41 protein-coding genes and 1 pseudogene (2 of these 42 cut by a window edge) are annotated in these 57,671 nt (G+C 69.8%); 22 read left to right on the top strand and 20 right to left on the bottom strand.

Features of this window, described 5'->3' with window-relative positions:
* Together JQX13_RS00430 and JQX13_RS00425 are read left to right on the top strand one after the other, a co-directional pair.
* Positions 1–26 carry the end of a hypothetical protein gene (locus tag JQX13_RS00430; RefSeq protein ID WP_203407106.1) on the top strand. The gene continues 1,237 nt to the left of window position 1, outside the view, so 26 of the gene's 1,263 nt are visible here — the last part of the coding sequence; its start codon lies beyond the left edge, outside the window; its stop codon occupies positions 24–26.
* A gap of 528 nt (positions 27–554) precedes the next feature.
* A complete protein-coding gene (locus JQX13_RS00425; RefSeq protein ID WP_203407105.1) occupies positions 555–887 on the top strand; it encodes a hypothetical protein in 333 nt (110 codons plus the stop codon).
* Position 888: 1 nt separating this feature from the next.
* Here the strand turns inward: JQX13_RS00425 and JQX13_RS00420 are convergent, their stop codons facing one another.
* From JQX13_RS00420 to JQX13_RS00410, 3 genes are all read right to left on the bottom strand, one after another.
* Positions 889–2,244, bottom strand: a complete 1,356-nt coding sequence (locus JQX13_RS00420; RefSeq protein WP_203407104.1) for an alkaline phosphatase family protein — start codon at positions 2,242–2,244, stop codon at positions 889–891.
* Positions 2,245–2,248: 4 nt separating this feature from the next.
* Positions 2,249–2,881: a hypothetical protein gene (locus tag JQX13_RS00415; protein ID WP_203407103.1), complete on the bottom strand. Its 633-nt coding sequence runs from the start codon at positions 2,879–2,881 to the stop codon at positions 2,249–2,251.
* Positions 2,882–3,102: 221 nt separating this feature from the next.
* The gene (locus tag JQX13_RS00410; RefSeq protein WP_203407102.1) at positions 3,103–3,789 is read right to left on the bottom strand and encodes a hypothetical protein; all 687 of its coding nucleotides are present in this window, start codon (positions 3,787–3,789) and stop codon (positions 3,103–3,105) included.
* 145 nt (positions 3,790–3,934) lie between these two features.
* Here JQX13_RS00410 and JQX13_RS00405 point away from each other — a divergent pair, with 145 nt between their 5' ends.
* Both JQX13_RS00405 and JQX13_RS00400 read left to right on the top strand, forming a co-directional pair.
* Positions 3,935–4,417, top strand: a complete 483-nt coding sequence (locus JQX13_RS00405) for a YqaA family protein (protein WP_203407101.1) — start codon at positions 3,935–3,937, stop codon at positions 4,415–4,417.
* 93 nt (positions 4,418–4,510) lie between these two features.
* Positions 4,511–6,142: an endonuclease/exonuclease/phosphatase family protein gene (locus JQX13_RS00400; protein WP_203407100.1), complete on the top strand. Its 1,632-nt coding sequence runs from the start codon at positions 4,511–4,513 to the stop codon at positions 6,140–6,142.
* A 54-nt stretch (positions 6,143–6,196) separates the two neighbouring features.
* On the opposite strand, the gene JQX13_RS00395 is transcribed toward JQX13_RS00400, so the two are convergent.
* A complete protein-coding gene (locus JQX13_RS00395; protein WP_203407099.1) occupies positions 6,197–7,381 on the bottom strand; it encodes an AI-2E family transporter in 1,185 nt (394 codons plus the stop codon).
* A 119-nt stretch (positions 7,382–7,500) separates the two neighbouring features.
* Between JQX13_RS00395 and JQX13_RS00390 the strand changes: the two genes are divergently transcribed.
* The 5 genes from JQX13_RS00390 to JQX13_RS00370 all read left to right on the top strand — a co-directional run bounded on the left by JQX13_RS00390 (position 7,501) and on the right by JQX13_RS00370 (position 14,352).
* Positions 7,501–7,914: a DoxX family protein gene (locus JQX13_RS00390; protein WP_203407098.1), complete on the top strand. Its 414-nt coding sequence runs from the start codon at positions 7,501–7,503 to the stop codon at positions 7,912–7,914.
* Between the two features lie 112 nt (positions 7,915–8,026).
* Positions 8,027–9,478 (top strand): xanthine dehydrogenase small subunit, encoded by a 1,452-nt coding sequence (gene xdhA / locus JQX13_RS00385; protein WP_203407097.1) that lies wholly within the window; start codon positions 8,027–8,029, stop codon positions 9,476–9,478.
* A gap of 5 nt (positions 9,479–9,483) precedes the next feature.
* Positions 9,484–11,871, top strand: coding sequence for a xanthine dehydrogenase molybdopterin binding subunit (gene xdhB / locus JQX13_RS00380; protein WP_203407096.1), 2,388 nt, complete (start codon positions 9,484–9,486; stop codon positions 11,869–11,871).
* A 39-nt stretch (positions 11,872–11,910) separates the two neighbouring features.
* Positions 11,911–13,521, top strand: a complete 1,611-nt coding sequence (locus JQX13_RS00375; protein ID WP_203407095.1) for a pre-toxin TG domain-containing protein — start codon at positions 11,911–11,913, stop codon at positions 13,519–13,521.
* Positions 13,522–13,548: 27 nt separating this feature from the next.
* Entirely contained in the window at positions 13,549–14,352 is an 804-nt protein-coding gene (locus tag JQX13_RS00370; RefSeq protein WP_203407094.1) for a hypothetical protein, read from the top strand.
* Between the two features lie 22 nt (positions 14,353–14,374).
* Here JQX13_RS00370 and JQX13_RS00365 read toward each other — a convergent pair whose 3' ends face one another.
* The 3 genes from JQX13_RS00365 to JQX13_RS00355 all read right to left on the bottom strand — a co-directional run bounded on the left by JQX13_RS00365 (position 14,375) and on the right by JQX13_RS00355 (position 16,693).
* Positions 14,375–15,085, bottom strand: coding sequence for a heme oxygenase (biliverdin-producing) (locus JQX13_RS00365; RefSeq protein WP_203407093.1), 711 nt, complete (start codon positions 15,083–15,085; stop codon positions 14,375–14,377).
* Complete coding sequence (locus JQX13_RS00360; protein ID WP_203407092.1) at positions 15,082–15,309, bottom strand: hypothetical protein; 228 nt, start codon at positions 15,307–15,309, stop codon at positions 15,082–15,084. The genes JQX13_RS00365 and JQX13_RS00360 overlap by 4 nt, the downstream gene beginning before the upstream one ends.
* Before the next feature lie 142 nt (positions 15,310–15,451).
* Entirely contained in the window at positions 15,452–16,693 is a 1,242-nt protein-coding gene (locus tag JQX13_RS00355; protein ID WP_239014437.1) for a threonine/serine ThrE exporter family protein, read from the bottom strand.
* Positions 16,694–16,830: 137 nt separating this feature from the next.
* Here JQX13_RS00355 and JQX13_RS00350 point away from each other — a divergent pair, with 137 nt between their 5' ends.
* Complete coding sequence (locus tag JQX13_RS00350) at positions 16,831–17,412, top strand: hypothetical protein (RefSeq protein WP_203407090.1); 582 nt, start codon at positions 16,831–16,833, stop codon at positions 17,410–17,412.
* A 5-nt stretch (positions 17,413–17,417) separates the two neighbouring features.
* Positions 17,418–17,678, top strand: a complete 261-nt coding sequence (locus JQX13_RS00345; protein WP_203407089.1) for a GNAT family N-acetyltransferase — start codon at positions 17,418–17,420, stop codon at positions 17,676–17,678.
* 54 nt (positions 17,679–17,732) lie between these two features.
* Here the strand turns inward: JQX13_RS00345 and JQX13_RS00340 are convergent, their stop codons facing one another.
* From JQX13_RS00340 to JQX13_RS00330, 3 genes are read right to left on the bottom strand one after another with little or no spacing between them, the layout of a single operon-like run.
* Complete coding sequence (locus JQX13_RS00340) at positions 17,733–18,656, bottom strand: hypothetical protein (RefSeq protein ID WP_203407088.1); 924 nt, start codon at positions 18,654–18,656, stop codon at positions 17,733–17,735.
* The gene (locus JQX13_RS00335; protein ID WP_239014436.1) at positions 18,653–19,129 is read right to left on the bottom strand and encodes a phage holin family protein; all 477 of its coding nucleotides are present in this window, start codon (positions 19,127–19,129) and stop codon (positions 18,653–18,655) included. Before JQX13_RS00335 ends, JQX13_RS00340 begins: the two co-directional genes overlap by 4 nt.
* 10 nt (positions 19,130–19,139) lie before the next feature.
* Positions 19,140–19,577 (bottom strand): hypothetical protein, encoded by a 438-nt coding sequence (locus tag JQX13_RS00330; RefSeq protein ID WP_239014435.1) that lies wholly within the window; start codon positions 19,575–19,577, stop codon positions 19,140–19,142.
* A 194-nt stretch (positions 19,578–19,771) separates the two neighbouring features.
* Here JQX13_RS00330 and JQX13_RS00325 point away from each other — a divergent pair, with 194 nt between their 5' ends.
* Entirely contained in the window at positions 19,772–20,596 is an 825-nt protein-coding gene (locus JQX13_RS00325; RefSeq protein ID WP_203407087.1) for a pseudouridine synthase, read from the top strand.
* A gap of 6 nt (positions 20,597–20,602) precedes the next feature.
* Here the strand turns inward: JQX13_RS00325 and JQX13_RS00320 are convergent, their stop codons facing one another.
* The 4 genes from JQX13_RS00320 to rnk form a co-directional block, all read right to left on the bottom strand.
* Positions 20,603–21,427: an aminotransferase class IV gene (locus JQX13_RS00320; RefSeq protein ID WP_203407086.1), complete on the bottom strand. Its 825-nt coding sequence runs from the start codon at positions 21,425–21,427 to the stop codon at positions 20,603–20,605.
* Positions 21,424–21,996 (bottom strand): anthranilate synthase component II, encoded by a 573-nt coding sequence (locus JQX13_RS00315; protein WP_203407085.1) that lies wholly within the window; start codon positions 21,994–21,996, stop codon positions 21,424–21,426. The genes JQX13_RS00320 and JQX13_RS00315 overlap by 4 nt, the downstream gene beginning before the upstream one ends.
* Positions 21,993–23,468, bottom strand: coding sequence for an anthranilate synthase component I family protein (locus tag JQX13_RS00310; RefSeq protein ID WP_203407084.1), 1,476 nt, complete (start codon positions 23,466–23,468; stop codon positions 21,993–21,995). Before JQX13_RS00310 ends, JQX13_RS00315 begins: the two co-directional genes overlap by 4 nt.
* Before the next feature lie 114 nt (positions 23,469–23,582).
* On the bottom strand, positions 23,583–23,987 hold the full coding sequence (rnk, locus tag JQX13_RS00305) for a nucleoside diphosphate kinase regulator (RefSeq protein WP_203407083.1): 405 nt from the start codon (positions 23,985–23,987) through the stop codon (positions 23,583–23,585).
* A 587-nt stretch (positions 23,988–24,574) separates the two neighbouring features.
* Between rnk and JQX13_RS00300 the strand changes: the two genes are divergently transcribed.
* The gene (locus JQX13_RS00300; RefSeq protein WP_203407082.1) at positions 24,575–25,384 is read left to right on the top strand and encodes a GNAT family N-acetyltransferase; all 810 of its coding nucleotides are present in this window, start codon (positions 24,575–24,577) and stop codon (positions 25,382–25,384) included.
* Between the two features lie 8 nt (positions 25,385–25,392).
* Here the strand turns inward: JQX13_RS00300 and JQX13_RS00295 are convergent, their stop codons facing one another.
* The gene (locus JQX13_RS00295) at positions 25,393–26,025 is read right to left on the bottom strand and encodes a glutathione S-transferase family protein (protein ID WP_203407081.1); all 633 of its coding nucleotides are present in this window, start codon (positions 26,023–26,025) and stop codon (positions 25,393–25,395) included.
* 96 nt (positions 26,026–26,121) lie between these two features.
* On the opposite strand from JQX13_RS00295, the gene JQX13_RS00290 reads away from it, so the two are divergent.
* From JQX13_RS00290 to JQX13_RS00270, 5 genes are all read left to right on the top strand, one after another.
* Positions 26,122–26,829: a helix-turn-helix transcriptional regulator gene (locus JQX13_RS00290; protein WP_203407080.1), complete on the top strand. Its 708-nt coding sequence runs from the start codon at positions 26,122–26,124 to the stop codon at positions 26,827–26,829.
* Between the two features lie 100 nt (positions 26,830–26,929).
* Complete coding sequence (locus tag JQX13_RS00285) at positions 26,930–27,208, top strand: hypothetical protein (RefSeq protein ID WP_239014434.1); 279 nt, start codon at positions 26,930–26,932, stop codon at positions 27,206–27,208.
* Complete coding sequence (locus tag JQX13_RS00280; protein WP_203407079.1) at positions 27,205–28,368, top strand: cysteine desulfurase family protein; 1,164 nt, start codon at positions 27,205–27,207, stop codon at positions 28,366–28,368. Before JQX13_RS00285 ends, JQX13_RS00280 begins: the two co-directional genes overlap by 4 nt.
* A gap of 253 nt (positions 28,369–28,621) precedes the next feature.
* Positions 28,622–30,118 (top strand): class I SAM-dependent methyltransferase, encoded by a 1,497-nt coding sequence (locus JQX13_RS00275; RefSeq protein ID WP_203407078.1) that lies wholly within the window; start codon positions 28,622–28,624, stop codon positions 30,116–30,118.
* 36 nt (positions 30,119–30,154) lie between these two features.
* Positions 30,155–31,357 carry a pyridoxal phosphate-dependent aminotransferase gene (locus JQX13_RS00270; protein ID WP_203407077.1) on the top strand — a complete coding sequence of 401 codons (1,203 nt, stop codon included), beginning with the start codon at positions 30,155–30,157 and terminating at the stop codon, positions 31,355–31,357.
* 34 nt (positions 31,358–31,391) lie between these two features.
* Here the strand turns inward: JQX13_RS00270 and JQX13_RS00265 are convergent.
* Positions 31,392–32,150, bottom strand: a pseudogene (locus tag JQX13_RS00265) (fatty acid desaturase family protein); the annotation flags it as partial.
* 222 nt (positions 32,151–32,372) lie between these two features.
* The gene (locus tag JQX13_RS00260) at positions 32,373–33,884 is read right to left on the bottom strand and encodes a methyltransferase (RefSeq protein ID WP_203407076.1); all 1,512 of its coding nucleotides are present in this window, start codon (positions 33,882–33,884) and stop codon (positions 32,373–32,375) included.
* A gap of 102 nt (positions 33,885–33,986) precedes the next feature.
* Here JQX13_RS00260 and JQX13_RS00255 point away from each other — a divergent pair, with 102 nt between their 5' ends.
* The 4 genes from JQX13_RS00255 (at position 33,987) to JQX13_RS00240 (ending at position 42,148) form a co-directional block, all read left to right on the top strand.
* Positions 33,987–37,931: an SDR family NAD(P)-dependent oxidoreductase gene (locus JQX13_RS00255; protein ID WP_275424976.1), complete on the top strand. Its 3,945-nt coding sequence runs from the start codon at positions 33,987–33,989 to the stop codon at positions 37,929–37,931.
* 91 nt (positions 37,932–38,022) lie between these two features.
* A complete protein-coding gene (locus JQX13_RS00250; protein WP_203407075.1) occupies positions 38,023–40,065 on the top strand; it encodes an FtsX-like permease family protein in 2,043 nt (680 codons plus the stop codon).
* Entirely contained in the window at positions 40,065–41,363 is a 1,299-nt protein-coding gene (locus JQX13_RS00245) for an ABC transporter permease (RefSeq protein ID WP_203407074.1), read from the top strand. The genes JQX13_RS00250 and JQX13_RS00245 overlap by 1 nt, the downstream gene beginning before the upstream one ends.
* The gene (locus JQX13_RS00240; RefSeq protein ID WP_203407073.1) at positions 41,363–42,148 is read left to right on the top strand and encodes an outer membrane lipoprotein-sorting protein; all 786 of its coding nucleotides are present in this window, start codon (positions 41,363–41,365) and stop codon (positions 42,146–42,148) included. The genes JQX13_RS00245 and JQX13_RS00240 overlap by 1 nt, the downstream gene beginning before the upstream one ends.
* Positions 42,149–42,225: 77 nt before the next feature.
* On the opposite strand, the gene JQX13_RS00235 is transcribed toward JQX13_RS00240, so the two are convergent.
* The 3 genes from JQX13_RS00235 to JQX13_RS00225 all read right to left on the bottom strand — a co-directional run.
* Positions 42,226–42,720: an SMI1/KNR4 family protein gene (locus JQX13_RS00235; RefSeq protein ID WP_203411802.1), complete on the bottom strand. Its 495-nt coding sequence runs from the start codon at positions 42,718–42,720 to the stop codon at positions 42,226–42,228.
* A 2-nt stretch (positions 42,721–42,722) separates the two neighbouring features.
* Entirely contained in the window at positions 42,723–43,382 is a 660-nt protein-coding gene (locus JQX13_RS00230; protein ID WP_203407072.1) for a hypothetical protein, read from the bottom strand.
* A gap of 233 nt (positions 43,383–43,615) precedes the next feature.
* Positions 43,616–57,671, bottom strand: partial view of a non-ribosomal peptide synthase/polyketide synthase gene (locus tag JQX13_RS00225; protein WP_203407071.1) — the 3' portion only. It continues 5,861 nt past the right edge of the window; only the last 14,056 of its 19,917 coding nucleotides appear in the window; the start codon falls outside the window, past its right edge; its stop codon occupies positions 43,616–43,618.

Genomic DNA, 57,671 nt, shown 5'->3' with positions numbered 1-57,671 from the left:
CGTTGGACCACGCCGCCGCGGCGTGAGGGCGTTGCATTCCGTTGGCCTCGGGGCACACGCCCATGCGCTGCTCCACAAGCACCTGCACATCTGGTTATCGGCTGCTCGCGCCGGTTCTCATCCTATTGTTGGGGGCCTGCGGGAGTGCTCGCCATGCCGCTCGCCCTCGTGCCGTTCTGGCTCCTGTGGTGCTCGTGGCGACATGAAAACTGATCTCATCAAGCGCACCCTGACCTGGCTCCATGAGGTGGAGAAGCATGCATCCACTTCGGAGCAACATGGCGCACTCGAGAACCGCAGGCTCACACTCCACTTCATCAACGGACGCGGGGAGACAGGTGAACTCTCGGATTATGTCGAGAGCTTCGATTCGGCACCTCTGACTCCCGTTCTCTCTTTCGCGACGAAGGAAGAGGCGGATATCTGGCTGCGGAGTCACCCCGCCCCATGGAGCCACGATCGGAGCGGCGGATGCTCTCTACACCGTCGCCTACTCGCGCGAGCTCGAGCACCGGAAGTTGCTCCGACTCCCCTCGAGAGAGGAATTGGCGCGAATGGAAGGGGACGAGGAGGAGGGAGGTGAAGGTGCCGATGATGAGGTGTGTCCTCCCCATCCGCGCCACGGCGCGAAGTTCGACTTCTTCGATTTCGAGTTGGAGCAGCGTATTTCCTCACCCGAGGAACTCGAGGCCATCCGAACCGCCAGGATCGCCTTCCACTTCGTCATGCACGTGGGGGAGTACCACGGCTTCGAGGCGTACCAGGAGACCCTCCAGTCCTTCGCGACCCGGCAGGATGCGGAGGCCTGGTTGGAGAATCAATCGCGTGGGCTGCGCGTGTTGATTCGCATTCCCACGCAACAGGAGTTGGACGCCGGAGCGGCGTGACTCAAGGGGCGGGCGTCAGGGGCGCTCCGATCAGGTCGGGGTACTTCGCTCCCGTCGCGATGGGCCCCTCGTGTTTCAGGAGCTCGCGGGCCGCTTCCTGGAAGGCGCGCTCGTTGGGGGCCTTGGGCTGCCGCTTCGTCGAGGTCGCGGGGGGGCACGCATGTGGCGCCACGGTGGGAACGGGCCGGAGGGTGGGCGCGTCCGCGAGTGCCTCGGACACGCTCCGGATTCCCTGCTCCTGGTTCCTCCGGTGGGTGACCGAGTCCGAATAGCCCTCCGGGCCCGACCCGAACTTCTCGGCGAACAGCTGAAGGATGGACGTGTGGTCGAGGTGGCCGTGGAAGGCCTTCCCCGGCTGGACCCAGGGCGAGATGAGCAGGCCGGGGACCCGGGGCCCCGTCGTCGTGAAGCGTTCCGTGTACTTCGCCTTCGGCGGCAGGAGGTTGTCGATGGGCAGCGGTGGCACGTGGTCGAAGAAACCGCCGTGCTCGTCGTAGGTGTGGATGAACAGTGTCCGTGCCCACTTCTCCGGGTTGCTCGTGAGCGCCGTATAGACCCGGTGCAGGAGCAGCTCGCCATGGCAGAGGCGCGCCGTCGGATGGTTGCAGTTGGAGGGCGCGTCCGACCAGAAGAAGTCGAAGTAGCGCGGCTCGATGAAGATGACCTCTGGCGCCTCCTCCGCGGGCTCGCGTTGGATGTCGTCCGCGAGCTCGCTGATGGGGCGGTACTTCGCCCCCACCAGCTCGTGGAACCGTCCGAACAGCAGGAAGAAGGGCGGGCCGTCATGGTAGACGCGCCAGCGGACCTTCCTGTCGTCCAACCAGTCGAAGACGTGCTCCTGGTGTTCGATGAGCCGCGAGCCGGTGTCATCGATCAACGTGGTTCCGGTGAAGGCCATGCAGCGGTTGGGCTGCGTATCCGTGGGCAGGGGCGTGAACCAGCGATCGCACACGCAATACTCCCTGGCCAGCAAGGACGTCATCCAGGCCGCGGTCGAATCGAAGTACCCCATGGGGGGCAAGTGCTCTCCCGCCCGGTGCTGGGTGTAGTCGACGTAGGCCTCGACGAAGCCAGACATCCGGAACTTCTTGCCGTTGGAGCTCCGGGCCATCTGCATGTTCACGTGGTAGCGGCTGTGGGGGAGATCCCGGATGACCAGCGCCTCGTCCTCGATGAGGAAGGGCCGGAAGAAGCGCTGCTCGAAGAAGTTGGCGTAGCGCGGATGGGTGTCGGGGTTGCGCAGCCCGTCCACATCCCACCCCGGATGTTCCAGCGACAGGTGACCCAGCATGTGGTCGAACGACCTGTTCTCCTGCATCAGGATGACGATCGTCCGGATTTCGTCGATTGCGGCCATGACTTCACCTCGGGCATGAGAGCTGGAACTTGATGATCAACCGGCCATCCACCGACTCGAGCGCGTCCTCGCAGCTCTCGCCCGCGTCGAGCGGGACGCGCAGCTTCCACGGCCCCTGGGCGGGCTGTCCCTCGAAGCCCGATGCCTTCGCGCCTTCCGCCACCGTCTCGGAGCGCTCTCCCTTTCCGATGACCAGCGGGCGCGCGTTCATGTTCGTCACCTGCCCGATGCGCACGTTGGGCGACAGGCGGCTGTCGTCCAGCTGGAAGGAGGACTCCAGGGCCCCCAGCTGCGCCGAGCACGTGAAGTGGCTCTGGCCCTCGGCATCGACGACGCCGTACTCGAGGTCCTTGGGCGGGGAGAGCACCTCGCCCTCGGTGAGCTCCTTCTTGAGGCCGAAGACGCGGTAGGTCTCCAGGTGGAAGCGCGTGGGCCCGCTGATGGTGACCGTCTGGGTCCCCGTGCTTCCCTTCCTGCCGAGCGCGGGAACCTCGGGGGAGGCCTCGATGCGGACGGGTCCGTTCGTCTCCCAGCGCAGCGTGACCTCGTCGCCGGGGCACGCCACCGGAGGTGTCACGGTGAAGTGGTGGATGTGGGGCTTGGGCAGGCAGCCACCCAGCACTGCGGTGAGCGCCATGCACACCAGGAGTCCTGGCGAACGACCTCGCAGCGGGCTCGATGGGCCCTGTCTCCTTGCCGCGCTCATACGTTCCCCCGGCCCACCGGGGTCGATGGGCGGCTGTCGCGCCGGAATGCCAGGGCGCTCCAGGAGGATGACAGAGCGTGCTCCCGGTGTGACGGGACCCCCACCGCGAATCTCCTGTACCCGACAGGAGAGGAGGCGGGCGGGGAGCGCTTTCAGTTGTTGATGTCGAAGCTCTTCACCAGCCGGACTTCCTCGATGGTGATGGAGCCGCGGCCGATCCACGCGCCCGCGGAGGCCGAGCCGCTGGCGCCCTGACTGGTGACGGTGATGCGCGCCTGCACGCGCAGGTCGTGGGTGCCGGTATCGATGTCATCCAGGGCGAAGGAGACCGCGTGGAGCTCGAGGGCGCGCAGCACGCGCCGCCGCTCCTCGTCGGAGAAGATGCACTCGCTGGAGTAGACGGTGCCGTCCTTGTCGATATCCCCGCAGGTGCCGAGCATGTCGCCGTAACGGGTCATGAAGTTCTGGGTGTTCTCGGCGAGGACGAGCGGGCCGGGGGCCACTTGGGTGCCATCCAGGAGGAGGCGGAGCTCCAGGGTGCCCCGGGCCGAGGGACCGTCTCCAGGGGCGGGCCCGCCGCGCGCGGGAGGGGGGGCCTCCGTATGCAGGCCGGTCTCGAGCGCCACCACCATCACCAGGTTCTTGCGCTGCTGCGTCGTCAGGGTGGTGTGGAGCAGGTCCTTCCACTCGCCGCTGGCGGTCTGGTTGGTGGTGAGGGTGGAGACCCGGGGCAGCAGGAGCAGCTCGCTCAGCCTCACGGTGTGCCTGGCGGATTGGGCCAGACCGGGCCCGCTGGCGAGCAGGGTGCCCGTGGCCACGAGGGCGAGGAGCGACTTCATGGGGGACCTCGGTACGGGGTGGGAGTTGACTGGAAGGGTTGACTGGAAGGTAGGAATGGGCGGGCAGGCCTCCAGCCCTCCCGGAGGTGCAGGGAGTTCGTATCTGCCTTGACGGGTCCCGGGACGTCCTAGAGTGGGCGCCACGATGCCGGACGCGTCCATGCTCGCCGAATGGGGATTGCCGGGGCTCTTCCTCGTGGCGCTGGTGGCCGGCTCGGTGCTGCCGGCGCCCTCCGAGGCGGTGCTGGCCGCGCTCGTCTACGGCGGGGTACCTCCGGCGTTGGCCGTGGCGGTGGCCACCGGGGGCAACGTGCTCGGGGCCCTCACCGTCTATCTGCTGGGCCGCTGGGTGGCACGTGGAGGGGGTGGCGCGATGGGGCGCTGGGTACAACGCCGGAGTGCCAGGGAGGGACCCCGGTTGGAGCGGGCCCGGGCGCGGCTGGCCACCTGGGGCGCCCCGGTGCTCGTCCTCGCCTGGATTCCCGTGGTGGGAGACGTGTTCGTCCTCGCCGCCGGCCTCGTGGGCGTGCGCTGGGGGCCCTTCGTCGGCTTCGTCACTCTGGGGAAGGGGCTGCGCTACCTCTTCGTCGCGTTATCCGCTATCGCGGCGAACCGTACTGGAATTTGACAGTGGGGTTGCGAGACAGCGAGGGGGTGGATGGAAGATGATGGGGCCGCTGTACCCCTCAATCGCCCGCCCTCCGCGGGCAGGAATTCGCTGATGCATCAGTTCCCTCCCTCGAAGCGCGCAGCCTTCGGCTCCTGGTTGTTGGTCCCTCTGCTCACCCTGGTGCTCGCCGCGTGCGGTGAGGGCTCCTCCGTGGACTCGCCGGAGCCCACGCGGGACAGCGTGTCCTCCAGTGGCGCCTCGCTCACGGAAGTCCGGGTGCGGCTGATGGCCGCCAACATCACCAGTGGCAACAGCCAGAGCTACGACCCGGGCCACGGCACCCGCATCTTCCAGGGCACGAAGCCGGACGTGGTGATGATCCAGGAGTTCAACTACGGCAACAACTCGGCCACCGCCATCCGGGGCTTCGTGGACGAGGCTTTCGGGACGGGCTTCTACTATTACCGCGAGAGCGGGGCGCAGATCCCGAACGGCGTCATCAGCCGCTGGCCCATCATCGCCTCGGGCGAGTGGACCGATCCCTACGTCTCCAATCGCGACTTCGCCTGGGCGCGCATCGACATCCCGGGCCCCAAGGATCTCTGGGTGGTGAGCGTGCACCTGCTCACCTCGGGCAGCTCCGTCCGCAACAGCGAGGCGAACAGCCTGGTCAACTACGTCAAGGCCAACATCCCCGCGGGGGACTACCTGGCCATCGGCGGTGACTTCAATACCGACAGCCGCTCCGAGAGCTGCCTCTCCACGTTCAGCCAGGTGGTGACCACGAGCGGCCCGCACCCGGCGGACCGGAACAACAACACCAACACCAACGCCGGCCGCAGCAAGCCGTACGACCACGTGCTGGTGGACGCGGATCTGCGGGCCTACCAGACGGCCACGGTCATCGGCTCCAGCTCGTTCAGCGCGGGCCTGGTGGTGGACACGCGCGTGTACTCGCCCCTCTCGGAGATCTCCCCCGCGCTGTCGGGTGACAGCGGCGCGTCGAACATGCAGCACATGGCCGTCATCAAGGACTTCCTCCTCCCGGGTGGCGATGAGCCGACGCCCGTGGGGAGCGTGATGGTGGTGGCGCCCAACGGCGGGGAGAGCTGGACGGCGGGCAGCAGCCGGTCCCTCACCTGGACGGCGAGCAACGTGAGCAACGTGAAGCTCGAGTACACGACGGACGGGAGTACGTGGAACGTCATCTCCGCCAGCACGCCGGCCTCCGCGGGCAGCTACACCTGGACGGTGCCGGACACGGTGACCACGGCGGCGAAGGTGCGGGTGAGCGACGCGGGCAACGCGGCCGTGACCGATTCGAGCGACGCGGCCTTCTCCATCACCTCGTCCACCCCTCCGCCGGATTCGTCGACCGTCATCACGAAGGAGACCGAGAACAACGACACCGCGGCCACCGCCAATGGGCGGGTGGCGGCGGGCACCAGCGTGAGCGGGACCCTCTCCACCAGCACGGACGTGGACTGGTTCAAGTTCACGGTGACCACGCCCGGTACCGTCACGGTGAAGCTGGTCATGCCCGGCGTCGCGGACCTGGACTGGTACCTGTACACCGCGGATGACGTGAACCTGTACGCGGCGCGCGGCTACAGCTCGAGCAACCCGGAGGTGGGCAGCTATTCCGCGAGCACCGTGGGCACCTACTACGTGAAGGTGGTGGGCTACGCGGGCGCGATGAGCAGCTACACGCTCACCGTGACGGGCGCTGGCGTCCAGCCGTAGTCCCAGCGCGGTGACGCGAGGGCTCCCGGGCGCGCGTGGCTCCCGGGAGTCCTGTCAGTGGTGCTCGTCCACCCCACGCTCCGTGTGGAACCCCGAGGCCTCCCACTCCTCGCCCTCGGGCACGGAGGGCTCAGCTAGAACGGGCTTGCTCTGCGGCGGGGTGCCCGGGTCTCCGGGACGGGCGGAGGGCCGGCCGTAGTCGCGCTCGTAGATGCGCACCACGGCGAGGAAGAAGGCCACGATGAGCGGCCCCAGGAGCAGGCCGATGGCGCCGAAGACGGCCAGGCCGCCGAGCAGGGCGAAGAAGACGATGGCGCCGTGCATGTGCATGCCGCGCTTGGCGAGTATGGGCTTGACGACGTTGTCGGCGAGCCCCACCACGACGACGCCCCAGATGGCCAGGATGAGGGCGGCCACGGGGTGGCCGGTGGCGAGCAGCAGCAGGGCGGCGGCCAGACACACCACGGCGGCGCCCACGGCGGGGATGAGCGCGAAGAAGAACGTCACCGCCGCGAAGAAGATGGGGACCGGCACGCGGGTGATGAGGTAGCCCACCAGGGCCGCCACGGCCTGCACGCCCGCGGTGGCCACGCTGGACACCAGCACGGACTTGGTGACGCGGCGGAACTCGGTCAGCAGCTCCGTCGTCTGCCCGCGCTTGAGGGGGGACACGCTCTCCATCCACGCGACGAGCCGCTGCCCATCCACCAGCAGGAAATAGAGCGCGATGAGCATCATCACGACCTGGAAGATCACCGAGCCCGTGGTCACCACCACCCCGCCCACCGTCTGGGCCGCCGTGGCGCCCCGGGAGGTCAACTGCTCCTGGAGGGTCTGCCACACCCCGGCGCTCTCGGACTGGAAGCGCTCGAGCATCCGCCCCGCCTGGTCCCGCAGGGGGCCGGGCACGTAGGCCACCAGTCCCTGCAATCCCCGCTGCTGCACCGTGGTGGAGATGAAGTTCACCCCCTCGATGACCTGGGAGACGATGAAGGCGGTGAGGGCGGCCAGGGGCGCGAGCAGGGCCAGGATGGTCCCCACGCAGATGATACCGGCCGACAGCCCGCTCCTCCCCCGGAAGCGCCGCGTCAACCACCGCTGCAGGCCCTGGAAGGCTCCGGCGAGCACCGCGGCCAGGAAGAAGGCGTTGAAGAACGGGGAGGCGACCATCAACAACAGGGCAATGGAAACGAGGATGAGCCCCACGAGGACACGCCGGGCTCCTTGTTCAGTGGCCATGGACGGACAATGGGGGCGCTCCCGGGTTGTCGGAAGGGGGAGGGAGCGGCCGTGCTCTGGCTATTGCCGTCGCCCGGTGCTTGGGGAAGCAGGCAGGCGGGTTAGAGTGCCCACCCCATATGCCGTCGCTCGACTCGAACCTCTTCCCCCTCTGGCTCGTCCAGGTGCTGTGCGCCCTCTTCCTCGCCATCACCTTCCTCCAGTCCGGACTGGACAAGGTCATCGACTGGAAGGGCAACCTGGGGTGGCTTACCGGACACTTCGCCAAGAGCCCCCTGCGCGGAGTGGTGCCGCTGCTGCTGGCGACCCTCACGGTGCTGGAGCTGGCCGCTGGCGCGGTGAGCGCGGCCGGGCTGGTGTTCCTGGTGCTCTCCGGCGCCACGCGGGTGGCCATGTGGGGCGCGGCCCTCTCCGGACTCTCCTTCGTGGCCCTCTTCTTCGGCCAGCGCATGGCCAAGGACTACGCGGGGGCCGGGGGCCTCGTGCCCTATTTCCTCGTGAGTCTGGTGGCCCTCCTCACCCTGCGCGGCTGAACCGTCAGGTGGCGGGCACTTCCCTCCGGGCAGGGCCGGGGCAGCGCCCCCGACGTGGACCGTAGTAGGCTGAACCCCCGGCCTTCCGGAATGGAGGGACCGGAGGAGGCCCATGGAACGCCTGCGCTTCTTCCTGAATGACAGGCCCGTCGAGGAGACGGGACTCGCTCCCACCACCACGCTGTTGCGCTACCTGCGCGACAGGGCCCACCTGTCCGGTACCAAGGAGGGCTGTGCCGAGGGCGACTGCGGGGCCTGCAGCGTCGCCGTGCTGGAGCACGATGGCCAGGGCACCCCCGCGCTGCGAGCGGTGAACGCGTGCCTCGTGCTGCTGCCCATGGTGCAGGGCAAGCGCGTGTACACGGTGGAGGCGCTCAAGGAGGGCGGGAAGTACCACGTCGTCCAGGAGACGCTGGCGCGCGAGCTGGGTTCTCAGTGCGGCTACTGCACCCCGGGCGTCGCCATGGCGATGCTGGAGGCCTGTCACCGCCGCGATCTGGACGAGCCCTGGAAGCTGGACGCGCAGATGTGTGGCAACCTCTGCCGCTGCACCGGCTACCGGCCCATCCGTGAAGCCGCGGGCCGGGTGGCCGGCCTTCGTCCCCCGGATCGCTTCGCCCGTGCGCTCGCGGAGACGCAGCCCGGGCCCATGGCGCTGGCCTACGAGGCGGGTGCCCAGCGCTTCTTCACCCCGGGCTCTCTCGAGGCCCTCTGGGACGTGTTGGACGAGCACCCGGAGGCCCGCTTCGTGGTGGGGGGGACGGACCTGTCGCTGGAGGTGACGAAGCGCTACGCGGAGCCCCCGTTGCTGGTGTCGCTGGAGGCGCTGTCCGAGCTGCGCGTGCTGGAGCCGCGCGGCGGCGGGCATCGCCTGGGTGCCACGGTGCGGCTGACGGACCTGGAGGACTACACGCGCGCCACGTGCCCGCCCCTGGAGCGGATGCTGCGCTACTTCGGCTCTCGGCAGATCAAGAACCGCGCGACGGTGGGTGGCAACCTGTGCACCGCCTCGCCCATTGGAGACCTGGCGCCGGTGCTGCTCGCGCTGGGGGCCGAGGCGGTGCTGCGCTCGCGGGCGGGGGAGCGGCGGGTGCCGTTGGAGGACTTCTTCCAGGGCTACCGGCGCACGGCGCTCGGGCGTGGCGAGGTGCTGGCCTTCGTGGACGTGCCGGCACAGCCGGAGGGGACGAGGGCGCTCGCGTACAAGGTGTCCAAGCGGCGCGAGCTGGACATCAGCGCCGTGTCCGCGGGCTTCCGGGTGGTGGTGGACGGGGAGGGGAAGGTGGCCGAGGCGCGGCTGGCCTACGGAGGCATGGCGGCCACGCCCTCGCGGGCCCGGCGCACCGAGGCCGCGCTGGTGGGCCGTCCCTGGACGGAGGCCACGGTGGAGGAGGCGCTCTCCTCGCTGGACGAGGACTTCAAGCCGCTGTCCGACCACCGGGGCTCGGCGTGGTACCGCGCGCGGGTGGCGAAGAACCTCCTGCGCGGCTTCTTCCACGAAACGCTCTCGGAGCCGATGCCACGGCTCGCGGAGCGTCACCCGGCCACGGTGCAGGTGAGGTGAAACGGATGAGCACGCTTCCTTCTTCTCCCGATTCCACCCTCGCCCAGCAGATCGAGCCGGCCCGTACGCCCCTGCACGCCCCGGCCCCTCACGAGAGCGGCCTGAAGCACACCAGCGGCGAGGCCCTCTACGTGGACGACATGCCCGCGCCGCCGGGGATGCTGGCGGGGCACCTCGTCACCTCGCCGCACGCGCACGCACGTCTGTCGCGCAAGGACGCCTCGCGCGCCCGGGCCCTGCCCGGAGTCCACGCCGTGCTCTTCGCCGAGGACATCCCCGGGGAGAACCAGGTGGGCCCCGTCATCCACGACGAGCCCCTGTTCGCCGACGGCGAGGTGCACTTCGTGGGACAGACGGTGGCCCTGGTGTTGGCGGAGAGCGCCGACCTGGCCCGCCGCGCCGCCGCGCTGGTGGAGGTGGAGTACGAGCCACTGCCCGCGCTGCTGACCCTGAAGGCGGCGGTGGAGGCCGGCTCCTTCCACACCACCCCGCATACCATCCGCCGGGGAGAGCCGGAGGCGGCACTCGCGGCGGCCCCGGTGCGTCTCGCGGGCGAGTGCATGACGGGCGCCCAGGACCACTTCTACCTGGAGACGCAGGTGGCGCTGGCGGTGCCCGGCGAGGACGACGCGGTGCACCTGTGGAGCTCCACCCAGCACCCCTCGGAGGTGCAGGCCATCGTCGCCGGAGTGCTGGGCGTGGGGCGGCACCAGGTGGTGGTGGAGGTGCCACGCATGGGAGGCGGCTTCGGCGGCAAGGAGACGCAGGCGGCGCCCTTCGCGGCCCTGGCGGCCCTGGGCGCGCGCGCCACCCGGCGGCCGGTGAAGGTGTGGCTCAACCGCGACCAGGACATGGCCTTCACGGGCAAGCGTCACCCCTTCTGGGGCCACTATGACGCCGGCTTCGACGCGGAGGGGCGGCTGCTCGCGCTGAAGGTCGAGCTGTTCTCCGACGGCGGGTGGAGCACGGACCTGTCGCACGCGATCCTGGACCGGGCGCTCTTCCACCTGGACAACGCGTACTTCGTCCCGGCGTTGCAGTTCGTCGGCCGGGTGGCCCGGACGAACCTGCCCTCCAACACGGCCTTCCGCGGCTTCGGCGGGCCCCAGGGCATGTTCGTGATGGAGGAGGTGCTCAACCGCGCCGCCGAGCGGCTCGGGTTGGATCCGGCCGTGGTACGCGAGCGCAACTTCTACCGGGACGCCCCCTCGAACGTCACCCCGTACGGGCAGCCGGTGGAGGGCAACCGCCTGCCGCGCATCCACGCCGAGCTGATGGCCTCCAGCGACTACGTCCGGCGGCGCGCGGAGATCGACGCCTTCAACGCCTCCTCGCGATGGACGAAGCGGGGCATTGGCTTCCAGCCGGTGAAGTTCGGCATCTCCTTCACCACGAGCTTCCTCAACCAGGCGGGCGCCCTGGTGGTGGTGTACACGGACGGTAGCGTGCAGCTCAATCACGGTGGCACCGAGATGGGGCAGGGGCTGCACACCAAGATGCGGGCCGTGTGCGCCCACGAGCTGGGCGTTCCTCCCGAGCGCGTGCGGGTGATGAACACCGCCACGGACAAGGTGCCCAACACCTCGGCCACGGCCGCCTCCAGCGGCGCGGACCTCAACGGCCAGGCGGTGAAGCAGGCGTGCGAAGTGCTCCGGGATCGGCTGCGCCCGGTGGCCGCGCGTCTGTTGCAGCTCGAGCGGGGTGGCGAGGTGGACTCGCTCGTCTTCACCGGGGGCCGCGTCTTCCTTCCCGCGCGTCCCGAGCGCTCGGTGTCCTTCGCCGAGGTGGTCCATGCCGCGTACCTGGCCCAGGTGTCGCTGTCGGCCACGGGTTACTACCGCACGCCGGACATCTCGTACGACCGGGTGGCCGGACGTGGCAAACCCTTCCACTACTACGCCTTCGGCGCCGCCGTGGTGGAGGTGGAGGTGAGCGGCCTCACCGGCGAGCACCGCGTGCGCCGCGTGGACATCCTGCACGACGTGGGCTCCTCGCTGGTGCCCAGCATCGACAGGGGCCAGGTGGAGGGAGGCTTCATCCAGGGCCTGGGGTGGCTCACGTGCGAGGAGGTGCTGTTCGACGCGAAGGGCCGGCTCGTCACACACTCACCGGACACGTACAAGATTCCGGCGGTGGGGGATGCGCCCGAGGACTTCCGTGTCGCCCTGCTGGAGCGTGCGTCGCAGGACAACACCCTCCACGGCAGCAAGGCAGTGGGTGAGCCTCCGTTCATGCTGGCCATTGGCGCGGTGACGGCGCTGCGGCATGCGGTGGCCGCCTTCGGGCAGCCGTGCACTCCGGTGGAGCTGGCTTCGCCCGCGACGCCGGAGGCCATTCTGCGCGCCGTGGAGATGGCGCGGGGCGGGTGCGCTCTCCCCGAGGGCTCGAAGTGAAGCGGCTCCCGCGTCCCCTGTGATTTCACGGAGGGCGCGGTGCGCTGCGACTCGGCCCTGACCCTGAGGCGGGGCGAAGGCATATGGCGGGAGGAGGTGGAGTCCTCGGGCCCGGTGCTCTCGGCCGTGCCACCCCAGGCTCCCTACGAGGCATTCCTTCGCCACCAGAGGACGAAGCTCCAGGCTCCTGTCCTCTCCGAGGCGGAGCTCCGCGAGGGATTGGCGGCGCTGACGAAGCTGGAGGCATGGGTGCTGCGGCAACCGGAGGCAGCGCTTGATGAGGCCCCCTCGCCCCTGGCGCGATACGTGGAGTTGTTGGAGGAGGAGCGGGCGCGTGAGGTTCGCTGGCGGGCGGTGCAGCGCAAGCTGGCGGAGTATGAGGCCTGGGGGCGCGTGCTGCTGGAAACGCACCTGGCGCCTCCGCGCCGTGTGGCTCCGGGATACCTGCTCACGGAATCTCCTCTTCGCGAACAGTCGCTGCGGGCCCTGGGCAACGCCACACTCGCCTGGGCATACGCCCACACGGAGGACCCTGACTTCCTGAAGCGCACGCCCGATGAGGTGGCGCTCTATCTGCTGGCGAGCCGCTCCGCTCTGGCGAGCGCGGTGCAATTGGGTCGCCTGGCTCCGGTGCACCTGGATTACAGCGAGGCCCTGGATCCGGAGGTGTACTCCTCCGAGGAATTGGTGCTGGAACTGCTGGTGGGTCTGACACCGGGCGTGGGCGAGGTGACGGACGCACGGGCGGCCGTTACCGGCCAGAGCATCACTGGCCACTCGCTCACACGCACCGAGCGGGTGGTGTGTGCGCTGGGCGTGCTGCTGCCCTTCGTGACCGGTGCCGTGCTGATGAAAGCCGGCGAGGAGGGCGCGGAGCGGCTGGCGCTGCTCACCGGCCGGAGCCTGGACGAAGTGGAGGTGCTCTCGCGCGTGGCTTCGCACCTGTCTCCAGGGGATGTGAGGGAGATTGAACGCCTGCTGGCAGCGGCCTCCCGGGGCCACACCTTCACCGAGGAGGAGGTGCAATTCCTCAACCGGGTGGCGCGCGGACTGGAGGCGCCGTTGCGCGAGGCGTCCAAGGCGCTGCGGGCGAGTCAAAAGATGCCGCTGCTGGGCGTACGAACACTTCCCGACGGCAGTCGGCTTCTGCCCGGCACCCGAGCCCACAAGGCACAACGTTGGGTGGACTACCAGTTCCGCCACCCGGAGAAGTACCGTCGCTTCTCCTTCCAGCCGGATGCGGATTGGGAGCGCATGTACGAGACCATTCTCAAGAACAAACCGGCGGGTAATGCCTTCGAGGATACCATCCTCAAAATCAATCAGTACGAGCGAAACACCGCGATGGTGATGCCGCCGCCGGGCAGCCGCGCGCAGGGCTTCGTCGCCGACTCGGTGAAGGGCAGCCCAGTGGAGCTGGTGTGGGGCCAGCCCTATCCCTTCGTCGAGGCCAAGGCGCGCAAGGAGTTGTCCCTCTCTGGGAACATCAAAGCCATGATTGAGTATGTGGAGAAATACGGCGGGCATCTCGAACTCTGGGTTCGCTCTGCCCAGCACGCCGATGGTCCTACGCGTCTTTCAGGCTCGCTTCTCGAACGCCTGAGAGCCTTGGACCAACTCGGTAATGCGCGCGTGAGATACTACCCGTGATGTACTCCTTGATTCCAAGAGATATATATGACTGTCAAGTATCTAAAAGCCAAGCTGAGCCTTCCCCCAAGACGTCCCTCGGGCGCTGTTGTAAGGGAGTTCCTCGGCCTCATTCTTCTCAAATACAGATGGTTCGAGCCTCGGCGCTATGGTTCCGCTGCGCTCGATAAAGCCATCGAGCCGAATCGCATTGACCTCGCTCCACTCGTCGCTCACTACGAGGAGCACAGGAGCCTGTGCGTCGCGGCCAGGACAGATCGGGACTTCATCTGGTTCTCGCCCATCCTTCCCAACCCACCATTCCCCTACGCGGGTTCCATTTCCTGGATGACATCGGTCAGCTCCGCCTCGAAAGCTTCCTGGCGCGCATCACTTGCACCCCAGGTGGCGGAGCTCATGCGTCTCGTTCAATCACCCCTGACCCTGGCTGGGCTGGAAACGGACCTCGAAGGAAAGCAACGGCGGCGCGTCCACAAGAGCCTTCCCACGGAGGGAGGGGAGTTTACCTATTCGACAGACGAGCTCACCGTTCGCGACTACAGCGAGGGTCTCCCGGGTCTCGTCTGGCGCAACTTCTACGGGCCCCCCTTCATTCGCATGTTCGGCCAGCGCCTTGGCGCCTTGCCCGCTGAGTGCCTCGAGCGATTCGGGGAGGACATCGTCCTCGTCCAGCCCTACGAACTGCCCACCGATGCCAGCACTGAAACGGGCATCGCCCGCGAGCGCGAGCTCATCTCGCTGCTCGGCCCCGAGTGTTTCTACGATCACGAGCGCCGAACCCTCCCCACCCGCCGTCCCGTCCTGGACTCCCTCGGCCAGCCGCTTCATTGACGCGACTGTCCGTCGAGACGCCTCAGGACATCCCGCGTGCTGGCACCCACAGTCGTGGCAGCCAGCTTCCCGTCCTCGAGCTCTCGCGCCGCCCGTGGGCCGCGGTGAGGTTCCGGCCCAGCGCCTCGAAGAGCAGGTGCACCCCACGCACGGCGCGCCGTGCTTCGTTGGCGAGAGCCTCTCTTGAGCTCTCGTCCAAGGGCATCTGGTCGATCGTCTCGAGCAGGTGGGCCCGGTAGGCCTCCCCGTCCAGGTGGGTGGCATGGCGGAGGAAGACCGTTCCCATCTTCCCGCGCAGCCCGAGCGCACGGGCAATCCCCGCGCCGGTCTGGCCGGCTCCGGGCAGGTCCGTGGCGTAGAGTACCCAGGCGTGCGCGGCGAGCAGCTCGGGAGCCTCGTCGCAGAGCAGGCCGAGCCGCTCCACATAGGCAGCCACCTCCTGGCGTGGCGCGTTCGAATACCAGCCCGGGCCGAGCAGGGTTCGCAGATCGTCCTGCAGCAGCTCGTTCCGCCACAGCTCGGGGAGACACAGGGGGCCGACCGCCGGGTGCAGGCGATTCCACATGAGCGCCCACTCCAGCTCCGCGTAGACCGTCTGGAGGCAGGACAGGAGCCGCACGTAGTTCGCCCGCTCCAGCTCTCCTCGCGCGAGCCGTCCGGCGAACGCCGTCCGCGTCGCGGCGTGTACCTCGTTGGCGGTGGCCCGCCGCAGCAGCTCCGTTAGCGTGCTCACTGCTTCCACCCTCCGACGGTGGCCTCCTTGGAGGGCTGCTCGGGTCCCGCGGACAGGGCCCGCACCGCATCCCCCATCGTGAGCCAGATGGCGTGCAGCGCGGCCTCGTCCATTCGGATCGTCATCGGCCCGAGGCTCAGGTGGATGTGGCCGCAGGTGCAGCGCGTCACCTCCGCGCTGGGGCTACGGGCCAGGAGGGTGCGGCAGCAGGGGTTGGTCGGCATGGGTCCTCCTCGGAGTTTCGTCGAATGTTGAAAATGATTTTGATTTTCGTTTTCAAAATCAAGATGCCAGACGGAAGGCAGGCGGTCAAGCCCGAGGGGCGGGAAAGGGTGTCCGGACGTGCGCGTCCGGACGGAGCGTGCGTCAGAGCACCTTGCGCGGCGGGAGGAGGGCGTTGGCGAACAGGAGGCCTGCGACGAGGGCCACGGCCACCATGAGCATGGAGAAGGCGGTGTCCACGCCCGCGAGCACGTCCCGGGCGAGCAGGGACTCCATGCTGCGAAACCCGATGCTGCCCGGCACCAGGAGCATGATGGCGGGCACGAGGGTGATGGTGGCCGGGCGGCTGCGCACGCGGGAGAGCAGGTTGGTGCCCATGCCCACGACGAGCGCTCCGAGGAACGCGCCGAGCTGCGGTCCCAGGAGCTGGGAGCCCAGGCGCGAGCCCTCGTAGGCCAGCATTCCGGCGAGGGCGATCCACCCCCAGTCGCGGGGCCGGGCGCGGAAGAGGACGCTCACTCCGGACATCATCAGCACGATGGACAGCGGCTCCGTCCAGGCCGGAAGCGCCGGGAGCGGGCCGAGCTTCGCGGGCAGCGGGAGCCACTCCGTCAGCCGGGTGCCGAGCGCCACGCCGAAGCCGAGCTCCAGGAATACCAGCGCCGCGCCCGTGAGCCGTGACGTCCCGGAGATGAGGTTGCGTGTGGCGAGCTCGTTGAGGGCCACCGTCAGACTCAGGCCGGGCAGCAGCACGATGAGGCCCGCCAACGTGACGACCTGGACCGACAGCGGGCCCACGAGGCTCGCCGCCACCACGGCCAGCGCCGAGGAGAGGATGGCGGCCACCGGCTCCAGCACCCAGACCGTCGACGCCTGCCGCCGCGTCCACAGGTCCAGCCCACCGATGAGGAGGCTGATCAGCGCCGCCACGCCCATCTCCCGAGGGCCGCCGCCGAAGAGCCGTGCTCCGCCCGAGGCGGCCAGGGCCCAGCACAACAGGTGCAGGCCATTGCCGTAGCGAGGGGGCTCGGCGAGGACGGCCTCCACGCGCTCGGCGCCCTCCTCGGGGGAGAGCGCACCCCGGATGACCTCTTCCGCGAGCGCATCGAGGCTCGCCAGCCGGCCGAGGTCCAGCTCCCCGGGCTCCACGCGGATGAGGCTGGTCTGGAGGGCCTCGGGAGGACCGAAGGACGCGAAGATGGAGGTGGGCGTGGAGAAGAAGCGGGCCTCGAGCCCCAGCCGTTGCGACACCAGCCGCATCTGCTCCTCCAACCGGTGGGCGGGAGTGCCATAGCGGTGCAGCGCCTGTCCGAGGCGCAGCGTGAACGCCACCGAGGGCCCTGGCGGTGGCGGTTGGAAGGTGACGAGCTGTTCTGCCGGAAGCACGGGGCGCACATGGCAGAGGCCCCCTGGGGAGTCAAACGAAGCCTCCGTCACTCGCGCTGTCAGGTTGCCTGCCCCGCGGCACCCCTCCGAGCGCTCCCTCTTGACGAAAGCCCCGGTTCCCCGTGCTCTTGCGGCCCATGAGTGACTCCGCGCAGGGATTCATCGTGTTGGGAGCGGCGCGTACCAAGGTGCAGCGTTCGCTCGGCTCGCGTCGATTGGCGGCCTTCCTCGCCACCGGTCCGGGCAAGGCGTTGAGGCTATGGCCCCAGGTCGAGGGCGAGGCCGCCGAGGAGGCCGCGAATGCGCTCTCCCGGGAGCTGCCGGGGAGCCGTGTCCTCGTCTTCTCCACGGGTGAGGACTCGTTGAAGATCGGTGTCCATGTGGACGGCGCCTGCCAGACCCGCGAGGAGGTCGCCTTGCGCATGCGCACCGCGAAGCAGCTCGCCCAGGCCCATGCCGCCCTCCAACGCGTGTCCACCGCCATCGACTTCAAGGGGCACCGGCCCACGCTGCTGCGCGACGGGGACAGCCGCCCCGGATTCCTGGCGCTCGCCGGCGTGAAGGAGGACGACATCGCCTCCCTGTCCTTCGCGCGGCTGGCGGAGGCCCGCCAACACCCGGGGGCTCCGGACGCCGCGCGCTTCCAGGGCTTCCTCTTCGTCGATGAGCAGGGAAAAGCCCATCCCTTCTTCCCCTCCCACCCGGGCCAGGAATCCTGACCGCCATGCTGCTCACCGCGCCCCTGTCCACGCCCCGCCTGCTGCTGCGCGAATTCGAGGAGGTGGTGCGTTACCAGTCCCATGGTGTCCGTACTCCCGAGGCGACCCTCGCAACCCCGCCTCCGCTCCTGATGGAGAGGCTGGGCATGCGCCAGGAGGCCCACTTCCGGGAGAACGCGTTCATCAAGGGCGAGTGGTGCGACTTCCTCATCTACGCCCTGCTCGAGCGCGAGTGGCGGGCTCGCACTCCGGCCAGCAATGGATAGAGCAAGGCCGGGCGAGGCGTTCGCCGCCCCGTCCGGCCTCGTGCGCTCCGTCGCTCAGTGCACGGAGGTGTAGTCATCGAGCGGCGGCAGTGGCGGGATGGAGCCCCGCTCCCGCTCGCTCTCCGAGGAGGCGGAGGATCGGTGCTCCTCCTCCTGGCCGCTCTCGTCCCCGGACTGTCCCGACAGCTTGCTCTCGAGCTGATCGCCGAGGGTGGAGATGCGCTCCTTCACCTTGCTCTTGGCGGGCTCGATGAGCTGGCGCTCGCGGTTGGTCACCGGGATGAGGCTGGCGCACAGCGCGCCGATCGCGAGGCCGCCGATGGCCAGCAGCATCGGGTTGTCGGTCACGGTGCTGTACCAGTCCGAGGCCTGGTGCTTCATCTCGCCCCGGTCCGGGATGCGCTCGCGAAGCCCATGGGCCCTGTCCACGGCCCGGTCCACCAGGCCGCTGGCGCGCTCCTTGATATCGGAGGCCTTGCCCTTGGCCGTGTCCATGGCTTCCGAGGCGCGACCCTTCAGGTTGCTCTCCCCGGTGTTCACGTCACCCACGTCCGTGCTGGTCCGCACGCCGACGTCACTGCCTCCCATGCCCCGCACGTCTCCGGTGGGCCTCATCAGGCCGCCCTCGGGTGCTGGCACGAGCGAGGGCGTATCCAGGTCGGACCTGCTGAACATGCGGCGTCCGCCGATGTCCGATCCATCATGGCGCGCGTCGAAGGCCTTCTTCATCAGCACGGAGCCCACTCCGGCGCCGATGATCGCCCCCAGCATGCTCCATCCCTTGGGCGTATCAGCCCGATCCTTGATGTCATGGGTCCTGCGCATCACCGCCTCCTTGGCATGCGTCTTCAGCTCGTCTGCCTTCTCGGTGACCCGTTCCCGGGCCTGATCCTTGATCTCCGTGACCTTGTCCGTGGCGAGCGCCTTGATGTGCTCTGGCTCCATGCGACGGGCCAGCTCATCGGCGAGCTCGCTCATGCGTGCCCGTGCATCTGTGATTTCACGGATTGGAACGTCCTGCTCGCCCATTGCCCGTCCTCCTTGAGGGTTTGGATTGTCTTGGTGGGTGCGTGGAGTTTCTTCATGCTCTTGATGCCCGCGAGGGCGACACCCGCGCCGATGGCGAGGAAGGCCACCGTGACGATCAGCGCCGCGGCCCAGAAGGGCAGCACCAGGTCCAACAAGGCGCAGGCGGTGAGCATGAAGGCGATACCGCCGATGAGGAGCAGCACGCCGCCCACTCCCACCATTACGCCGCCGGACTTGAACTTCGTCGCTTCCTGACTCAGCTCGGTCTTCGCGAGGGTGATCTCCGCGCGGATCAGCCGTTTGGCCTGATCGAAGAACTCGCTCACGAGCGAGCCGAAGGCACGCTCCGACATGCCGTCGCCGGAGACGGTGCGTTCTTCATAGGTGTAGCTACCGCGAGTCTCTGGATTGCCAGGTCGCATGGTGGCCTCCCTATTCCTTCAGGACGCGGGCGGCGAGGAACCCCAGGGCGACGCAGCCAGCGAAGAAGGGCGCGGGCTTCTCGCGGACGAACTGCCGCGCGTCCTGCAGCAACTCCTCGGTGGTGCCATTCTCGATGCGGTCGGAGAACTTGCGGATGTAGCCCACGGCGCCATGGAGCACCTGCTGCGACATGCCATCGGCGTTCTGCGAGGCGTTCTCCAGCGTGGAGATGAATCCCTGCAGACCCTTGACGAGCTCGTCCTTCCGGCTGTCCACCTGGTGGTAGACCCGATCCCGGGTCGCGCCGGTGAAGCGCTTCACCTGCTCCTTGCCCTGGGCAGAGAAGCCGGTGTCGGAGCCCTGGGACGACACATCACCCGCCCCGATGTTCGAGCCGGTGCCGCCGAAGCTGGCCCCTTGAATTCCTCCTTCAGTCACGGTTGCCATACGGTCTCCCTCCGAGTCTGTTGGATACGTTGTGCTGCTCATGCAGGAATGCCCCACACATGGCTCAAGCTAGGCACGCTCAGGAATGCGCCAGGACAGGGAGGGGGAACGCTCGCGAAGCAGGCGGCGGAGGAGGGTGCTCGCGCGGTGGGGAATAGGAATGGGAAGTCCGTGAAGCGGGAGCGGGTGCGCTGATGGCGAGGAAGGCGAAGACACCGAGGTGGCTGGAGGCCGCGCGGCGACGCAAGGAGCCCGTGCCGGAGGGGCAGCGTGCGGACTGGTTGGTGCGCGCACTGGGCCGGGCGGGGGTGCTGCCCCGGGCCAAGGCGGAGCGGGCCCTGCGCGAGGGGCGGGTGGAGGTGGACGGGCGGGTGGAGACGGATCCCTTCGCACCGGTGCACGCGGGGAGCGTGGTGCGGGTGGATGGACAGCCGCGCGTGCTGGAGGCGCGGACGCTCGCGTTGATGTTCCACAAGCCCGCGGGCGTGGTGGTGCACGGGAGCGATCCCGAGGGAATCGGCACCGTCTTCGAACGTCTGCGCGCGGTGCTGACGCCAGAGTTGCGAGGTTACGAGTGGTACGCGGTGGGACGGCTGGATCGGGACACCACGGGCCTGTTGCTCTTCACCAACGAGGAGCGACTGGTGGCGCACGCGACCTCTCCGGAGACCCACGTGCCCAAGCGCTACGTGGCGGAGGTCGAGGGGAACCCCTCGGAGGCGGCGCTCCAACGACTGCGCGAGGGCCTCGTGCTGGAGGATGGACCGACACGGCCGGCGGGGGCTCGGCTGTTGGCTCCCAGCCGGGTCGAGCTGGTGCTCACCGAGGGCAGGCACCACCAGGTGAAGCGGATGCTGGCGGCGGTGGGACACCCGGTGCGGACGCTGCACCGCGAGGCCGTGGGCGAGCTCACCCTTGACGTACCGGAGGGGTCCTTTCGCCTGCTCACGGAGGCCGAGGTGGAGCAGGGCCTCGGCTTCCACGCGATTCCCTCTCCCTCTGGGAGAGGGCGAGGGTGAGGGTCGTCACCCTTCTCTCCGTGCGTACTCCCGCACCACGCCACGCGCATCCCCGGCCCACTCCGAGCTCCCAGTCAGCACGTGCCCGAGCAGCCGGGGAACGGCGAGGACCAGGCTGACGGAGTTGGTGAGAAAACAACCCCGCACGTCCTCGAGCCTCGCCCGGGTCAACGCACGCTCCACGACAGGAAGTCCCCCGAGCCGTCCTTGCTCCAGTAGCACGGAGCGGATGACACCCGGCAGACACGGGGCCTCCAGGGGCGGAGTCACCACCATGTCCCTCACGAGGAAGAACAGGTTCCCATTCGGAACCTCGCACAGCTCCCCGGCCTCGTTGACGAAGACGGTCCCCCGCCCGAGGTGCGCGTACTGCCGGAGGTACGAGACGCTCTTGTGATTCAGGGAAGAATCTCCCCGGCGATAGCCTCGGTCCTCCACCTCGTCGAGGACACACCCCTCGCGCAGGGTGCGCTCGTGTTGGGGCGCCAGGGCTCGAAAGGACAGCAGCAGCCGGCCGTCTCCCGCCACCAGCTTGCCCACGCCGGTGAAGCGCGGCCCCAGGTGGGCATCCGCCTCCAGACAGCGGCGCAGCGCCTCGCGCACGGCGCCGGCGGTGAGCACTTCCGGCGGAGGTGCGTGCACGCAGTTCGCATGGGCCGTGAGACTCGAGCGGAGCCGCGCGAGGTGCCGCTCGAGGAACATCGGGGCGCCTTCCTCGACGAGGAACGTCTCGAAGAATCCCGCGCCGAAGAAGAAGGACTGGAGGAAGTCCTGGAGGCGCAGCTCCTCCAGCCGCCGTACCTCGCCGTTCACCGCGACCGTGTCCATCATCCGATGCGCGCCTCCAGGAACGTGGCGAGCAGGTGGTTTCCGTGGGGCGTGAGGAAGGACTCGGGATGGAACTGGATGCCCTCCAGCCACGGGTACTCGCGGTGGCGCAGGCCCATCACCAGGTCCCCACACCACGCCGAGACCTCCAGGCAGTCCGGGAGGCTCGCCCGGTCCACCACCAGCGAGTGGTAGCGCGCGGCGACGAAGGGCGCCGGCATCCCGCGGAAGACGCCCCGGCCATCGTGGTGGATGTCGCCCGTCTTTCCGTGCACGGGAACCGGGGCCCGGACGACGCGCCCTCCGAAGACCTGCCCGATGGACTGATGGCCCAGGCACACCCCGAGGATGGGAACCCGGCCCGCGAAGGCGCGGAGGAGCTCCAGGGAGACGCCAGCCTCGTTCGGCGTGCACGGGCCCGGGGAGATGACGAGGTGGTCCGGCCGCAGCGCCTCCGCCTCGGCGAGCGTGAGGGCGTTGTTCCGCACCACCTTCAGCTCCGCCCCGAGTCCACCCAACGCCTGCACGAGGTTGAAGGTGAAGGAGTCGAAGTTGTCGATGAGCAACATCATGACGCGTCTCCCACCGGGCGCGCGGACAGCGCGAGCAACAGCGAGCGCGCCTTGTGCAGCGTCTCCTGGTATTCGCGCCTCGGCTCCGAGTCGTGGACGATGCCCGCGCCCACCTGCACCCAGGCCCTTCCGCCCTTCAACACCATCGTGCGGATGACGATGTTCAGGTCCATTTCTCCCGTGAAGCCCAGGTATCCGAGCGAGCCCGTGTAGAGGCCCCGCGCGTGCGGCTCCAGCTCGGTGATGATCTGCAGGGTGCGAATCTTCGGCACGCCGGTGATGGTGCCTCCCGGGAACACCGCCGCCACTACGTCGAGCGGCTCCACCCCCGGCGCCAGCTGGCCCACCACCTCGGACTCGATGTGGATGACGTGGGTGTACTCGATGATCTCCATCAGCTTCGTCACCTGGACGCTGCCATGGATACAGACACGCCCCAGGTCGTTGCGCTCCAGGTCCACCAGCATCGCGTGCTCGGCGCGCTCCTTCTCGCTGGTGCGCAGCTCGTGGATGAAGCGGGCGTTCTCCTCCGGCGTCCCCTTGCGGCGGGTGCCCGCGATGGGCCGCGTGATGGCACGGCCGTCCTCCACCCGCACCAGCCGCTCGGGCGAGGCGCTCACCACCTCGACTCCGTCCACCTCCAGGTAGCTGGCGAAGTGCACGGGGTTGAGGGTGGACAGGGCCTCGTACAGCTCCAGCGCGGGCAGCCTCGGCTCCACCTCCAGCCGCTGCGACAGGTTCACCTGGTAGGTGTCCCCCGCGCGGATGTACTCCCGCACGCGCTCCACCGCGCGCAGGTAGTCCTCCGGTGTGAAGTTGGACCGCCACGCCACGTTCGGAGTCTGCTCGTTCCCGAGGCGCCAGGCCGGAGCCGTGGGCTCCCGGGCATCGACCTCACGCACCACGCGCTCCAACTCCGCCACCCGCCGGTCGCAGTCGTCGTAGTCTCTTCCCGTGGCCACCACGAGCGCGCGGCCTTCCAGGTGATCCACCGCCACGAACGTGTCCACGAAGTCCAGCGCGATGTCCGGCAGGCCCAGGTCGGCGTTCGGGTGGCGCGGCAGGGACTCGAAATAATGCGCGGCCTCGTAGGCGAAGAAGCCCACCGCGCCGCCGCAGAAAAGCGGCATCCCCGGCAGCCGGATGCCTCGTGAGCGCTTCAACAGCTCGCGCAGGGTCGCGAGGGGAGGGCCGGGGCGCGGCTCCCCGTTCACCTCGCACCGACCGCCCCAGGCACGGAAGGTGAGGAACGGCTTCGCTCCCACGAAGGAGTAGCGTCCCTCGCTGGACGTCCGGGTGCTCTCCAGCAGGAAGCGATGTCCCGGGGGGAGTGCCCGCAGCAACTCCAGTGGCCGCAAGCCCTGGAGCTCCACCGAGCGGAAGAGAGGGACCTGATCATAGCCCTCGGCCACGAGCGCCTCGAAGCGCTCACGGCTCGGGGGAACCAGAGGAGGGGAGGGGGACACCGACATGGGCGGAGGGCTTGTAACAGAGGCCACCCACCCCTGTTCACTGCCTGTCCGCCGTACCTCCCAGGAGGACCGGGCAGCCGCCGTCCCCCCTCACCCCTCCGGGGGAGAGCGGGCTCAGTGAAAGTGGCCGGCCGCCTGCGGCTGGTAGGTGACCGAGACGATGCGTAGGCGCTTGTGTTTGCCCCCGGGCAACTCCCATTCGATCTCCTGCCCCACGGAGAGCCCGAGCAGCGCCGCTCCCACGGGCGCCAGCACGGATACCCGCCCATGCTCCAGGGACGCGTCCTGGGGATAGGAGAGCGTCACCTCGCGCGTCTCCCCCGAGTCCTCGTCCTGGTACACCACCCGGCTGTTCATGGTGACCACGTCAGGCGGTATCTGGGTAGGGTCGACGACTTCCGCGCGCAGCAACTCCGCATCGAGCGTCTCCGCCTTGTCTCCGGCGGTCGTGTCGATGAGAGTCCGCAGCCGCTCCATATCCGTCGACGTGACCACGATTCTCGGCTCTTGCGTGCTCATGACGGCTCAATCCTTTGACCCTGTGTGCGGTCGGTCAACCGAGCAGGAACCGAGCCGCGCCTGCATGGCGGCAGGGCGTCTGGAAGCGGACGTCCCACCGGGCGATCCCCTGACGGTGCGTCAAGGATTGAGCGCTCCACGAGCAGGAGACGCGGTGCGTCGAGGCCTCGGGGATTGCTGACAGGTGGGCGTGGTAGGGATTGGTTTCTCAAAACAAATCGGGGAGGAGCTGCCCCCAGCTCCTCCCCGACTCATTCCCCAACCCACTTCCCCCGAAGTGCTGCTGCTCTGCCCCATCCCCCCGAAACGACCGACCCCGACCCGCCCGTCCTTCCCCGACCCGCCCGTCCTGCCCCGATCCACCCATCGACTTCCTGCCGGAGGGCTATAGCAGTCCGTGTGCCATGCCCTTCCTCAGTCGAGCCCCTGTGATTTCAGGGACTTGTGCGTGGGCTGCGGGCGGTACTGCCCCCGAGGGCAGTAAGACTTACGGCGGTGGATCCTCCCAAAGGGTGGGTGGCCCCACGTCACTCCTGAAGATCCAGCTTCGAGGCCGCCTGGTAGTGTCTCCCTTCCGAGCCGCCCTCATGGACCTCACGCCCGCCTCCGAATTGCCGCTCCATTCCCTCTCCACGCTCTTCGCCCGCGTCTTCGAGGGCTACTTCGTCACCATTCCCGACGCGCCCCTGCTGTTCGATGCGCGCGTGCGTGGCGAGCACATCTCCCTGGCGGACAGCCGCATCGCGCGGGTGGACGGTGAGCCGGTGGGGCTGGTGTTGATGGCCCGGCGGGGGAGGGAGAGCCGGGTCGCGGGCATGGGCATCGTGCCCACGCACCGCAACCGCAAGCTCGGGGGTGCCATGCTGCTGCCATTGATGGAGGAGGCGCGCGCCCGTGGGGACACGCGGATGCAGCTGGAGGTCATCGAGCAGAACCTCCCCGCGGTGAAGCTCTACGAGCGTCTGGGCTTCCAGCGCGTGCGCCGGCTGGTGGGCTTCGTGGGGACTCCCATTCCGGAGCCGGCCTCGCTGGAGGAGGTGGAGCCCATCGCCTGCGCGCGGCTCCTCCCCGAGGGGCTGCCCTGGCAGTTGGCGCCGGCCACCATCGCGGGGCTGTCGCTCCCCACCCGGGCGTTCCGGGTGGGGCCCGCGGTGGCGGTGCTCGGAGATGTCTCCGCGCCCACGCTCGCGCTGCGGGCCATCGCCGTGGAGCCAGAAGCGCGAGGGCAGGGGGCCGGACGTCGGCTGCTCCGCGCGCTGGCGGCGGCCTGGCCCGGCAAGTCGCTGGCGGTAGGTGCCATCGTCCCGGAGGGACGGTGCGAGCGCTTCTTCCTCGGCGCGGGGTTTTCACCGCTGGCCCTCTCGCAGCTCGAGCTCTCCCATCCCCTGACGCCGTAGCGCCGTTCTCAGGCAGCGGGCGGCGGCGCAGGCGGCGTGGTGCGCTTCCACGCCTCGAGTTCCTGCACGCGCCCGAGCCAGGCCTGGATGTTCGCGTAGTCCCCGATCGGCAGGCGCGCTGGACCGGCGAGGGCGAACGACGCGGCCAGGGAGAAGTCCGCGAGTGTCAGGCGATCCTGCGTGACCCACGTCCTGCCCGCGAGGTGCGCGTCCAGGACCGGCGCGTGCTGCGCGAAGAGCGCCTCTCCCCGCGCGACCTCGGCGGGATCCGGCCCGCCGCCCGTCAGCGCCTTCACGAAGTTCTCGAAGACCAGGATCGTGTTCGCCGGGGCCATGTGGGTCGCGCACCAGAAGAGCCAGCGGCTCACATCGGCGCGGTCGCGCGCGTCCGTCGGGAGCAACGTCTGCCCCGGCGTCTTTTCGGCCAGGTACTGCATGATGGCGCGCGACTCCCACAGCACGAAGCCGTCGTCATCGAGGACTGGGACGCGCCCGTTGGGGTTGCGCCCCAGGTGCGGCGCCCCGCGCTGCTCTCCTTTGGGCAGGTCGACCACGATGCGCTCGAGGGGCACGTTGAGGTGGGTGGCCACGAGCAGCACGCGGCGCGAGTTTCCGGACATGGGGTGGAAGTAGAGCTTCATGACAATCCTCCTGGACAGCATCGCCAATAAACGCCCCCTTGCTACCGCCACCCTGCTGCCAGCATGCTGTCAGCATCGATTCACGATGATGGTTTCATGAGACGCGCCGAACGCCTCTTCCAGATCATCCAGATCCTCCGGCGGGCCCGGGGGCCGGTCACCGCCGATGCCATCGCCGCCGAGCTGGAGACCTCCAAGCGCAGCGTCTACCGCGACATCGCCGCGCTGATGGACCAGCGCACGCCGATCCGCGGCGAGGCGGGTGTGGGCTATGTGCTGGATGTTGGCTTCGACATGCCACCCCTGATGCTGACAGCCGACGAGATCGAGGCGGCGGTGCTGGGTGCCCAATGGGTGGCCGGGCGCGCGGATCCCGCCCTGGCCCGGGCCGCGAGGGATTTGATCGCCAAGATCCGCGCCACCGTACCCGAGCGCCTGCAACCCTACGTTCTCGAGCCGGCCTCCGGTACGCCACCCGTCTGGAACGTTACTCCGGATGGGCTGGACGTCGCCCGGGTGCGCGCCTCCATTCGCGAGGGGCGGAAGATCGTCCTGCGCTATCGCGACGAGCAGGGCCGCACGAGCGAGCGCACCGTCTGGCCCGTCATCGTCGGCTACATGGACACCGTGCGCCTGCTGATTGCCTGGTGCGAGCTGCGAAGGGATTTTCGGAGCTTCCGCACGGACCGGGTGGTGGGCGCGGACTTCCTGGACGAGCTCCATCCGGAGCGTCCCGCCGCCTTGCGCGCCCGGTGGCGCCGCTCGCTGGAGGCACGCGCGCGTCCGTCCCCGCGGCGGCAATGAATTTCCAAGCTCTATTCGCCCGGTTCAGTCCTCGACCCAGCTGTCCTTCTGGACGTACCCACTGAACAGCCTCTCCCAGCACGTGACCGTGGAGCTCGTGATGACGGACGGCTCGACGCTCCGGGACTCGGGGGCGACGGACGTCAACGGCATCAGCATGCACCCTGGCGCCAGCCGTGGCACCGTCAACGCGTGGACACAGACGAAGTCCCGGATCGGTCAGTGGCTCGCGGGCAAGACGATCGACAGGATCATGATCACCTATGATTACGGCCCCCTGACGGGGGCGTGTTCTCGATGGGACGGGGTGGGATCCAACGGACGTCCCGTGAGCCTCGCCGGAGTCCTGGGAGATGGGCGAGAATGCCGGGCCGTATGACCGTGCCAAACGAGCCCATCTACCTGGACCACAACGCCACCGCGCCGCTGCTGCCCGAGGTGGTCGATGCCATGGTGCCCTACCTGCGTGAGCACTTCGGCAATCCGTCGAGTGCTCACGTCTACGGGCGCCGGGCTCGCGAGGCCGTCGATCGCGCCCGGGCCCAGGTGGCGGCGCTGCTCGGCGCGGCGGCGGAGGAGATCTTCTTCGTCGCGCATGGCACCGAGGCCAACAACCTCGCCATCCGTGGTGTGGCGGCGGCGCTCCCGGACAAGCGTCACGTGGTGACCTCCGTCATCGAGCACCCGGCCACCACCGAGCCCTGCCACGAGTTGGAGAAGCAGGGCTGGCGGGTGACCTGGCTCCCGGTGGACGCGGAAGGCCGTGTCCGCGTCCACGAGGCGGTGGCCGCGCTGCATGGCGACACGGCGCTCGTCACCCTCATGCACGCCAACAATGAGACGGGGGTGTTGCAGCCCATCGCGGAGATCGCCCGCGAGGCTCGGGCTCGGGGCGTGTGGGTGCACACCGACGCGGCCCAGTCCGTGGGCAAGCTGCCCGTGTCCGTGGACGCGCTTGGCGTGGACCTGCTCACCGTGGTGGGTCACAAGTTCGGCGCGCCCAAGGGCGTGGGGGCCCTGTACGTGCGGCGGGGCACGCCGCTGCGCCCGGTACTGCTCGGCGCGGGGCACGAGCGTGGCCTGCGGCCGGGGACGGAGAACGTCGCGTCCATCGTGGGACTCGGGGTCGCCTGCGAGGTGGCGCTTCGCACGGTGGCGGAGGATGCGGCGCGGGTGCGTGGGCTCCGGGACGAACTCTGGGAGCGGCTGCGAGCGCGTGTTCCGGCGCTGGCGCTCAATGGTCATCCGGAAGAGAGGCTGCCCAATACGCTCAACGTGCGTTTCCCCGGCGTGAGTGGCTCCGCGCTGCTGGCGGCGGCGCCCGAGGTGGCCGCGTCCACGGGCTCGGCGTGCCACGCGGGTGAGGAGTCCGCTTCCTCCATCATCACGGCCATGGGTGTGGAACCCTCCGCGGCGCTCGGTTCGGTGCGCCTGTCCCTGGGACGGACGACGACACACGAGGACGTGGTGGTGGCCGCGGACGCGCTCGCCGCCGCGTGGAAGCGCCTGTCGGTGGGTGCTCAGGCCAGCCACACTTGAAACAGGCGCAGTGCCTCGAGTTTGTCCTTCTCCTCCCGCGGCCGGGAGGATCGGTTCAACGGCGGTTCACAGGACTGGGGCGCACGGTGAGTGTGGTGCCACCCCGAGGGGAATTGCTCACACGCGCCAGGGACCCGGCTCGGTTGCCGAGGCCCAGGTGCAAACCGGTGGTCCGCTGGGTCATACTTCGGGTCCCCCCGCAGAATCGCCGGTGGCCGAGGCTCCGCTGGCGTGACCCCTCGAGGCATGCATCTTGGCCGAGTCCACCCCCGCGTCCTCCCAGACAGCCTTCGTCCAGCAACTCAACTTCTGGGCTCGTGACGCGAGCAATGAGTCGGCGGCGCTCCTGGGCGCTTTCGCGCTCGGAATGTTCGAGCACCTCCCGGACGAGGGCCCCACTCCTGTGTCCCTGGAGGAGCTCGCTCAGCGTATCGGTGGCACCGTGCGAGGGACTCGCTCCGTCATCGAGCCGCTGGTGGGGCTCGGCTTCGTCCGGCTGGAGGAGGGGAGGGGTTATTCGCTCCCTGCGGCGAGTGCCTTCCTTCGTCGGCCCGAGTTCGTCGCCCGGATGCGCGAGGCGCGGAGCTGGTGGTCCGTGTCCGCGTTGCTGCCCGAGGCCGTTCGCACCGGTGCGCCAGTGGATGGGTCTGGTGGGTCCCGTGAGCTGCTCGGATGGTACCGGCAGGAGTTCCTGGCGCCTCGCGTGCCCGAGCAGGATGTCCTCGCCGCGGACTACGACGATCGTGCCGCCCGCAACTTCCTGCGCACCCAGGCGCTCGTGACGAGCGGTGAGGTGGGGTTGTTGGAGGCGCTGGTGTCCGGGCCCCGGCCCCTCGTGGAGCTGGCGAAGACAACCGGCTCCCAGCCCGAGGCGCTGTGCGTCCTGCTCGGGGTCCTCGGGTCCATGGGGATCGTCCGGCAGGAGGGCGAGGCCCTCGGTTTCTCCGAGCTGGCCAGCCGCTCCCTGGACGCGAGCAGCCTGCCGTATTTCCTGCGCTCGTTCCCGGCCACCATGGACTACTGGGAGGCCTTCGGGCACCTGGATGAGGCCGTGACCCAACGCGTGTTCCGGTTGGATCTGCGCGACCCCGAGACCGCCAGGCGCATCTACCAGCGCAATGCCTCGCGCATCACCGGCATCTTCGCCTCGCATGTGAAGCTGGGTCGCAAGGCCGCGGAGCTCGTCGCCCGCATGCGCCCCCTGAAGGACGCACGTGTTCTCGACGTGGGCACCGGCTCGGGTGTCTGGGGCGCCGCCTTCGGGTTGACCGAGCCCTCGCTCCACGTTACCTACCTGGACTCCGAGCACGTCCTGGAGCAGGTGAAGCCCAACATCGCGAAGCTCAAGCTGGAGGGGCGTGCGCGTTATTGGGCCGGCGACTGCCTCTCCGTCGATTACGGCGAGTCCCAGTACGACGTCATCCTCCTGCCCCAGGTCATCCCCGCGCTTCCTCCCGAGGCGCTGCCGGGACTCTTCGCGAAGCTCGCCCGCGCCCTGCGTCCCCAGGGGTTGCTCGTCATCTCGGGCTATCTGCTCACCGACCGGCGCGATGGTCCCCTGGACGCGCTCTACTTCTCACTGCGCCGCTACGTGTCGAACGAGGGCGATGTGTTGTCCATGCCCGACTTCCGGCGGCTGCTCGAGCCCGTGGGACTCCTGTCCTCCCGTGCTTTCGAGATGCCCATCCAGCAGGTCGTCATCGCCTCGCGCGGTGACGTCTCCTGGGCGGACGGAGCCCCGGTCCGCTGACGCTGTCTTCCCTTCCACCGTCCCGTCTGGAGGAACATGGAACTCCTTCGCTCGTTCTTCATGGAGGACTACCTCGAGGGCTCGCGCTTCACCGCGCGCTACAACCTTGGCGAGTCCGGAGCCCGGCCCCGCACCGTTGGAGAGCTGCTCACCGGCTCCGGTGTCAGCCCCCAGCGCGCCCTGGACACGTTCCTCTCCACCCTGCTGCGTGACAGCCCCAACTGGGGCCGTGCCGACCTGCGCGACCTCGTGGCCGCCATGCACCCCGGCGCCACGCGCGACAACGTCCTCATCACCACCGGCACCAGCGAGGCCCTGCTGCTCCTCTTCCGGCAGCTCCGCCCTCGCAAGGTGGCCCTCGCCTGGCCGGCCTTCCAGCTCCTCTATGAGCTCCCCATGCGGCAGGGCGCGGAGCTCGTCCGCCTGCCCGTGCGCTGGGACTTGCGCGGCGTGCCCTCCATCGACGCGGACGAGTGGCTCGCACGGCTCGAGCGCGATTCCCCGGACGTGGTTGTCATCAACAACCCCCACAACCCGAGTGGCCTGGTCCTGGACCCGGAGTTGCTGGAGCGCATCTCCCGTTGGACGGAGCGCTCCGGCGCCACGCTCGTGGGTGACGAGCACTATCGCTTCCTCTCCTCGGACACGGAGGTTCTGGGCGCCACCGTGTACCGGCCCGGCGCCAGGACCTTCGTCACCGGCTCCTTCATCAAGTGTCTGGGCTGCCCCGGTCTGCGCATCGGCTGGTGCGTGGGCGATACCGCCATGCTCGCGCGCGTGCAGAACGAGAAGAACTACACCACGCACACGGTGAACCCGGTCGCCGAGTGGATCTCCCTCGAGGTGCTCAAGGATCTCGGCAGTCCCGCCTTGCGTCAGGCCCGCGAGGAGTGGATGCGGAACCGGCGTCTCCTCTCCTCGTTCCTGGAGCGCTCCCAAGGCGTGTACGGCGTGGCTCCGGTGGGAGGACTCGTCACCTGCATCGGCGTGAGCGGCGTGGCCGGCCCGAAGGAGTTCGAGGCGAAGCTCCAGGCGCTCGGCGAGGCCGGGGTGTTCGTCCTGCCGCTCAGCGCCATGGAGCACGGCGACCCCGCGGGGGCCCACCCGCTGGAGCGTGGCCACGGTTTCCGTCTGGGTCTGGGCATGTCTCCGGACCACTTCCCCGAAGCCCTGGACGCGCTCGAGACAGCAGCGCGGAGAGCGAGTGCGGGCGCTCCGCGTACTCCGGATCCTTCATGAGGAGCTCGTGCACCCGGCCCTGCGCGGTGGTGGGCACGGCCGGGAAGAGGTGGTGCGTGAGGTGGTATTGGTCATTGCGTGGGAAGAGCATCCGGTTGAGCCACCCCCACGCGAAGATGTGGTTGCGCGAGCGGTGGAACTCGTCCGCCGAGCCGATGATGCCCGCGTGATCCGCCGCGTCCGACCAGTAGCGGATGATCTGGTAGGCCACGAAGTAGGGCAGCACGTAGAAGAGCCCGAAGGCCCTCCAGCCCACGCCCCAGTGCGCCAGCGCGAGCAGCCCCGCCACGAAGGCCCACCTGCACAGCGTCACCGGCCATGGATCCGTGCGGCTGAAGAGCACCGGGCGCACGAAGGACGGGAGGTGGATGAGCAGCAGCGGTCGCAACAGGTGGCGCCGCGCGAAGTGTTCCGTGGGCTCGGCGAACCCGAACGGGCGGCGCGGCACGAAGTCCAGATCCCTCTCCGGGTCTCCCAGGTGCTGGTGGTGCGTGAAGTGCTCGCGCGTGTAGGGCTCGAGCGCGGTCAGATCGATGATGGCCAGCAGGTGCCCGAAGACGCGGTTGAAGCGCTTGCCGCGCACGAACATGCCGTGACACGCCTCGTGCAGCATGTTGCCGAGCGCACGGAAGCGGGTGGCGATGAAGAAGGCCACCAGCGGGTAGAGCGTCCAGCCCGCCACGGGCCACGTCTCCAGCAGCGCGTGGGCTCCGAGGGCCGCTCCCAGGCCGAGCCCGAGGTGCAAGGCCAGGTGTCCGATTCCCCCGGCTGTCGAGTGCGCGTGGTTGCCCATCCGGGCCACCTCTCGCGCATACGTCGCTCTCAGCCGTGCCGCCACCGAGGTGGAGCGCTCCCGCTCGGCGGGCGCCAGGCCATCGCTCGTACGGGGAGGGCTGTCCAGCGGCGCCAGGCGCATGGAGCTTCCGGGGGGGCAAAAAAGTGTAATTCGAGTCTAATCCGCCGCTCGGATTCTGAGCAAGTGAGCAGCGCCCTGGCGTGCGGATGACGGGGTGCGTCAGACGCCCGTGCGCGTGGTAGGCGCGAGCCGCGTGGGCAGCGTCACCCCGGAGCGCGCGGCGAGGAGCAGCTCCTGCGTGGGGAGCGGCAGGCAGACCGACGCGGTGAGGCCCACGTCCGCCAACAGCTCGCGGTACTCCGAGTGGGAGAGCAGATCCCCCTCGTTGGTGAGGAAGCGCCGCAGCCCGAAGTAGAGGTGGTCCAGCGGGCCGTCGCGCCGCTCGTCGAGCACGTACTCGGCGATGACGAGGATGCCGTCTGGTTTCAGCGCGCGCGCCACGCGGCGGAACATGTCCGGCAGGGACTCGGGCCGCAGCACGTTGAGCACCTGCGGGAGGATGATGAAGTCGTACGCGGCGCTCCCGAAATCCTGGGTGAAGAGGTTGCCCGCCCAGAAGCGTGCCCGGCTCAACGCCTGGAGTTGTTCCACATTGCGCTTCGCCTGCGCGAGCACCGCCTCCTGGTCGAAGTAGGTGACGTGCGCCGTGGGCTCCGTCCTCGCGAAGGCCACGCCCCACACACCCGAGCCCGTGCCGATGTCGAGCACCGAGGCGCCCGTCAGCGGCCGTACCTGGGCAATCGTCGAGGCCGCGCGCCGGCTGAGCTGGAAGTGCGAGGCGAACACCGCCGTGATCTGGTTCGAGTTGTCCGCGTAGAAGCGCCGGCTCACCTCGGGATCCTTCAGGTCCAGGATGAAGCGCTCGTGCCGCACCGTCTCGTCGAGCCGCTCCAGCGCCTCCCAGTACTGCGCGGAGACGGAGAAGGAGCGGAGCAGGTACTGCAATGCCTTGCCCTCGAGCACCTGCCGGGCCTCGTCCGTGAAGCGCACCGTGGTGCCTTCGGTCCGGGTGAGCCCCAGGTGGGCCAGCACGTCCAGCACCGTGCGCAGGCCCCGCTCGCTGGCTCCCATCGCCGCTCGGAGCGTCGCTTCTTCCTGAGGGCCCGTGGCGAGCTGATCGAGCAGTCCCATCCGGCCCACGGCTACCAGGAGCCAGGTGCGTGCGCTGCTGCGCGCGAAGCGGTCGAAGAAGTCCTCCGCCTCCGGTGAGGGGGCGGGCGTCGTTTCCAGGAAGAGCCGCCGGTAGTGGTCGAGCACGTCCCAGCGCTGGCCTCCGTGCTCCACCGCCTCGCCGCTCCGCACCGCGTCCTCCAGGAGGCCCACGGGCCCCCACCACCGCGCCACGTCGTGGAGCCTCTCCTTGAAGGGGGCGTCCCTCAGGAAGGCCGCCACCGGACGGGCCAGCGTGAGGCCACGCGCATCGTCCATGTGCACCAGTCCCAGGCACACCAGCAGTTCAACCAGTGAGCGCACGCCGCGGACCGTGGCCCCCACCTGCTCCGCGAGCTGTCTCACCGTCACCGGCGTGCCCTCGCCCTCCACTGGCAGTGCGTCGAAGAGACCCACGCTCAGCGAGGTGCGCAGCAGCGCCGATTCATTCGAGGCGTTGCGCGCCCAGAAATGCAGGGACTTCGCCAGGGCGGGGGGCGTGGCGCTGCGCGGAGCCATCATCGAAACCTCGTTCGGGGGAACTCGAGTGTCGCTTCTCCTCCCGGCTTCGTGCAATCCCGCTCGGGTGCGTGGGCGTGACGGTGGCGCTACGATGTCCGGCACATGGCTCCACGAACGATGTCGGCCGGCGCAGTCGAGCAGCTCCTCCTGACGGACTCCCGAGTGCAGGATGTCTGTGTGACGGAGGTGGGGGAGGCGGCGGTGGCCTGGGTGGTGCCGTGGCGCGCGCTCCGGGCGGAGGCGTTGGAGGCTTTTCTCCGGGAGCGCCTGGGCGAGGACTCCCCGTGCGTCGCGCTCATGGATTCGCTTCCCGTGCTCGAGTCGGGGGAGCCCGATCGGGAAGCCCTCTGCCGTTTGACTCCCGCCACCTCGCTCCGGCTCCAGTGGTTGGAGGCGCGGCTCCATCAGGCCGGTCACGAAGCGGTGGCGCTGGCCGGCCCCGCATCGAGAAGCGAGCGCTTCGAGCCCTTCGACGAGCTGTTTCCCGAGTCCCTTCGGCCAGGGGCAGGTGAAGCGAGCGAGGCCTCGGCGGCGCATGTCTCCTCCCGTCCCGCTGGCGGGGGGGCTGGGCAGCCGTCCTTCCTCGTGGGGGAGCCTCGTCGTTCTCCTCCGGGTGCCCCGGACGACCTCGGCGGGCTGTTGCGGCATGCGGCGGAGGTCCATCCCGATCGCACCGTGACCTTCATCGACCTGGAGGGGCGGCGCGAGACGCTGCGTTATGCCGAGCTCTGGCAGGAGGCGCTCCGGCTCCTCGGTGGGCTGCGGGCGCTGGGGTTGAAGCCGGGCGAGCGGGTGATGTTCGTGATGGACCGGCCCGGTGATTACGTGCGCGCCTTCTGGGGCTGCACCCTCGGCGGCATGGTGCCCGTGCCCATGGCGTGGCCCTCCTCGTTCGAGCGCTCGCATGCCGGTGTCGTCCGCATCCTCTCCGTGTCGGAGCGTCTGGGGGGACCGCTCGTGCTCACGGGCTCCCAGGCCGTCTCCGCCCTGGAGTCCCTGGGCCTGCGAGCCGTCTCGTTCTCGTCGTTGGACCGGAGCACCGCCGGTGAGCCGGTGGCGCACGCTCCGTCCTCTCCCGCCGTGCTGTCGTTCACCTCCGGCAGCACCGGGCGCCCCAAGGGCGTGCTCCTCACCCAGGACAACCTGCTCGCCATGTGCGATGCGATGCGGGCCGGCGGCTGGTACACCGAGGAGGATCTCGGCGTGAGCTGGATGCCGCTCGACCATGTCGCCGGACTGGCCTACCCCCACCTCACGAGTCTGCGCATGGGCACGTCTCATGTGCTCGTCTCGCGCGACTACGTGCTGGGCGACGTGTTGCGGTGGTTGGACCTGCTCTCCGAGCTCGGCGGCACCATGAGCTGGGCTCCCAACTTCGCCTATGGCCTCGTCGTGGACCGGCTCTCCCGCGGCGAGCGCCGCGCCTGGAATCTCTCGCGCGTTCGCGTGCTGGCCTGCGGGGGTGAGCCCATCATCCCCGACACCCTGCGGCGCTTCACCTCGCTGCTCGAGCGTGAGGGGTTGCGCCAGGATGCCATCTGCCCCGGGTGGGGCATGGCGGAAACCTCCTCGTTCCACACCCTGACGCGCGGGGTGCGCACTCCCGAGGAGGAGTCCTGCGTCCTGCTCGGTCCGCCTCCCGCGGGCTCGATGCTCCGCATCGTCGATGAGCAGGACGCGGTGGTGCCCCAGGGCGCGGTGGGCCACCTCCAGGTGCGCGGCGTCACCGTGCTGACCGGGTACATGGATGACGCGGCCATCAACGCCCAGTCCTTCACTCCGGACGGCTGGCTGCGCACGGGGGACCTCGCCATCATCCATGACGGCCAGATGGCCATCACCGGGCGGCAGAAGGAAGTCCTCATCATCAACGGCAACAACGTCTACCCCCAGGAGATCGAATCCGTGGTGGAGCAGGTGCCGGGCGTGCTGCCGTCGTTCTCCGTGGCGTGCCCCACGCGCGTGGGTGGGACGCAGACGGATGAGCTCCTCGTCGGCTTCGTTCCCTCTCCGGACGCGCCCCCGCTCGGGGTGTTGCTGCGCTCCATTCGCGAGCACGTGGGCCGGACACTCGGACTCCAGGTCCGTCACCTGGTGCCACTCGCCCGTCATCAGATTCCCAAGACGGAGCTGGGCAAGCGCGGGCGCACGGAGGTGCGGCGCCGCTTCGAGGCCGGGGAGCTGGCCGCGGAGCGCCGTGAGGCCGAGCGCTACCTCGGTGGTCCCGCGACCCTTCCCCGGTGTCTGGCCGTCCCGCGTTGGGTACCTCGCGCCCGGCGGGCCTCGGAGACGGTGGCTGGATCCGGTCCCCTCCTGGTGGTCTCCGACGCCGGTTTCGCCGGGGCCCTTCGTTCGCACGTCGCCGGCAGGCAGCTCCTCCACGTGGAGCCGGGCTCCGGTGAGGCCCTGACGCAAGCCCTCGAGTCGAGCGCGGCGCGAGGACAGTCCGTCGCGGAGGTGGTGTACGCCGTGGGCAGGAGCGAGGGGACGCGGCGCATGGACCGGACCACCCTGGTGGAGGCCGTCGCGCCATTGCTGCGTCTGGTGCGGGCCCTGGCTCGTCCCGCCGCGGATGGGCCCGTCCGGCTCTGGGCCGTGGTCCCGTCTCCGGAAGGGGCGCTCGCCACGGGTTCGGCCCACCTCCTGGTGCCAGGGCTGCTCTGGTCCGCCATGGCCGAGGTGTCCGGCCTGGAGGCTCGGGTCCTCTGGGTTCCTCCTGGCGAGGAGGCCGCCGCCCGGTGTGTGGCCGGGGAGCTCGCGATTCCGCGTGCCGCGCGCGAGGTGTCCTGGCACGACGGCCGGCGCTGGGAGCGGGCCTATTCGCCCTGGGTGCCTTCGCGGGTGGAGTCGCCGCGCCGCCTCCAGCGCGAGGGCTTCTATCTGGTGACGGGCGCGCTCGGCGGGGTGGGGCAGGCCTGGGCCCGCTACCTGCGGCGGAGCCTCCGTGCCCGGTTGCTGCTGGTGGGACGGCGGGAGCGGGATGCCGTCGCCGAGGCGGTCGAGCGCGAGCTCGGCGCGGCGGAGTACGTGCCGGTGGACATCACGGACGCGGCGAAGCTCCAGGAGGTGGTGCGTCAGGCGGAGCTCCGGCGGGGCCGTCCCCTCGACGGTGCCTTCCACTTCGCCGGCACCCTGGAGCCTCTTCCCCTGGAGAGCCAGACGGCGGAGACACTCGTGCGGGACGCGGCGGCGCATGTGCTCGGCGCGGTGGCCCTCGCCGAGGTCTTCCGCGTGCGGCCACGCTCCCCGCTCGTCTTCACCTCCTCGCTGATGGGAACGCTCGGGGCGGGGTTGCATGCGAGCTACTGCGCCGCCTCGGGTTTCATCGATCGCTTCGCGCAGGCGCTCGCCGCCGAGGGCCGGTCCGCGGTGGCGGTGTCGTTCAGCTCCATCCGGGGCACGGGCATGGCGAGGGACTTGAAGGCCTCGCCCCCGGGCTATCGCATGCTCGAGCCGCCCCAGGCGCTGGCCGCCCTGCTGCTCGCGGTGGAGTCGGGTGCCTCGCAGGTGCTGGCGGGCGTGGAGGGCTCGGCCCTTCCCTGGCGCGGGGCCGGTCTGGGCTCCGGCGTGCCCCTGGAGCAGGCCCACCTCTTCGTCGTCCCCCAGGCCGGTGGACGGCTCCCGGAGGAAGGGCTGCGCGCCGACGCGGTGCTCCACCCGGTGCCCTCCCTCCCCAGGTCTCCCGAGGGGACGGTGGATCGCCAGGCGCTCGCCGCGGAGGCCTTCGGTGGGGCGGCGGACTCGCCCCTGGGGCCCTTCGAGCAGGTGGTGGCGGAGGCCTTCCGCGAGGTGCTCGGCGTGGACGCGGTGGGCGCGGGCTCGGACTTCTTCTCCCTCGGGGGCAGCTCGCTCCAGGCCTCCCGGGTGATGGCGCGCGTCAACGAGCGCACCGGGCTGCGGCTGCGCGAGGTGGCCGTGTTCGAATACCCCTCCGTCTCCCGGCTGGCGGCCTACATCCGCCAGTCCGTGGACCCCAGTCAGGTGGACGTGACCCGTCTGTCCGATGAACAGGTGGCCCTGCTGCTGCACGCGCTGCACGCCCCCTGATAGGATTTCGGTCCCCCCCAGTTCCGCCACGCGCCCGGGGGCTCCATGCGGTCCGGGTGCGGCGGCGGCGCGCTTTCAGGAGTCATCGGCAATGGTGCTGTCGTTCGCGCTGCGAAGCATCCTGGCGCGCCCTCGGAGCTGGCTCGTCGCGCTGCTCGCGGCTTGGATGGCGGGCCTGCTCACCCTGGGGCTCGCGCTCGTGGGCAGCATCGCCGATGGGACGCGCAAGAGCCTCATCGAGAGCGGAGCCGGCGATCTGCAGGTGTTCAACTCCGCCTCGGCCGGGGTGCCCCAGATGTTGCCGGGCCCCGGAGGCTCGCCGGAGCTCGTCCCGCTGCCCGACTACGCCGCGCTCGAGACGCGGCTGCGCGCGGTGGAGGGCGTGGCCGAGGTGGTGCCGCTCGAGGGAGGTGGGGCCACGGTGTTCCGCGGCAACTACCTGGATGACCGGTTCGCCGCGGTGCGGGCCGTGGCGAGGGAGCCCGCCTCCGAGGAGCGTCGGGCCCGGCTGGGTCGGCTCGCGGAGGACCTGCGGCATACCCTGGAGCGCGTGGCCCGGGACGCGCACCGGCGGGAGGAGGCGTTCGCGAACGATGCGTCCGCCCAGGAGGACTTCCGCGCGCTGGAGGAGGCCGTCTCGGAGCGGTTCTGGGCGCGCTTCGCGGAGGAGCCGTTTCCGGCGCTCGAGTTCCTCGAGAACCGCGTGGCGCGGCAGGCGGGGGAGGGCGCCTCCATCGACGTGGACTACCTGGGCACGGACATGCCGCTGTTCGCGCGGGCCTTCTCTCGCTTCGAGCTGGTCACGGGCGAGCTGCCGCCCCCGGGCGCCCGTGGACTGCTGTTGGGGCACGGGGCCTACGAGCAGCACTTCAAGCTCTCCATCGCCTCCCGGCTCGACGAGCTGAAGCGCGAGCGCGAGCGGGGGAGCACCTTCGCCGACGATGAGCGGGCCCGGACGCTGGTGGAGCGCAACCTGGCGGAGATTCCGGATCTGCTGTCCCGGCTCGACGTGGAGCGGGCTTCCGCGCTGCGGGCCGTGCTCGCGCGCCAGTTGGGGCACGAGGGAGCGCTGGAGGCACTGTTGAAGGAGTTCCTCACGCTCGACGATGGCAACTTCGACACGCGCTACACGCTCTTCCATGGAGAGCTGGCGCCCCACCTGCCGCTGTACCGCGTCCGGCCTGGAGACACGCTCGTGCTGCGAGGTGCCCTGGCCATGGGGGCCGGTGTGCCCGTGCGCGTGTGGGGGACGTTCCGCTTCCGCGGGCTCGGTGGGGATGGCAGCCGGGCCAACGCCACCAGCCTGGTGGACCTCGTCACCGCGCGCCTGCTGGCCGACCGGATGACGCGCTCCCAGACGGAGGAGGCCCGGCGGCTGCTGGACTCGCTCGGCATGTCCGGCCCCGCGCAGGAGGTGTCGGCCACGGAGTTCGGTCTGCCGACGGTGATCGACGAGGAGCCCGTGGCTCCCGGTGGCGCGGAGCCTGTCTTCGAGCGCCAGGACGTGGGGCCCGCGGATCGCTTCACCGACGCGGAGCAGAAGGAGGGGGTGCTGCATGCGGCCCTCGTGCTGAAGCCCGGCGCGCAGTCGGAGGCCGTCGCCGAGCGCATCCGCCTGCTCGCCCAGGAGCAGAAGCTTCCGCTGGAGCTCGCGAGCTGGGAGGACGTGGGCGGCTTCGTCAGTGGCCTGGTGGGGATGCTGAGGGTGCTGCTGTTCGTGCTCGCGCTGCTGGTGGGGCTGTTCGTGCTGCTGGTGTCGACCGGGACGCTGCTGCTGCTGGCGCGGGAGCGGGTCGGTGAGGTGGGCACCCTGCGCGCGGTGGGGATGCAGCGCGGTGAGGTGTTCACCGGCCTGCTCGTGGAGGGGCTGCTGCTGGGCGCGCTGGGGAGCGTGCTCGGCATCGCCCTGGGCGCCGCCGTGCTGCTGGGCGTCGCGGGTCAGGGGCTCGCCGTGCGCGACGAGTCCCTCCAATTCTTCCTGGGAGGCCCGGTGTTGTACCCGCGGCTCGAGGTCTGGCATGCGCTCGTGGTCGGGCTGGGGTGCTCGGCCGTGGTGATGGGCGCCTCGCTGGTGCCCGCGTGGCGCGGCAGCTCGGTCACCCCCATCGTGGCCATGCGCCAGAGGGAGGACTGATGCTGGCCGTGCTCCGGATCGCCCTTCGCAACCTGTTGCTCCACCGCGAGCGGGGGCTGTTGCTCCTGTGCGTCATCTCCGGCGCCAGCGCGCTGCTCGTGGGGGTGATGGCCCTGAAGACGGGCGTCGCCGCCACCCAGCGCGAGGTGGTGACGACGTTCCTCAGCGGGGACCTCAACATCGGCGGCTACTTCAAGGTGCACCCCGACTCCATCGCCCCGGTCATCGGCGAGGCCCCCCGGGTTCGCGCCGTGGTCGAGCCCCTGCTCCCAGCGGAGTGCCGCCTGCGCGAGCGGGGCCGCGGTCAGGCCACCGCGGGCGCCGGACGCCACCGGGTGGGCTCCTTCATGATGGGCCTGGACGTGGCGCGCGAGCAGGACTCGCTGTCCCACTTCAAGGTGAAGGACGGCGCGCTCCAGTCGCTGGAGAAGCCGCGCACGGTGGCGCTCTCCACGCAGCTCGCCGAGCGGCTCCGCGTCAAGCGCGGGGACATCACCACCCTCTTCACGCAGACGGCGGGGGGCAAGCGCAACGCGCTGGACGTCGAGGTGGTCGCCATCACCGAGCGGGCCGGGTTGTTGGGCGAGTCCGCCGGCATCCTCGTCTCCAACGCCACTCTGCGGGAGCTCGGCGGGTACCGCCCGGAGGCCGCGGGCGTGTTCCAGCTCGCCTGTGGTGAGACGACGGACGTGGACGCCCTGGGCGGACGTCTCCGCGAGGCGCTGCGCCAGGCGGGCTTCGAGGTGCTGCCGGCCTCGAACGAGGCGTACGGGGACAAGCTGACGCCGCTGCTGCGCGAGGGCTGGGCCGGCCAGCGGCTGGACGTCTCCACCTGGGAGGACGAGTCCTCCTTCCTCGCCTTCATCACCGACGGGCTCTCCGCCCTGACGGTGCTGGTGGGCGCCATCGTCTTCGGCATCGTCGTGGTGGGACTGTTCGTCTCACTGAGCGTGGCCGTCCGCGAGCGGACGCGGGAGATCGGCACGCTGCGCGCCATGGGCATGCAGCGCACCGCCGTGGTGGGCATGTTCATGCTGGAGGGCCTGTTGTTGGGGCTGCTGGCCTCCAGCCTCGGGGCTGGCGTGGCCGCGGCCCTGTGCACCTTCCTCCAGGGCTCCGTCTCCCTGCCCGAGGCGCTCGCCGGCTTCCTCTTCAGCGACACCCTCCCGTTGGCACCTCGGCTGTCGCAGGCCGTGTCCGCCGTGGTGCTCGTCACCGTGGGCGCGGCCCTTGCCTCCATCCTCCCCGCGGCCCGTGCCGCTTCCCTCCCTCCCCGATCCGCCATGGAGTCCCTGTGATGAACCCGCGTGCCCTGGTGTCCGCCTGTGCCCTCGTGCTCGCCCTGCTGCTGCCGGCCGTGGCGGGCGCCGCTGATGCGAAGCCACCGCCCTCGCCGGATGAGATCCTGCGCCTCATCGACAAGCGGATGTCCATGGCCAGTGACTACAAGGGCGTCGTGCGCATCCGGGAGATCCGCAAGGACGGCGTCGAGCGAGCCATCGAGATGCACGTCTACCGCCGCGACTCGGCGCAGAACTTCCTCATGCTCATCACCCAGCCGCGCAACCTGGCGGGCGGCGGGTACCTGCGCATCGGCGGCAACCTGTGGGAGTACAGCGCTTCGACGGGCCAGTGGGTACGCACCACCCGGCGCGCCAACATCGTGGGCACCATCGCGTGCGAGGGGGACTTCGATCGCTCGCGTCTGGCCGAGGACTACACCGCGAAGGATGACGGCGTGGAGACGATCCGCGGCACCCCCTTCCGCAAGCTCCTGCTGACGGCGAAGGAGAGCGCCGAGGTCAGCTTCCCCCTGCTGCGGCTGTGGCTCGACGCGGACAACAACATCGTCAAGCGCGTGGGGTACGCGCCGTCGGGCCGGACGCTGCGCACCGATGTCGTCCGCAGCTACCAGCGGCTCAAGGACCCGGCCACGGGCGAGTCCGTCTACCACTACCGTGAGGTGCTCGAGCTGGAGGAGGAGGAGGGCACGCAGATCATCGTGCGCTACGAGGATGTGCAGCTCGCGCCCCTCGATACCAACATCTTCACCAAGACGTGGCTCGAGGGACGGCTGCGGTAATCACAGCACCGCCACGGTGCCAGCTGGTCCTCACGCACGTGCCGACGGAGCTGAGCTCAACAACAAGATTCGGCTCGTCAGCCGGGCTGCTCCTGGCTGGTCGACTGCAAGTAGAACAAGCGGCCCTTGCTGCGCAGCGCCTTCTCCAAGAACTCCGAGAAGGAACTGGCGACCGGACCGCAGTACTCCGGATTCGGCCACGCCTCATGGTAGCCGTCCGTCAGGGGATAGCGATCGTTCTCCTGGCGGGCTACGTCCACCAGTACGTAATCCCCGTCCTGTACGTCACAGAGGGTGTACATCGTGGCCGGGCCCCACTTGTCATCATCTTCCCCGTAGATAGCCACCCGTGCCCGGATGATCTCGGCCAGGGAAAGGAGACGATACGGGGTGTTCGGTAGCCGCTTGAACAGTTCGGCTCCATTGCAATGCAGGTAGAAGGCCCGCAGGTCGGGGTCTAGCTTCCAGCCCACCCGGCGCTCGAACTCTTCAATCTCCCCAGGCGTGGCGGGAGGATGGGGGAAGTGCTCGCGGGAGACCTCTTCGAGCAGGCTGCTGAGAGGGGTGGGCATCATCAATTGTCCGTGTAGGGCAAGTCGGGACCCACTGTATTCCAGGGGAACTGGCCGCTGTAACAAGCGGGGTATTCCCTGTTGTACTCGTCGTGAACGCCCGGCTGCACGGGGAAGATATTGTTAGGGTCCACCGGATCGCCGCCGTGCCAGAGGTCGCGGATATGGTGCCCCGGCCAGTTGACGCCGGTGCTGGCCGTGGGCCAGTCACCGAACCGTTTACTCCAACTCTGACGGAAGGACTCCATCGCGGCCTTCCATTGGTCACGCCTGGCCTTGTTCTGCTCCTTCGTCAACGTAGGGTAGTCGCAACAGCAGTGATAGATGCCGTAGCGGCTCCCGGCTTTGACGGGAACGGGTAGAAGGGCGAGCCTTCCCTCCCAATCGAACTTGAAGTCGGCCAGCCACATGCACCCCTTTCGCGTATGGCCCTTGCTGGCGCACTCCCGCTGACACCCGTTCATGAACTCCCGGCGGCACTGCCAGGGGCCGTAGAAGAGGGTCGTCTTCATCCGTCCGCCCGGCACGTTCAACCAGGGCAGTTCCTTCTTCACTGCGGGCTTGATCCCCGGTGAGGGTGAAGGGCCAGAGCCTCCTGTCCCCTGGGTTGTCGCGCATCCGGTGAGGAGCACCAGCAGCACCACTGCTCCGGCCAGCTTCATGGGAATTCCCCTTGGTGATGGCCATCCCCTGATGGGTTGCCAATTCGAGGGAATACCCATCAGGTCTGACACGCGCCGAAGCGCCAGGACTCAGGGGAAGGTCACGTTGCCGAGGGTGACGACACGCCTCCCGCTCTCGTCCCACAGCTTCAAGAACCCCGTAGCGAGATGCTTAAACCTGCTGGGGCTCGTGTTTCAGCCCCATGGCTTCGTGGTCTCTCCCTCATTCCGTCTCACCCCAGCGCGGCGAGCAGCCGGGACACCAACTCGCGCACCCCAGGCTGCTCCAGCGCGCTGGAGTGTCCGCCCGGGAGTACCACCAACTCGATGCGTTCCCGGGGGACGTATTGGCTCCACCCGAGCGTCTCGTCCTTCGTCGGTGTGCTCGAGGCCCGGAAGAAGAGCAGCCGCGCATGCTCGAGCCGAGGCACTGGCCAGCCCGAAATCTGGGGCGGAAGCACCTCGTCGATCATCCGTGACATGCGCGCCAGGTCCTTCCCCGTGAAGTGCGCGGCCACCGCGCCTCGCTCGCGCGCCCGGGCCGCCACGTGCTCCCACCGTGCCTCCTGGGACAGTGGTGCCAGCTCGCGCTCCAGGTTCGCATCCATCACCTCGAACATGGTGGCGATCCCCAACTCGGGCGCCAGCCGCACCGGCTCCACCTCCTTCATGATGTCCGTGGTGATGGTGTCGATCATCGCGAGCAGCTCCACCCGCTCGCCCGCGGCCTCGAGCGCCGCCGCCACGCCGTACGCCGGGTAGCCGCCGAACGAATAGCCGAGCAGTCGGTATGGCCCGTGGGGTTGTACGGCGCGGATGTCCGCCACGTATGCCTCGATGCGCTCGGCGAAGGTGGCGAAGGTCCGCTGGGAGATCGTCTCGGGCGCCTGGATACCGAAGCAGCGCAGGCGCGGCTCCAGCAGCGGGGTGAGGTGGCGGTAGTAGTGCAGCTCGCCGTCTCCCGGGTGGAAGAGGAAGAGGGCCGGGGCGTCCGCCGGGACGTCCGGGCCGTGCAGGCGCACCACGCTCGAGGGCGAGCCCCCCTCCGCGAGCAACTCCTGCAGCGCGTCCGCCGTGTCCTTCAGCACCGGTGTCTGGAAGAGGGTGGCCAGTGGCACCGGCATCCCGAACTCCTCCTCCATGCGCCCCAGCATCCGCATCGCCAGCAGCGAGTCTCCGCCGAGCTGGAAGAAGTCGTCCTCGGGCCCGACGTCGGGCTGGTGCAGCAGCTCGCTCCACAGGCGCTGCAGCCGCATCTCCAGCGTCGAGCGGAAGGCCATCTCCTGCATCGCCTCCGCATTCTCGGGCTCCGTCGTGGGCACGGACTCCGGGGACGGCAGGGCCTGCCGGTCCACCTTGCCGTTGTTGTTCACCGGCAGCCGCTCCAGGACGACGAAGGCCGCGGGGACCATGTACGCGGGGAGTTCCGCCGCCACGTGTGCTCGCAGCGCATCCGCCCGGACCGACGTGGGCGCCTGCACCCAGGCGCAGAGTTGCTGGAGGCCCGCCGCCGACGTGCGGGCGAGCACCACCGCCTCCTCTACCTCCGGGAAGCGCCGCAGGCAGTTCTCGATCTCCGACAGCTCGACGCGGAAGCCGCGGATCTTCACCTGGTGGTCCGCTCGCCCCAGGAAGCGCAGGCGGCCGTCCGACTGCATCCGGGCCAGGTCTCCCGTGTGGTACATGCGCGCGCCCGGCTCGGCCGCGAAGGGATCTGGCACGAAGCGCTCGGCCGTCATCTCCGGGGCTCCGAGGTAGCCGCGCGAGAGCGCCGCTCCTCCGATGTACACCTTGCCCGGCAGTCCAGGGAGCACCGGCTCCAGGTACTCGTCCAGCAGGTAGATGCGGACACGGGGAATGGGACGGCCGATCGGGAACGTGGCCGCCGTGCCCACGCCCTCGGCTCCGGGGATGTCGCAGGTGGCCGAGGTGATGGTGCACTCGGTGGGTCCGTAGACGTTGAGCCACGGCGCGTGTGCACCGCCCACGCGCAACCAGCCCTCGTACGTCTCGCGCTTGAGCACGTCGCCACCGGGCGCCAGCAGGTGCAGCCTCGCGGGCACCCGCTGACCCAGCGCGTCCATCTGCCGTATCCACTCCTCGATGTACGTGGGTGGCAGGCTGATGACGGTGATGTCCTCCTGCTCCAGGTAGGGCGTCAGCGCGTGCGCCGGCAGCAGCCCGTTGCGCATCACCACGGTGGCTCCCACGGCCAGCGGTGGGTACAGGTCCTCGGCGGCCGCGTCGAAGCTGAGCGGAGCGAACTGCAACATGCGATCGCCCGGGCGCAGGCCGAAGCGCACGGCGATCGCCAGGTTGTGGTTCACCACCGAGCGGTGCTCCACCATCACGCCCTTGGGCTCGCCCGTGGAGCCCGAGGTGAAGATGATGTAGGCGAGCTGCGAGTCGGGCACCGCTCGGGGCCCCGGGCCGGACTCCCCGGCGAGCTGCTCGGGCTGGGGCGGCACCTCCACGAGCGGCACGAGCCCTTCATGGGCCTCCTTCAGCGCCGCGTCCACCCACAGGCGCTTCACCCCGGCGCGCTCCAATGCCAGCCGTTTACGAGGCTCCGGCCAACCCGGATCCAGCGGGACGTAGGCGCCGCCAGCCTTGAGGATGCCCAGCAGCACCGCGAGCCCCTGCGCGGACGGCTCCATCACCACGCCCACCCGCTCCTCGGGCCGCAGTCCCTGGGCGACGAGGCGCGAGGCCAGCAGGTTGGCGCGGGCGTTGAGCTCGGCGTAGCTCCAGGTGAGGGGGCCATGGGCCACCGCGGGCGCGTCGGGCGTGCGGCGCACCTGGGCCTCGAAGAGCGTGTGCACGCAGGCTCCGGCCGGCACCTGGTGTGTCCCTCCGTCGAGCGACTCCAGCACCTGCGCGCGCTGACTCGGCGACAGGAGGGACAGCCGGGACAGCGGCGCGTCCGGGGCTCGCACCACCTCGGAGAGGAGTTGCTCGAAGGCCCCGCTCATGCGCTCGGCCGTGCGCGGGGTGAAGAGGGCCCCGTCCGTGGCGAGCGTGCATTCCAGGGTGCCGCCCGTCTTCTCCAGCAGGTGCACCACCACGTCGTAGGCCGGGATGATGCCCTCGCCTTCCAGGTCCGACATGGCGAGCCCCGCGAAGCCGGGCGCGCTGAAGGTGTCGAGCATCAGCAGGGCCTGGGCCAGCGGCGGCGCGGTGCGGTCGGCATCGGGCTGGACGGCGTCCACGATGCGCTTGAAGGGAACCTCCTGGTGCGTGGTGGCGTGCAGCACCACGTCCCGCGAGCGCTTCAACAGCGTGCGGAAGGACGGGTTGCCCGAGACGTCCGTGCACAGCGGCAGCACGTTGGCGAAGTAGCCCACCATGCGCTCCGTCTCCGGCAGGAGGCGGCCCGAGAACGGCGAGGCCACCACCACGTGCTCCTGCGCGCTCAGCCGGTGCAGCCACGCCTGGGTGAGCGCCAGCAGGGCGGTGAAGGTGGATACCCCCTCCTGACGGGCCAGCGCCTTGAGTGCCGTCACGTGCTCGGCGCGCAGCGTGAGCCGCACCGGCCTCATGTTGGCGTTGAGCGCGGGGGCCCGGCGCGGGAAGTCCAGGGGCAGGTCCAACACCGGCGGCGCGTTCGCCAGGGCCTGCTTCCAGGACTCGAGGCTCTCCTCCAACTGCCGCAGGTGCTCGGGGGCTCGCTGCCAGCGTGCGAAGTCCGAGTACTGCACCACCGCCGGTGGGAGCGCGGGGGACTGGCCCGCGAGCGTGGCGCGATAGGCCGTCGCCAGCTCGTCCAGGAAGGCCTGCATGCCCAGGCCGTCCATCACCAGGTGGCTGAGGGATGCGATGAGCACGTGCCGCGTGCCCTCCGCGTTCATCTGGAGGAGCTCGAAGCGGTACAGCGGCCCTCGGGCCAGGTCGAAGTGCTGTCGGCCGTGGCGCGTCGCGATGTCATTGGCCACCGACAGGGACTCCTCGGGTGGCAGGTGCGACAGGTCCATCCGCGACAGCCGTGGGCGGGTCTCCGCGTTCACCTGGGCGAAGAGCGTCTCGCCTTGCAGGAGGAAGGTGGTCCGCAGTGTCTCGTTGCGCTCCACCACTGCCGCCAGTGCTGTCTCCAGCGCGTCGGCATCGAGCGCGCCCTCGAGCACGGACGCGAGCAGGACCACGAAGGGCGGAGCCTCCGGGAGCTGCAATGCGTACCAGAGCCGCTCCTGCACCAGCGAGGCGGGGACTCGCGAGGGCCGCTCTCCGGTGGGAGGTAGCAACCGCTCCGTCTTCCGCCCCGGCGCGGTGCCGAGCCGTGCCGCGAGGCCGGCCACCGTGGGCGAGGAGAAGAGCGCGGTGAGGGGCAGTTCGACGCCGAAGGACTGGCGCACGCGAGCCACGAGGCGGGTGGCGCTCAGGGAGTGGCCGCCGAGGTGGAAGAAGTCGTCCTCGCGGCGCACCGTCTCCACGCCGAGCACCTGGCAGAAGAGCTGTGCCAGCAACTCCTCCACGGGGCCACGAGGTGGCTCGCCCTGGGGCAGGGCCTCGGGAGCCTCCATGGGCAGGGCGGCCAATGCCTTGCGATCCACCTTGCCGTTGGGCGTGAGGGGCAGGGTGGAGAGCACGGTGAGCCGCGAGGGCACCATCGCGTCCGGCAGCACCGCGGCCAGTGCCTGGCGCAGCGCCTCCCCGGTGAGGGCCGTGTCGTCCGCGAAGGCAACGAAGCCCTCCAGGCGCAGCTCCCTCCCGTGCGGGCGTGCGAGCACCACCGCCTGGCGGACACCGGGCTGGCGCAGGAGGGCGGCCTCGACCTCCTCGAGCTCGATGCGCACGCCTCGCACCTTCACCTGGAAGTCGGTGCGGCCCAGGAAGCCGAGCGTGCCGTCGTCATTCCAGCGGACGCGATCGCCCGTGCGATAGAGACGGGCACCCGGAGTGCCGGAGAACGGATCAGGGACGAAGCGCTCCGCGGTGAGCGCCGGGCGGCCTTGGTAGCCGCGCGAGAGGCCCTCGCCACCGATATAGAGCTCGCCCGGGACGCCCGGCGGCGTGGGCTGGCCGAGCCCATCCAACACATACAGGCGCACCCTGTCGAGCGGGCGGCCCAGGCGGATGGGCACACCCGGCACCAGCGGCGAGAGCGTGGTGAAGCAGGTGTTCTCGCTCGGGCCGTAGCCGTTGAGCAGCCGGAGCTGGCCCGTGGCGAGCCGTTGCACGAGGGACTCGGGAGGCGCCTCGCCACCGAGCTGGAGGTGGGTGAGCTGGCGGAAGGCGTCCGGGGCCTCGGGCTCCTCGAGCGCCGCGGTGATGACGGACGGCGTGGCGAGCAGGTGCGTGGCCCGGTGCTGGAGGATGTCCCGAGCCATGCCCAGCGGGCCCGTCTCCCGCAGGACGACGCGAGCGCCGCGAGCCAGCGGGTAGAGCAGCTCCGCCACATGGACGTCGAAGGCCACGGAAGCCGCCGCCAGGGTGGTGTCTCCGGGCCGCGAGGGGTAGCCGGTGTCGGCCGCGGCGAAGAGGTGGCAGAGGTTGCGGTGCGTGAGGGCGACGGCCTTGGGTTCGCCCGTGGAGCCGGAGGTGAAGAGGACCAGCGCGAGGTTCTCCGGCGCGGCCGGACGCAGCGGCGCAGAGGCCCCGCGTGCATCGGGGGCCACTCGGGTGAGTCCCTCTAGCGGCTCGGGGAAGGACTCGGGGCGGGCCACCACCCACCGGGCGCCCGCGGAGCGCAGCAGGGCCGTGCGGCGGGAGGCCGGGTGGGCCACCTCGAGGGGAAGGTAGGCCGCGCCGGCCTTGAGGATGGCCAGCAGCGAAACGAGCAGCTCGCTGGAGCGCTCCAGACACACGCCAATGACGCTCTCCGGCCCCGCTCCCAGAGCCGCGAGGTGGTGAGCGAGGGCCGTGGCTCGCTCGTCGAGCTGGCGGTAGGTGAAGGTGCCGTCGCGGGCACTCAGGGCGAGCGCCTCGGGAGTGCTCGCGGCCTGGGCCTGGAAGAGCGAGGCATGGGTGGCCTCGGTGTCGAAGGGGCGCCAGGTCTCGTTGAAGGAGCGCACCACCTGCTCGCGCTCCGGCTCGGAGAGCAGGGGCAGTGCATCGAGGCGCGTGTCCGGGGCGTGCAGCACGTGCTCGAGCAGCCGCACATAGTGCTCCTGCATGCGCCGCACCGTGCCGGGCTCGAACAGCTCGGTGCTGAAGTCGGCGGAGATCTCCAGCGAGGGGCCGTTCTCCAGGACGATGAGCGCCAGGTCGAACTTGGACGCGGTGCTGGAAAGCTCGATGGCTCGGGTGGTGAGCCCGGGGAGCGCATCGGCCATGGCGTGGCCGAGTCGATTCCAGACGAAGGCCACCTGCACCAGCGGGGAGTGGCTGGTGCTGCGCTCGACGCCGAGCGTGCTGACGAGCTTCTCGAAGGGGACGTCCTGGTGCGCGAAGGCGTCGAGGGAGGTGGAGCGAACCTGGGAGAGAAGCGAGGAGAAGGAGGCGTCGGAGCGGAGGTGGGAACGGAGGACGACGGTGTTGACGAAGAGACCGACGACGGACTCGGAGGAGGGGTGGGTGCGGCCGGAGACGGGGACGCCGACGCAGAGGTCCTGCTGGCCGCAGTAGCGGAAGAGCAGGGCGGAGAAGGCGGCGTGGAGGACCATGAAGGGGGTGACCTGGTGCTGGCGGCACAGGGCGCCCAGGGCCTGGGAGAGGGACTCCGGGAGATGGAAGGAAGAAGTGGAGGCACCCTTGTCGGAGAGGACGGAGGGGCGGGGCTTGTCGGTGGGGAGTTGGAGGAGGCGGGGAGCGTCCGAGAGCTGGCGGCGCCAGTAGTCGAGCTGGGCCTCCTCACGTGCGAGGAGGGCGGGAGCGCGCTGCCAGGAGGCGATGTCCGAGTTGTCCAGGAGGACGGCGGGCAGGATGGGCGGCTGGTGCTGGAGGAAGGCGGAGTAGGCCTGCCCCAGCTCACGCATGAGGATGTCGAGGGAGAGGCCGTCGACGAGCAGGTGGTGGAAGACGAGCAGCAGTGCATGGCGCTCGGGGGAGAGCCGCCACAGCCAGAAGCGGAAGAGCGGGCCCTGGGCCATGTCGAAGGGCCGGTCCACCTCTAGACGGAGCCGGGCCATCAGGCGCGAGGACGCATCGGGTCGCTCGGCCAGTGACTCCTGTTGCAGCACCCGGTCGGGCACCGGCAGCACGCGCGGCAGAGGTTGGCCCTCGTATGCGGAGACGGCGAGGCGGAGCACGGGATGGCGCTCCAGCAACCAGTGCAGGGCCTGTTCCAGAGCGTCGATCTGGAGCGGCCCCTCGACCTCCAGGGCTCCATCGATGTGGTAGGCGTGCGAGTCCGGCTGGAGCTGTTGCAGGAACCACATGCGCTCCTGGGCGAAGGACAGCACGGGAGGCGCATCGGCTGGGCGGGGCGTAGGGGCGGGCAGCTCGGCCGAGCCATGGCCCTGGAGCAGGGACAGCGCGTGGGCGAGTCCGGCCACCGAGGGAGAAGAGAAGAGCGTGGTGAGGGGCAGCTCGACGCCGAAGGCCTGACGCACGCGGGCCACGAGGCGGGTGGCGCTCAGGGAGTGGCCGCCGAGGTGGAAGAAGTCATCCTCGCGGGACACGGTCTCCACGCCGAGCACCTGGCGGAAGAGCTGCGCCAGCAATTCCTCCACGGGTCCACGAGGCGGCTCTCCCTGGGTCAGCGCCTCGGGGGCGGCATCCACGGGCAGGGCCGCGAGCGCCTTGCGGTCGACCTTGCCGCTGGAGGTGAAGGGGAGGGAGGTGCGCGCGTGGAAGCGCGAGGGAACCATGGCCTCGGGCAGGGAGCGGGCCAGGGACTGGCGCAGGGAGGCCAGGGCGGAGTCGTTCTCCAGCACGAGGAAGGCTTCCAGGCGCATGTCGCGGCCGGAGCCCCGGGTGATGACCGCGGCCTGACGGACGCCGGATTGACGCAGGAGCGCGGCCTCCACTTCTTCCAGCTCGATGCGCACACCGCGCACCTTCACCTGGAAGTCGGAGCGGCCCAGGAAGCTCAGGGAGCCATCGGAGTTCCAGCGGACGCGGTCGCCGGTGCGGTAGAGGCGGGCACCCGGAGTACCGGAGAAGGGATCGGGGACGAAGCGCTCGGCGGTGAGGTCGGGGCGGCCTCGGTAGCCACGGCCCAGGGGCGTACCTCCAATATAGAGCTCGCCCGGGACGCCGGGAGGAACGGGCTCGCCTCTCTCGTCGAGGACGTAGATGCGGCACCGGTCCAGCGGGCGCCCCAGCCGTACGGGTCGCTCTGGCAGGGTGTGCTCCGCGACGACGTTGATGCTCGTCTCCGTGGGGCCATACGTGTTGACCAGCTTCGTCTTCGTCAGCGCGAGCTGCTGGACCAGCGGATCCGGCAGCACCTCTCCTCCGGTGACGAGCACCTTCAGCGAGCGGAAGGCCGCGAGGGCATCGGGCTCCTCCAGCGCCGTGGCGAGGGAGGAGGGGGTGATGACGGTATGGGTGATGCCATGGCGGACGATGTCGCGTCCCAGCCCCAGGGGGCCGACCTCGCGCAGCACGGTGCGAGCGCCACGCGTGAGGCTGAAGAGCACCTCTTCCAGGTGGATGTCGAAGGACAGGCTGCCGGAGCAGGCCCAGCAGTCACCGGGCTGGGTGGCGTAGTACGGGTCGAAGGCCGCGAAGCAGTGGACGACGTTGCGGTGGGTGAGCTCGACGCCCTTGGGCTCGCCGGTGGAGCCGGAGGTGTAGAGCAGGTAGGCGAGGTTCTCCGCGCGGGCGCGCGGAGGTGGCGAGGCGAGGACGGCCTCCTGGGCCCGCACATCCGGGGAGACGAGGGGCACCGGAAGCTCCACGCCGGAGAACAGCACGGGGCGTGAGAGGACGAGGTGCGCACCGGATTGTCGCAGCAGCGCGGCACGGCGGGCAGCGGGATGCGAGGCCTCCAGCGGAAGGCACCCAGCGCCGCTCATGAAGATGGCCAGCAGAGACACCACGGCATCGAGCGAGCGCTCCAGGCACAGGCCGATGATGGACTCGGGCCGGGCTCCAGCGGCGGCCAGATGAGCGGCGAGGCGCGAGGACTGCTCGGCCAGCTCGCGGAAGGTGAGGGTCCCCGCGGGAGCCACCACCGCTGGCGCATCGGGCGTGCGCTCGGCCTGGGCGAGGAAGAGGGAGACGAGGGTGGCCTCGGAGTCGAAGGGCCGCTCGGTGTCGTTGAAGGAGAAGAGGACCTGTTGGCGCTCGGAGGGCGAGAGCAGGGAGAGAGCGCCCACGTGCGTGTCGGGGGCGCGCAGGGCATGCTCGAGCAACCGCACATAGTGCTCCAGCATGCGCTGCACGGTGCCGGCCTCGAACAACTCGGTGCTGTACTGGAAGAAGAACTCGTAGCCCTCGGGGGACTCGACGGCCGTGAGGGACAGGTCGAAGGGGCTGCTGAGGATGTCCTGCCTCAGCGGGTGCACCTGGAGGCCGGGGAGCGCGTCGGCGAGGGAGTGCTCGGCCCGGTTGAGGTCGAACATCACCTGGAAGAGCGGGGAGTGGCTGGTGCTGCGCTCGACGCCGAGGGAGTTGATGAGCTTCTCGAAGGGGACGTCCTGGTGAGCGAAGGCGTCGAGAGAGGTGGAGCGAACCTGGGAGAGAAGCGAGGAGAAGGAGGCGTCGGGGTGGAGGTGGGAACGGAGGACGACGGTGTTGACGAAGAGACCGACGACGGACTCGGAGGAAGGGTGGGTGCGGCCGGAGACGGGGACGCCGACGCACATGTCCTGCTGACCGGAGTAGCGGAAGAGCAGGGCGGAGAAGGCGGCGTGGAGGACCATGAAGGGGGTGACCTGGTGCTGGCGGCACAGGGCACCCAGGGCCAGGGAGAGGGAGTCCGGGAGGCGGAAGGAAGAAGTGGAGGCGCCCTTGTCGGAGAGGACGGAGGGCCGGGGCTTATCGGTGGGAAGCTGGAGGAGGCGGGGAGCGTCGGAGAGCTGGCGGCGCCAGTAGTCGAGCTGGGCCTCTTCACGAGCCAGGAGGGCGGGAGCGCGCTGCCAGGAGGCGATGTCCGAGTTGTCCAGGAGGACGGCGGGCAGGACGGGCGGCTGGTGCTGGAGGAAGGCGGAGTAGGCCTGCCCCAGCTCACGCAGCAGGATGCCCATGGACGAGCCATCCACCAGGAGGTGGTGGAAGACGAGCAGCAGTGCATGGCGCTCGGAGGAGAGCCGCCACAGCCAGAAGCGGAAGAGCGGACCCCGGGCCATGTCGAAGGGGCGGTCCACCTCCTGGCGAAGCCGCTCGGCCAGCCGCGCCCCTGGCTCGGGGAACTCGGCCAGCGACTCCAGTTGCAGCACCCGGTCGGGCGCTGGCAGCAGGACGGGAGCCGGATTCCCCTCCCGGGAGGGCACGGCGAGGCGGAGCACGGGGTGGCGCTCCAGCAGCCAGCGCAAGGCCTGCTCCAGGGCATCGACCTGGAGCGGCCCTTCGATCTCCACGGCTCCATCGATGTGGTAGGCGTGCGAGTCCGGCCGGAGCTGCTGCAGGAACCACATGCGCTCCTGGGCGAAGGACAGCACGGGAGGCGCGTCCGCCGGGCGGGGCGTGGGGGCGGGCAGCTCGGCCGAGCCGTGGCCCTGTCGCGAAGATAGCTCTCGCGCGAGCCCCGCCACCGTCGGCGAGGTGAAGAGGGCCACCAGGGGCAGCTCGACGCCGAAGGCCTGGCGCACGCGGGCCACGAGTCTCGTGGCGGTCAGCGAGTGGCCGCCGAGGTGGAAGAAGTCATCCTCGCGGCGCACCGTCTCCACGCCGAGCACCTGACAGAAGAGCTGAGCCAACAGCTCCTCCACGGGCCCGCGCGGGGACTCGCCGTCCGTGGCCGCGGAGCCCACGTTCGCCGCGAGCACCGCCAGGGCCTTGCGGTCCACCTTGCCGTGGCGTGAGAGCGGCATCCGCTCCAGCGGCACGAGCGCGGCCGGCACCATGTATTCCGGGAGCGACTTCCGGAGCCACGCGCGCAGCTCGTCCTCGGGCACCGGTGCGCCTCCCAGCACCACGAATGCCACCAGGCGCTTGTCTCCAGGCGAGGCCTCGTGCACCACCACCGAGGCCTCGCTCACCGCCGGGTGCTGGCCGAGCACTGCCTCCACTTCTCCCAGCTCGATGCGGAAGCCACGCACCTTCACCTGGAAGTCGATGCGCTCCAGGTACTCGAGGTGGCCATCCGGTAGGTACCGCACCCGATCGCCCGTCCGGTACAGCCGGGCTCCGGGCGTGGAGGAGAACGGATCCGGGATGAACTTCTCCGCGGTCAGGTCCGGGCGCTCCTGGTAGCCACGCCCGAGCCCGGCGCCTCCGACGAACAGCTCCCCGGGTACGCCCACCGGCACGGGGTGGAGGTTCCGGTCGAGCACGTACACCCGCACGTCACGCAGGGGGCGTCCGATGCTCGGGCCCTCGGGTCTGCTGCTCGCGGCGCAGGCGGTGGTGTCCACCGTGCACTCGGTGGGTCCGTAGACATTGAAGAAGGTGATGTGGGGATGGTGCGCGAGCACGGCCCAGGTGGATGCGCTCAGCGCCTCGCCGCCCACCAGCACCCGCCGTGGGGAGCTCTCGGGCCGTGCTCCGAGCCCTTCGTCGAGCAGCAGCCGCAGGTGCGCGGGAGAGCAGTCGAGCACGTCCAACCGGTAGCGCTCGATGCAGGAGAGCATCGCGCTCACGTCCCCTCGCGCCTCCTCGGGCACGATGCAGAGCGTGTGTCCGTGGGCGAGCTGGATGAGCTGCTTGACGGAGGCATCGAAGGACAGCGGAGCGTTGAGGCTCACGCGCAGCGGAGCCTGGGTCCCGGCGTAGACGGCGGCCTCGAGCGCCGCCAGGAGGTTCACCACCGAGCGGTGTTGGATCATCACGCCCTTGGGCATGCCGGTGGATCCCGAGGTGTAGATGACGTACGCCAGGTGCTCCGGGCCACTCAGGGGGAGGGGATTGGACTCCGGCTCGAGCGCGAGCTCCGGCGCGTGCGTGTCCAGGCACAGCATGCGTACGCCCGGAGCGGAGAGAGAATCGGCGAGGTTCCGCCGCGTCACCAGCACGGGTGCGCGGGAGTCCCGGAGCATGAAGGCCAGCCGCTCCTTCGGGGCGGAGGGATCCAACGGCACATAGGCTCCGCCCGCCTTGAGGATGCCGAGCACCCCCACCACCATCTCCACCGAGCGCTCCAGGCCCAGGCCGACCCGGACCTCGGGGCCCACGCCGAGCCGCCGCAGGTGATGCGCGAGCTGGTTGGCGCGGCGGTTGAGCTCGCCGTAGGTGAGCACTTCGTCCCCGAGGCGCACCGCGGCCACGTCTGGAGCGCGCGCCACCTGGGCCTCGATGAGCGTGTGGAGGCACGCGTCCGCGGAGGATCCGACGTGCGTCTCGTTCCACTCCACCAGGAGCCGGTGGCGCTCCGCGTCCGTCAGCAGGGACAGCGCGTCGATGCGGGTGTCGGGAACCCGCAGCGCATGGGCGAGGAGCTGCTGGTAGTGGCCCAGCATGCGGTGGATGGTGCCGGCCTCGAACAGCTCGGTGCTGTAGCGGCAGGCCAGCGTGTAGCCCTGGTCGCTCTCGGTGACCACGAAGGAGAGCTCGAAGGGGCTCCCGAGCGCATCGGGTTGCAGCGGGCGGGCGTGGAGGCCGGGGAGCGCGTCGGCGAGGGCGTGCTCGACCCGGTTGAGGTTGAACACGACCTGGAAGAGCGGCGTGTGGCTGGTGTTGCGCTCGACGCCGAGGGCACTGACGAGCCGCTCGAAGGGAACGTCCTGGTGGGCGAAGGCCTCGAGGGAGGACGCGCGGACGTCGGAGACGAGCGAGGAGAAGGAAGCGTCGGGCTGGAGGCGGGAGCGGAGGACGACGGTGTTGAGCAGGAGGCCGACAACGTCCTCGGAGGAGGGGTGGGTGCGGCCGGAGACGGGAGTGCCGACGCAGAAATCATCCTGGCCGGAGTAGCGGTGCAGGAGGGCGGCGAAGGCGGAGTACAGCACCATGAAGGGCGTGGCCTGGTGCTGCCTGCAGAAGGCGAGGAGGGACTGGGAGAGCGCGGAAGGGAGGGGATGGAAGCCGGAGAAGCCGCCCTGGTGGGAGAGGACGGAGGGGCGGGGCTTGTCGGTGGGGAGCTGAAGAAGGGCGGGAGCGTCGGAGAGCTGGTGCTTCCAGAAGTCGAGTTGGGACTGCTCGCGGGAGAGGACGGGCTGGGAGCGGAGCCAGAGGGCGACGGAGGAGTTGTCCAGGCGGACGGGAGGAAGCGAGGGCTCCCGGTGCTGGCGGAAGGCCGAGTAGGCCTGACCCAGCTCACGCATGAGGATGTCGAGGGAGAGGCCGTCGACGAGCAGGTGGTGGAAGACGAGCAGCAGCACATGGCGCTCGGAGCCGAGCCGCAGCAGCCGGAATCGGTAGAGCGGACCGCTCTCCATGGAGAAGGGCTCGAGCGCCTTTTCGCGCAGCCACCGGTTCAGGGACTCTGGCTCGCCGGACAGCGCATCCGCCGATTCGTGGTGCAGCACCTGCTCGGGAAGGGGGAGGAGGCGGGGGGCCGGAGTGCCGTCGACGGAAGGAACGGCGAGGCGGAGCACGGGATGACGCGCCAGCAGCGAGCGAAGGGCCTGCTCCAGGGCGAGCGAGTCCAGGGGCCCGGAGAGCTCGACGGCCTCGGGCATGTGGTAGGCGCTGGAGTCGGGCTGGAGTTGCTGGATGAACCACAGCCGCTCCTGTGCGGGCGAGAGCACGGGAGGCGCGCCCTCGGGAAGGGCGGTCGGGGCAGGCAGCTCGATGGATCCATGGCCCTGGAGCAGGGACAGCTCGTGGGCGAGTCTGGCCACGGTGGGCGAGGAGAAGAACGCGGTGAGCGGAAGCTCGACGCCAAAAGCCTGCCGCACGCGAGCCACGAGGCGGGTAGCACTCAGGGAGTGGCCACCGAGGTGAAAGAAGTTGTCCTCGCGGCGCACGCTCTCCACGCCGAGTACCTGGCAGAAGAGTTGCGCCAGCAATTCCTCCATGTGCCCGCGCGGAGCCTCTCCCTCCATGACCGTGGGGCCCGAGTCCACCGCGAGCGCGGCCAGCGCCTTGCGATCGACCTTGCCGCTGGAGGTGAAGGGGAGGGAGGAGAGGGCGTGGAAGCGCGAGGGAACCATGGCCTCGGGCAGGGCACGAGCCAGGGACTGGCGCAGAGAGGCCAGGGCGGAGTCGTTCTCCAGCACGAGGAAGGCTTCCAGGCGCATGTCGCGGCCGGAGCCCCGGGTGATGACGGAGGCCTGACGGACGCCGGACTGACGCAGCAGCGCGGCCTCCACTTCTTCCAACTCAATGCGCACACCGCGCACCTTCACCTGGAAGTCGGAGCGGCCCAGG

Origin of the sequence: Archangium violaceum (assembly GCF_016859125.1) — a bacterium.
GTDB classification, from domain to species: domain Bacteria; phylum Myxococcota; class Myxococcia; order Myxococcales; family Myxococcaceae; genus Archangium; species Archangium violaceum_A.
Note: the sequence above shows the minus strand (reverse complement) of the source record. Positions and strands in the feature narration are given on the sequence as shown.

What these genes read in the sequence shown, in the direction of transcription:
- JQX13_RS00260 (WP_203407076.1), bottom strand. Translation starts at nt 33,884, where the DNA reads ATGATGGCTCCGCGCAGCGCCACGCCCCCCGCCCTGGCGAAGTCCCTG.
- JQX13_RS00280 (WP_203407079.1), top strand. Translation starts at nt 27,205, where the DNA reads ATGACCGTGCCAAACGAGCCCATCTACCTGGACCACAACGCCACCGCG.
- JQX13_RS00390 (WP_203407098.1), top strand. Translation starts at nt 7,501, where the DNA reads ATGCCGTCGCTCGACTCGAACCTCTTCCCCCTCTGGCTCGTCCAGGTG.
- JQX13_RS00270 (WP_203407077.1), top strand. Translation starts at nt 30,155, where the DNA reads ATGGAACTCCTTCGCTCGTTCTTCATGGAGGACTACCTCGAGGGCTCG.
- JQX13_RS00300 (WP_203407082.1), top strand. Translation starts at nt 24,575, where the DNA reads ATGGACCTCACGCCCGCCTCCGAATTGCCGCTCCATTCCCTCTCCACG.
- JQX13_RS00410 (WP_203407102.1), bottom strand. Translation starts at nt 3,789, where the DNA reads ATGAAGTCGCTCCTCGCCCTCGTGGCCACGGGCACCCTGCTCGCCAGC.
- JQX13_RS00415 (WP_203407103.1), bottom strand. Translation starts at nt 2,881, where the DNA reads ATGGCGCTCACCGCAGTGCTGGGTGGCTGCCTGCCCAAGCCCCACATC.
- JQX13_RS00290 (WP_203407080.1), top strand. Translation starts at nt 26,122, where the DNA reads ATGAGACGCGCCGAACGCCTCTTCCAGATCATCCAGATCCTCCGGCGG.
- JQX13_RS00245 (WP_203407074.1), top strand. Translation starts at nt 40,065, where the DNA reads ATGCTGGCCGTGCTCCGGATCGCCCTTCGCAACCTGTTGCTCCACCGC.
- JQX13_RS00325 (WP_203407087.1), top strand. Translation starts at nt 19,772, where the DNA reads ATGGCGAGGAAGGCGAAGACACCGAGGTGGCTGGAGGCCGCGCGGCGA.
- xdhB (WP_203407096.1), top strand. Translation starts at nt 9,484, where the DNA reads ATGAGCACGCTTCCTTCTTCTCCCGATTCCACCCTCGCCCAGCAGATC.
- JQX13_RS00250 (WP_203407075.1), top strand. Translation starts at nt 38,023, where the DNA reads ATGGTGCTGTCGTTCGCGCTGCGAAGCATCCTGGCGCGCCCTCGGAGC.
- JQX13_RS00405 (WP_203407101.1), top strand. Translation starts at nt 3,935, where the DNA reads ATGCCGGACGCGTCCATGCTCGCCGAATGGGGATTGCCGGGGCTCTTC.
- JQX13_RS00315 (WP_203407085.1), bottom strand. Translation starts at nt 21,996, where the DNA reads ATGATGTTGCTCATCGACAACTTCGACTCCTTCACCTTCAACCTCGTG.
- JQX13_RS00330 (WP_239014435.1), bottom strand. Translation starts at nt 19,577, where the DNA reads ATGGCAACCGTGACTGAAGGAGGAATTCAAGGGGCCAGCTTCGGCGGC.
- JQX13_RS00255 (WP_275424976.1), top strand. Translation starts at nt 33,987, where the DNA reads ATGGCTCCACGAACGATGTCGGCCGGCGCAGTCGAGCAGCTCCTCCTG.
- JQX13_RS00295 (WP_203407081.1), bottom strand. Translation starts at nt 26,025, where the DNA reads ATGAAGCTCTACTTCCACCCCATGTCCGGAAACTCGCGCCGCGTGCTG.
- JQX13_RS00285 (WP_239014434.1), top strand. Translation starts at nt 26,930, where the DNA reads ATGACGGACGGCTCGACGCTCCGGGACTCGGGGGCGACGGACGTCAAC.
- JQX13_RS00335 (WP_239014436.1), bottom strand. Translation starts at nt 19,129, where the DNA reads ATGCGACCTGGCAATCCAGAGACTCGCGGTAGCTACACCTATGAAGAA.
- JQX13_RS00360 (WP_203407092.1), bottom strand. Translation starts at nt 15,309, where the DNA reads ATGCCGACCAACCCCTGCTGCCGCACCCTCCTGGCCCGTAGCCCCAGC.
- rnk (WP_203407083.1), bottom strand. Translation starts at nt 23,987, where the DNA reads ATGAGCACGCAAGAGCCGAGAATCGTGGTCACGTCGACGGATATGGAG.
- xdhA (WP_203407097.1), top strand. Translation starts at nt 8,027, where the DNA reads ATGGAACGCCTGCGCTTCTTCCTGAATGACAGGCCCGTCGAGGAGACG.
- JQX13_RS00395 (WP_203407099.1), bottom strand. Translation starts at nt 7,381, where the DNA reads ATGGCCACTGAACAAGGAGCCCGGCGTGTCCTCGTGGGGCTCATCCTC.
- JQX13_RS00370 (WP_203407094.1), top strand. Translation starts at nt 13,549, where the DNA reads ATGACTGTCAAGTATCTAAAAGCCAAGCTGAGCCTTCCCCCAAGACGT.
- JQX13_RS00240 (WP_203407073.1), top strand. Translation starts at nt 41,363, where the DNA reads ATGAACCCGCGTGCCCTGGTGTCCGCCTGTGCCCTCGTGCTCGCCCTG.
- JQX13_RS00230 (WP_203407072.1), bottom strand. Translation starts at nt 43,382, where the DNA reads ATGAAGCTGGCCGGAGCAGTGGTGCTGCTGGTGCTCCTCACCGGATGC.
- JQX13_RS00320 (WP_203407086.1), bottom strand. Translation starts at nt 21,427, where the DNA reads ATGATGGACACGGTCGCGGTGAACGGCGAGGTACGGCGGCTGGAGGAG.
- JQX13_RS00345 (WP_203407089.1), top strand. Translation starts at nt 17,418, where the DNA reads ATGCTGCTCACCGCGCCCCTGTCCACGCCCCGCCTGCTGCTGCGCGAA.
- JQX13_RS00420 (WP_203407104.1), bottom strand. Translation starts at nt 2,244, where the DNA reads ATGGCCGCAATCGACGAAATCCGGACGATCGTCATCCTGATGCAGGAG.
- JQX13_RS00340 (WP_203407088.1), bottom strand. Translation starts at nt 18,656, where the DNA reads ATGAGCGAGCTCGCCGATGAGCTGGCCCGTCGCATGGAGCCAGAGCAC.
- JQX13_RS00235 (WP_203411802.1), bottom strand. Translation starts at nt 42,720, where the DNA reads ATGCCCACCCCTCTCAGCAGCCTGCTCGAAGAGGTCTCCCGCGAGCAC.
- JQX13_RS00425 (WP_203407105.1), top strand. Translation starts at nt 555, where the DNA reads ATGGAAGGGGACGAGGAGGAGGGAGGTGAAGGTGCCGATGATGAGGTG.
- JQX13_RS00400 (WP_203407100.1), top strand. Translation starts at nt 4,511, where the DNA reads ATGCATCAGTTCCCTCCCTCGAAGCGCGCAGCCTTCGGCTCCTGGTTG.
- JQX13_RS00350 (WP_203407090.1), top strand. Translation starts at nt 16,831, where the DNA reads ATGAGTGACTCCGCGCAGGGATTCATCGTGTTGGGAGCGGCGCGTACC.
- JQX13_RS00310 (WP_203407084.1), bottom strand. Translation starts at nt 23,468, where the DNA reads ATGTCGGTGTCCCCCTCCCCTCCTCTGGTTCCCCCGAGCCGTGAGCGC.